The following is a 57,671-nucleotide window of genomic DNA, read 5'->3' as shown; positions in this document are numbered from 1 at the left end:
ATCATAAGAAACATCGCCATTACGGATTTTATCAAAAACATTTTCAGCACGATGACACACTTCGATCAAAGGAGTAACCCCTAAAAAACCGGCCCCGCCTTTAATCGTATGGAACCCTCTAAAAACCGCATTCAGTAAATCTGAATCCGTTGGAGAGTTTTCTAGCTCGACCAGCTGTTCATCCAGCTGTTCAACCAGCTCTGATGCTTCGACTAAAAAGTCCTGTAAAATATCTTCATCCACAATGTGAACCCTCTTAAAGCTTTATCGTGTGGTTGCAGTGTGTCAAAAATACACCACTGAAATCATCTATTTTCAATTGCCAAACATAAAGCAATGAACGTGCCACTAGACAATTTCAAAAGATGCTCAAATGCCTAAATCTCCCAGCAAATCATCCACATCATCTTGAGAATTTACCACATTCTGCTGACTCGATTTCGTGACATTTGGACCAATACCTCTCATCTCTTCGGCTTTGCGCTTTTCATCCGATTCTGCTGGATCGGGAATATCATCAATGTGAATACCTGATTTATTAATCAACTCCATCAAACTCTGTTCAAGACTTGTCACCAGCATAATGACACGATTAAGCACTTGCCCGGTAAGGTCTTGGAAAGACTGTGCCATCATAATCTCAGTCACTTCAGACTGTGCTTTGTTGATGAACTCTTTTTGAGCGTCATCTGTTGCTTGTGACTCTAATGTCTCTAGCAAGGCAATGATATTTTCTGCCGCTGAAAGCGTTTTATTACTGGCTTCTTCCGTTGTTTGGATAACATATTCCAAACGTTCTGTTGCATCAGGCAACCCATGCTTGGTTTGCTGTAATAACATAGAGTCTGAACCAAACTGCTCAAGCGTGTCGTGTAAGTTTTGAGCAATTTGTTCAACCTGCTCTAACAGGTTGCTATCTCTAGTCGCGATAATGTCATCCAATGCCTGAGATGCATTATCATAATCTTCTTTTTCCATGGCCTTTAATAAAGCTTTTATTTGTTTTATTTTTATATTTTTCACAGTTCCCCCTCACTCAAAAAAAAAGCCCTATGCACTCGAGAGTACATAAGGCTTTTTAACTTTTCTTTAGATCACAACTTGCAAATCAAGCACCCGCTGCTTTTTTACGCTCTTCAACACGCTCAAAAATCTTTTGAATTTTGACATTCAACGTCGCAGCAGTAAATGGCTTAACAATATAGCCATCAACACCGGCTTCCGCTGCTTCTAAAATCTGACTGCGCTTCGCTTCAGCCGTGATTAACAAAAAAGGCGTTTCTTTTAACTTGTCATTGGCTCTAACATGACGAAGCAAATCAATCCCCGTCATTTCCGGCATATTCCAGTCACTGACAATAAAATCATACTTTCCACTTTGAATCATCGGCCAAGCTGTAGAGCCATCATCCGCTTCATCAAATTTGCTAAACCCTAATTCTTTTAATAGGTTTTTGACAATTCGTCTCATCGTCGAAAAATCATCCACTACCAAAATATTCATATCTCTATCGATTTGCATCTTTTTTCCTCAAATCTACTTTAAATCCAATCTTTAAGTCTTGATTTCAAACGTTTTATCGCTTGACTGTGAATCTGGCTTACACGAGACTCACTGACTTCTAAAACTTCACCAATTTCTTTTAAATTCAGCTCTTCATCATAATAAAGCGCCATCACTAATTTTTCTTTCTCGGGCAATTGTTGAATATGCTCCGCTAATGCACCTTGAAAATCAGACTCCACTAACTCTGAAATCGGCGTCTTAATCATTCCGATCATTCGATCTTCTGCTAATTCATCGTGATCAGGTTCATCGATAGATAAAAGCTGTGCTGAGTTGGTATCTTGAAGAACATGATAATATTCATCCAACGACACGCCCATTACCTCAGCTATCTCTTCATCTCGGGCTTCTCGTCCCTTTTTGGATTCAACTTTTAAAATCGCTTCAGAAACTTCTCTAGATTTCCGATAAACCGATCTGGGCGTCCAATCACCTTTACGAATTTCGTCGAGCATCGCCCCACGAATTCGAATACCTGCATAGGTCTCAAAGCTCGCCCCTTGTGTCGCATCAAACTTTTGTGAAGACTCAATTAAACCAATAATGCCTGACTGAATCAGATCGTCCACCATGACACTATCAGGTAGTCGTCCTTTTAAGTGGTAGGCAATTCGTTTTACTAGAGGCAAAAACGCCTCTATATTAATTGCAGCACCGGAAGTTTGTTTATGCACATTGGCGTACGCTTGCGTGCCAGTCATAAAGAGTACATTCCTTATCTATTCAGACGCAGTCTGAAATAAGCTTTCAACAAAAAACTGTAAATATCCTGTGACATCATTCGGGATAGGCCAGTCCTCAATTTTTTGTGCAACTTCTCGAAAGGCTTTTGCCGATTCACTCATTGGTTTACCGATGGTAACAGGCGTCTGTTTTTGAATCGCATCTCTCAAGTCATGATCAAATGGAATCGTTCCTAGATAGTCTATTGTAACATCAAGGAACTGTTCACAGACTTGAGAAAATTTATCATACAACATTCTACCGTGCTTCTCTGAACGTGCCATATTCGCCAGTAACTTAAAGTTTGTTAACTTATATTCGCGACTTAAGACTTTAATCAAAGCATAGGCATCGGTCATCGACGCCGGTTCATCCGTTACCACCACAACAACTTCTTGTGATGCACGACAGAAGCTGACCACACTATCAGCTATCCCAGCAGCCGTATCGATGATTAAAACATCCAGAATTCCATCTAACTCAGAAAACGCGTTAATTATTCCAGCATTTTCCATTGGGGTCAATTGAGCCATTCTTTTTACACCCGAGGCGGCTGGAATAATTTTCAACCCGCCGGGTGCATCGACCATGACTTCTCTTAGTGTTTTTTCCCCGTCAAGAACATGTGATAAATTATACTTGGTTTGCAACCCTAGCATAATATCAACGTTCGCCAATCCCATATCAGCGTCCATCAGCAAAACACGGTTTCCCATTTTACTTAAGGAAACCCCCAGATTAACTGAGACATTAGTTTTACCAACCCCGCCTTTACCACTGGCGACCGCAATCACTCTGACAGGTTTTCTTTTTCGCTCTGGTTTCACTTTTGATTCACCATTGTTATTGGTTTGCATTGCTCTTAATCCAGCTGCTTGATCATTGAGCATCTGAAATCTCCTTCCCCATTCCCATGCGGAATGCTTCATCTTCTTTTAAATGCTGGTTTTGATGCCCAAGTACCATTGCTTTATCCAGTAAATCCCTTGCTTTCACAGGCTCTAAATCTTCCGGCACTCTTTGCCCTCCTGATAAATAAGATAACGACAAATGGTTTTCAATCAGTACCGTTAAAATATTGCCTAGTTGTAATGCCTCATCGACTTTCGTCAAAATACAGCCTTTTAAACCGACTTGGTCGAAAGATTTTACAATATCTTTCATCACACTAAGTTGTGTTGCGGCTGACATCACTAAGTAGTTGCGAATATGATTCAACCCAGGTTTTTGTTTGGTTAATTGCTGTGTCAATAAAATATCTTTTTGGCTAATGCCTGCCGTATCAATCAAAATCAATTTTTTCGTCGCCAGCGAGCTTAGTAAGCTATACATTTCACCTTCTGAATTCACAACATGAACAGGCACGCCCATCATATCGGCAAAGGTTTTCAATTGTGCCTGCGCACCAATTTTGTAACAATCCGTGGTCACCAATGCAATCTGATTTGAACTATTTCTCATCACAAAGCGACTGGCCATTTTGGCTATTGTTGTCGTTTTTCCAACTCCCGTAGGTCCTACTAAAGCAACAATCCCACCAGATTCAATAATATCTTTTTCATCAACGGGAACCATTGCTTCAATCGAACCCAGAATTTCTGACCAGGCCTGGTCATTATTTGCATTAACTTCCGAAACTAATCGCTGCGCCAGATCCCAGCCAATTCCGAGCTTCACCAGTCGTTTGATAAGATGAATTTTATTAGGGTCCTGCGTTTCCGACTGATTCCATGCCAATCCCGAAAGCTGATTCTCCAGCAATTGTTTCACCGCTTTCAACTCGTCGGACATTTTGGCAATTTCAGAATTGTTCTGCATTGAAGCCGCACTATATTGCATATCAGACTCGGGTGACTGATAACTGACCCGCCCTTGCGCAGGGACTTCTTCTTTAAACTGTTGTGCTTCAGGATCAATCGCCGCTACAACTTCAACACCATCATCCGTTTTACGTGTCGACATAATGACAGCATCATCGCCAAGTTCGTCTCGAACCAGTACCATCGCTTTTCGCATATTCGGAGCAAGGTATCTCTTCAGCTTCATCTACCCTCCTTGCCCTACATTGGCAACAACACTAATGCGACGATTTTCTGGCACTTCCGAATAGGCCAGAATATGTAGGTTCGCCAAGCTAAATCTAAACAATCGTGCCAACTGCGCTCGAATCTGAGGTGCCACCAATAAAACTGCTGATTGTCCCGTCATTTCTACTTTCTGCGCTTCTTCTTTTAATGTCGTATGTAACCTTTCCGCCAACCCGGGTTCAATGGCCAGTTGCCCTTCAGGTGCACCTTGAGATGCTTGTAGCAACAACTGTTCCAACCCTGGCTCCAAGGTAATCACTTTTAATTCATCATTCGAGCCCACAATACCCTGCACAATAGAACGGCCTAAAGCGGCACGAACATGCATCGTCAGCTCCATCGGGTCTTGAGTTGAAGAGGCTCGTTCAGTCAATGTCTCTAAAATGGTACGCAAATCTCGAATAGACACTTTTTCAATCAATAGATTTTGCAGCACTTTCACAACCACGGCTAAAGACATACGATCCGGTACTAATTCATCAACCAGTTTAGGAGAATTCTGTTTTAACTTATCAAGTAACTTCTGCGCCTCATCATACCCTAGCAATTCAGAAGCATAATCTTGAATCACCTGGCTGATATGGGTTGCAACGACGGTACTAGAATCAACAACAGTATAGCCAAGTGCTTGTGCCTGCTCTCGATCAGAAGGTGCAATCCAAACTGCATCCAGTCCAAATGTTGGGTCTTTGGTAGGCGTTCCTGCCACTTCACCAAATACCTGCCCAGGATTAATCGCCAGTTCTTTATCAGAAAAGACCTCCCCTTCTCCCGAATCAACCCCCATCAACATGATTTTATATTGATTAGGTTTTAAATCCAAATTATCGCGAATATGCACAGGGGGGACTAAAAATCCAAGCTCTTGGGATACTTTACGACGCACGCCTTTCACACGCTCAAGCAGTTGACCATTTTGTGCTTGATCTACCATTGGAATTAAACGGTAACCAACTTCCAACCCTAAGACATCAACGGACTGAACATCATCCCAGCTTAACTCTGGCGCAGTGGTTTCTTCGTCCTCAGATTCTTCTGTTGCAACAGACTCAAGTGGCGGTGCCTCCTGTTGTTTTTTATGAATAAAGTAAGCACCTGCGCCCGCTATTGCAGCAAATGATAAAAATGCCAAGTTTGGCATCCCTGGAATCACACCAAACACCGCAACGATCCCAGCAGTCATCCCCAACGCCTTTGGGTTTGCAAACATTTGCGTTTGCACCTGTTGTGTCATATCTTCTTTGTCGCCTGACACACGTGTCACAATAATGGCAGTGGCGGTTGATAGAAGTAGAGAAGGGATTTGGGCAACCAAACCATCCCCAAGTGTTAATAAGGTATACACTTCAATAGCACTGGAAAAGGTCATATCATGCTGCCCCATCCCAATTGCGAACCCACCAATCAAGTTGATAAATAAGATCACAATCCCAGCAACCGCATCCCCTCTTACAAACTTACTGGCACCGTCCATTGAGCCATAAAAATCTGCTTCTGAGGTCACTTCAATTCGTCGGATTTGGGCTTCTTCCTGGGTAATTAATCCCGCATTAAGATCGGCATCAATTGCCATTTGCTTCCCAGGCATTGAGTCCAATGTAAATCGGGCACTGACTTCGGCAACGCGCCCCGCCCCTTTAGTAATAACCACAAAGTTAATAACGACAAGAATCGCAAACACCACCAAACCGACTGCGAAGTTCCCGCCAATAACAAACTCACCAAAGGCTTCAATGACGTTCCCCGCTGCACTGGGTCCGTTATGACCTTCTAGTAAAATAACGCGAGTGGATGCGATATTCAATGCCAGCCTGAATAAGGTGGCCAATAAGATAATAGTAGGGAAAACAGCGAAATCTAACGGTCGTTTGGCATACAAAGTGACCATCAAAACAACGAGAGAGAGTGCGATATTAAAAGTAAAAAAGACATCAAGCAAAAACGGAGGTAATGGTACAACTACCATTGCCAACAACGCTAAAACAGCAATAGGAATCCCTAAACCATTTTGGAAATATATTTTTATTTGATTTAGTATCTGATTAAAATCCATTCAAACTCAGCTTTTATTCACTTTCGCTCGGTGTTGCATCTGTCTTCATCTCCTCTGGAATAGGTAGATTCTCAAAATCAACGCGTTCTGTTCTTTGACCATCTCGTAACTGATAAACATAAGCCAATATCGCAGCCACAGCTCTAAACAATTCATAGGGAATTGGACGATCAACTTCCGCATTATAGTATAAAGCACGCGCTAGAGGGGGAGCTTCTATCAACGGAATATTATGCTCTTTTGCCAGTGTTCTAATTTGAGCCGCCATAAAATCTGATCCCAAGGCTAAAACCATCGGTTCGGCCATTTCATCTGGTGCATATTTCAAAGCCACAGCAAAATGTGTCGGGTTGGTGATTACCACATCCGCTTCGGGCACTTTTTGCATCATCCGTTTTTGAGACATCTCCCTTTGAAGCTGTCGAATACGTCCTTTAACCTCAGGGCTCCCCTCTTGTTGTTTATGCTCTTCTTTAACTTCCTGTTTTGTCATCTTAAGCTGTTTAATGTGCTGATGAACCTGAAAAGGCACATCAATCGCAGCAATCACAATCAAAGACAGACTGATAAAGATAAAGGCCTCAATAATCAACTGGCCTGCATGCGCTAAACCTTGCTTAGGAGGCTCGATCCCAATACTGATAATTTCTTCATAGGAGTGCCATAAAAAAAATCCAGCCACGACAGACACCAACGTGAACTTTGCAAATGCTTTAAACAACTCCATTAGCGCATTCATAGAAAACATTTTCTTAATGCCGCTAACCGGGTTGAGTTTACTGATTTTTGGCGCCAGAGCCTGCGTACTGAAATTCCACCCGCCTAATAACATTGGCGAAACAATTGCAATCAACACCATCAGCAGCAGAAACGGCACAATCATATAAATCGATTGTACGATCAAGCCTAAAATAAGGTTGCTCGCCATCTGAAAATCAAAAGCATGAGAACGATCAAAACTTAAGCCTTTAATAAAAATAACTTCAAAATCCTGAAGCATTTGTGCGCCGAAAAAAAATAAAAAAACCGCCGCGCCCAATGTCATCAAAAGCGTTGTCAACTCTTTAGAGCGAGGCACCTGCCCTTTTTCACGAGCTTCTCGGAGCTTTTTCTCGGTGGGTTCTTCGGATTTTTCTGTACCGTCTTCGTTTTCAGCCATACTCTAGAAAACCTAATTTGAGTCTAAGTGCCTAAAAATCCATTCAGGAATTTAATTTCAGCTGCGCTAACAGCTCAAATGCTGCTCTCATTAAAATCTGTAAGTTTGGATAGAGTAAAGGCGTGATAAATATCAACATAATCAACCCAACCAGCAAAGTAACTGGGAAACCTACTGCAAAAATATTCAATGCCGGTGCCGCTCTCGCAACGATCCCGAACGCAATATTAACCAAAAGCAAGGCTGTAACCAAGGGTAAAGCAACCATCACGCCTGATTCAAACATCTGACTTCCAAATCCATAAATCAGTTTTAAACTGTCTTGCGTAAAAAAGTGCAACCCAATAGGTAACGTTTCAAAACTTTGTAATACCGCTTTAAAAACCAAAATATGACCGTTCATCAGCAAAAACAACAAGGTCGCTATAATCGCAAAATAACGCCCAATAATCGGCGTATTAACCCCTGTTGCCGGGTCAACCATACTCGCCATTGCTAACCCCATTGACATAGATGCCAGATGCCCTGCGATAACAAATGCCTGGAAAACCACTGCAAAGATCAGCCCGATCGCAACACCAATCCCTAACTGTTGAACAATCAACAAAATGCCGTGCCAAGTAAAAGGGTCAACTGGTGGTGGCAAAGCCAATGAAGGCGCAATTGCAAGCGTAATAAAAACAGCTACTAATAAACGAACATTCATCGGCACATAACTTCCCGATAAAATCGGAACCATTAATAACATGCCGCTAATACGGATAAAGGGCCAAAAATAAAGCCCCATCAATTGCAGAAACTCCGTATAACTAAAGCTCATGAACGCCGTCCGTCAATAAAGTCTTACCAATACTTAAATAGGATTTAACCAATGAAAGCTGGAATGTTTTCAATCAATTCTCGCGAAAAAGAGACCAATGTCGTGAGCATCCAAGGACCCGCTACGACTAAAACGAACCCAACAATGGCAACTTTTGGAATAAAACTCAAGGTCATTTCGTTAATTTGCGTGGCGGCCTGAAACATCCCCACCAATAACCCAACCGCTAAAGCAGGCAGGAGTAACGGTGCAGCCAACATGGCCACGACTTCTAACATCTTCTGACCAATCGTCAATACAAATTCTGGTGTCATCAGATACTTCCTCCGGCTACCACAAAACTGTTAGCGAGCGTTCCCATAATCAGGGCCCAACCATCAATCAGTACAAACAACATAATTTTAAATGGCAAAGAGATAATCATGGGTGACAACATCATCATCCCCATGGACATCAGCAAGGTTGCCACCACTAAATCAATAATCAAAAATGGAATAAAAATCATAAACCCAATCTGAAAAGCCGTTTTCAGCTCACTGGTCATATAAGCTGGAATCAAGACTTTAAAAGGAACCGATTCAGGGTCAGTTAACTGAATATCTGCCATTTCGGCAAACATCCCTAAATCATCTGATCGTGTTTGTTGAATCATAAACTGGTGAACAGGCACTTTCGCAATGTCGATGGCTTCTTTAAACTTAACCTGTTCCTCTAAATAAGGGCTGACTGCATCATCATAAATTTTATCTAACACTGGCGACATAATGAATAAAGTCAAAAATAAGGCCAAACCAACTAATATCTGATTAGAGGGCGTTTGCTGGGTTCCTAAAGCTTGGCGCAACAGGGCAAGCACCACGACAATTCGCAAAAAAGATGTCATGGCAATCAAAGCCGCTGGCAATAACGTCAACCCCGTCATCAACAGCAAAATTTGCATCGTTAATGTATAGTCTTGATTACCTGCAGCATCCGTCTCTACCGTGAAGGCAGGAATACCTGGTTCGGAGAACGCCATAATAGGGAAAAACAAAAGGGCAATTCCAAACATTGGGCGAACGTATTTTTTCATTGATTTCATGCTCTAAGAACTTTCTTTTTTATTCAGTGCTTCCTGTAGACGCTTCGCAAAAGCATTTCCGACAGGCTGTGATTCTTCAATTTCAACCGGCTCTTCTAGCTCATGTAATAATGAAACACGGCTCGCAGTGACACCAATTAAAAGTTGTTTCTTCCCAACTTCCATCAATACAACCCGCTCCCTTTGACCTAAGCTCATCACGCCCAACACTTTCATTTGAGCCCCTGCCAGACCATTAATTCTGCCAAAACGCTTTAAAAGCCATGCTGCAGCAAAAATAATCAACAGAATAAAAATAAGAGAGAGAGAAATCTGAGTAATATAATTACTCGGTTCAAGAGATGGAGAAAGGGATTGCGTTTCAGAGGTTGCTGAAAAAACAGAGAAATTCGCTCCTAAAAGAGCAAAAAACAACCAGGCCTGGGTGATTTTATGATGTAAATTTTTCATGACATCAATTGTAATGGATAACGCTTTAAAGTGTAAGAATTTTCACTAAGCATCACTTCAGGCGAAAAGCCTTTTTTGACAAGGGTTAAACACTTTTTTCTGCAATCACAAAAGCAATGGCGTAATGAACTTCATCACTGATGCTAATCGACCAATGATCAATCCCGAGTTGCTGAGCAATTTCAGCGGTTTTTCCAGTCAATTCAATGAGTGGTTGGCCATGATTTGTATGACCAATTATCATATCGGTAAAACAAACCCCTTGAGTAAACCCTGTTCCCAGCGCTTTTGAAATCGCTTCTTTTGCTGCCCAACGCTTAGCCAGAAACTTTTCAGGCTGTGCATGTTTCTCAAACCTCTTCAACTCTTGTGGCGCCAAGATACGCTTTATGAACGCTTCTTTTCTTTTAGCCATCAATGCAGAGATTCTGGCAATTTCAACGAGGTCTGTTCCGATACCGACAATCACAATATTATCCTAAATATGCCTGCTGACGGGCTTCAATCATCAAGCGTTTCATCTCTGAAACCGCTCCTGGCAAGCCTGAGAAAATAGCTTGTGCAATAATCGCGTGTCCGATATTCAATTCTTCAATTTCCTTAATCGCCGCAATCGCTTGCACATTATGGTAGTGCAATCCATGTCCTGCATTGACTGTTAACCCAAGCGAAACCGCCAAATCGGTTGCTTTTCGAATACGATCTAGTTCCTTATTTATGTCAGCAGGATCGGTTAACTCCGCATAGGTGCCGGTGTGAATTTCAATCACAGGTGCGCCCACTTCTTTAGCCGCATGGATTTGAGCATCATCGGCATCAATAAACAATGAGACACGCGTCTTATTCTCAGCTAACTGAGCACAATAACCGGTCAACCACGCCTTTTGCGAAGCGACATCCAGCCCGCCTTCTGTGGTTAATTCTTCACGTTTCTCAGGAACCAAACAAACATCTTCAGGCTGGCATTTCAAAGCAATTTCCAACATTTCCTGCGTTGCTGCCATCTCCAGATTTACTTTTGTCTGACGTGACTCTGACAAACGATAAACATCTGCATCCTGAATATGACGACGATCTTCACGCAAATGCAATGTAATACTGTCGGCACCGGCCATTTCGGCATCTAAGGCTGCTTTGATCGGATCAGGATATCGAGTCCCTCTCGCTTGACGCAATGTAGCAACATGATCAATATTTAAACCTAAAAAAATAGGATTCATAGTTTTTCCTTCGTACTGATGAATAAACACTCTGGTTTATTACGTTATGATTGAAACAATGATCGGGTCTGAATAGGCTTATGACCTAAGTATGGCATGAGAACATATCGAAATAACCGCTTCCATTCAGTCAAACATGATTCACAATACGTTTTTTGTGCGAACAGCAACAGGCATTGACCCGAAACAACAATGCCTTGATTTTGATCCAGCGAGATTTGAGAAAAAGGTTCTGGGAAAAGGCCTAATTCTATGTGAAAAAGATATTTTTTGTCGGCTTGAATCGGTTGCTGATAATAATCCACTTCCGTTTGAAAGGCATATCCCAATTCTGACAATAAAGCGAACTCGAACTTTCTTAAGACCCAAGCTTGTTGATTACGATTTTCTGCAATCGCTAAGTCATAAAGTGCTTGCTGGTATTCCGTAAACAACTGACTCACTTCCAAAGAAGGGTAAAGCAGTCGATACAGTAATTCATTCAAATATAACCCACAAATACTGCTTTCACCGCCTAAAGGAAAGCGAATATGACTGGGTTCTAACTGCCTTAAAGAAACCAAGTCCGATTGGCGATTGACATTATCGCGCCAGCTGATATTAACCCCCTGAAAAGGTTGTAACCAAGCCTGTTTTACCTGGGCTGTTTTGCTACTGGAGCGCACGCCTTTAACCACCGCATTCTGTTTACCAAAATCTGGGGTGAAAAACGTCACCAATAAACTCGTTTCGCGATAAGAACGACGATGTAATACAAACGCCTGTTGCTCGATATCTGTCGCCAACACGCTCTCCTACTCAGTACAGGACTCGATAACGTTAACGATGATCTTCGGTATACCCTAAACTTGCCAACGCTCGTTCATCATCTGACCAGTTCTCTTTAACCTTGACCCACAATTCAAGGTGCACTCGACTATCTAACAAATTCATAAGATCCTTTCTAGCTTGAATCCCCATCTGCTTGATTTGTTCACCTTTTTTCCCAATCACAATTTGTTTTTGCCCTGATCTTTCTACCAAAATCAACGCATTGATATGCCAGCGTTCCTCTTCCTTATCAAACGTAAACTGTTCGATTTCCACCGTTGCGCCATAAGGTACTTCATCCCCTAAAGTTCGCATCAACTTTTCACGCACTATTTCTGATGCGAGAAAACGGCTCGATCGGTCAGTAATATAGTCTTCAGGAAAAATCGCTGGCTGCTCAGGAATATGTTTTAGAATCTCAGTTTCAATAACATCAAACCCAGATTTAGTATAGGCCGAAATAGGAATCAAAGCTTCGAAAGGAACTTTCTCTCCAACTTTTTGTAAAAAAGGAAACAGCTCTTCTTTCTTTTTGAATTTATCAATTTTGTTAACCAGTACAATCACCGGCACATCTAAGTTTTGACACTTATCAGCCACAGCTTGATCTTCTTTTGACCAACGCCCCGCTTCGACAACAAACAAAACCACATCAACATCACCAAAAGCGCTGTTGGCAGCCCTATTCATATAACGGTTAATCGATTTCGATGCCCCTAAATGCATCCCCGGGGTATCGACAAATACTATTTGAAAATGCTCTGTAGTATGAATACCGTGAATTCTATGACGCGTGGTTTGTGGTTTGGGTGAGGTAATACTCAACTTCTGCCCCAGCAAGCCATTCATAATAGTTGATTTACCCACGTTTGGACGCCCAATGACTGCAACAAACCCAGCATGATAAGGGGGATTATTCACAGATGCTTCTTCTGGAGTTTCACTTGCTTCAGTCATTATCATTCTCCAAGATATCCAATGCTTCCTGCGCCGCTACTTGTTCCGCTTTTCGGCGATTCGTCGCGGTGGCTTCAAATTTTCTATTTAATTTTGCAACATAACAAGAAACGGTAAATTCCTGCGCATGGGCTGGGCCGTTAACCGTCATAACGCTATATTCGGGTAACTGCTCTCGATTGGATTGCAAAAACTCTTGTAGACGTGTTTTCGGGTCTTTTCCAATCTTTGATGGATCCAGCACCTTTAAGCGATCATTATAAAGCCGCATCACAAAAGCACGGCAGGCATCTAATCCACCATCTTCATAAACCGAAGCGATTATTGCTTCCACGGTATCTGCAATAATCGATTCACGGCGATAACCACCGCTTTTCAATTCGCCTGGCCCAAGCATCAGATAATCAGATAACTGATATTCTTTACCAATTTTAGCCAACGTTTCGCCTTTGACTAAAAAGGCTCGAATACGACTCAAATCGCCTTCAGAAATTTTATAAAACTGATGAAACAAAGCATCCGCAATCATAAAGTTAACAAGGCTATCACCTAAAAATTCCAGTCTTTCATTATTCTTCGCTCCCATACTACGATGAGTCAAAGCTCTTTTTAGGAATTCAATATCATTGTATTGATATCCTAAAGCTTTAGAAAGTCGATTCAGCTTCGCCTGTTTTTCAACTTCAGACATCTTATTCGATTCCCTTGCCAATGCGGTCAAACTGGACACCATCGTCCCAATTCATCCAAATACCAAAGGCTTTCCCTTTGAGATTTTTTTCAGGTACGAATCCCCAGAAACGACTGTCATTACTATGATCTCGGTTATCGCCCATCATGAAATAATGACCTTCTGGTACGACAACTGTATTCATGTCTTGGCTATTTTTCTCTCGATCAGAAAGCACTAGATGCGAGGCATCTCCTAAGTTTTCTTGCATCAGAGAAGCGCCATTCATTACCTTGCCAGAGCCTTCGCCCTCATATTCTCCCAAGAAAGTTTGTTTGGCTGGTTTGCCATTAATGAAAACCGTTCTACCAATATAAGTAATCTCATCACCAGGTAAACCAACGACTCTTTTAATGTAATCTACATCAGGATCTTTAGGGTATTTAAACACCACTACATCCCCTCGCTTTGGCTCTCCTATCGGTAAGATCTTTGTCTGTGTCACAGGCAACTTAACCCCATAAGCAAACTTATTCACGACGATGAAATCCCCAATTTCCAATGTTGGATACATGGAACCCGATGGGATTCTAAAAGGCTCAATCACAAAAGAGCGAAGTACCAGTACAACCAAGAATACCGGAAATAAAGAACGAGAATACTCGATCAAAATCGGTTCTTTCTCTGTCGTGACTGATCGCTCTCTTTTTGGGCGCCAAACAGTTCGATCTACATACACAACAACACCTGTGATGGCCGTGATAATGACTAAAATTAACTCAAAACTCATTGGGATCTTCTCTTAATCTTCTTCTGAAGTATTTAACACAGCTAAAAACGCTTCCTGTGGTAGCTCGACACTCCCAATGGATTTCATACGTTTTTTACCCTCTTTTTGCTTCTGCAATAGTTTTTTCTTACGCGAGACATCGCCCCCGTAACATTTGGCTGTTACATTCTTACGCAACGCTTTTACATTTGTTCTGCCGACAATTTTAGCACCAATCGCAGCCTGTATCGCAACATCAAACATTTGACGTGGGATAATCTTTCTAAGCTTCTCGATTAACACTTTACCTCTTTGTACCGCTGTTGTTTTATGGACAATAATCGCTAAGGCATCAACAGGCTCATTGTTTATCAAAAATTCCAACTTAACAAGATCATCTGATTGGAAACGTTTAAAGTCATATTCCATTGAAGCATAACCACGACTGGTCGACTTCAACCGATCAAAAAAGTCCAACACCACTTCATTCAAAGGTAGCTCGTAATGAATAGACACTTGATTACCGACATACTGCATATCTTTTTGAACACCACGTTTTTCTAAACATAGCTTCATGACTGCACCAACAAACTCATTTGGCACCAAAATATTAGCTTGAATAATAGGTTCACGAATTTCATCAATCAAACTCGGGTCAGGCAGACTTGAAGGGTTATCGATGTTTAATAACTCACCTTTTTTCGTCAAAACTTCATAAACAACCGTTGGCGCTGTCGTAATCAGATCCAGATTATACTCGCGTTCCAGTCGTTCCTGAATAATCTCCATGTGCAGCATTCCAAGGAAGCCACAACGAAAACCAAACCCAAGTGCATCAGAACTTTCTGGCTCAAAATGTAACGCCGCATCATTCAAGCGTAACTTACGGAGCGCTTCTCTTAAGTCTTCAAAATCTTCTGAACTGATTGGAAACAAACCGGCAAACACTCGAGGTTTAACCGGTTTAAACCCTGGTAAAGGAGCAGATTCATTACCGGAAATGGTAATCGTATCCCCGACCGGGGCCCCGTCAATATCTTTAATTCCTGCAATGACATATCCAACTTCACCTGCCGACAATGACTCTTGTGGCGTTCGCTTAGGCGTAAAAATCCCCACTTCATCAACGGCATATTCTTCTTTCGTGGACATGATTTTCATTTTGGTTTTTTTACGGATCTTGCCGTCAATGACCCGAACCAAAGAAACCACCCCTAAATAATTATCAAACCACGAATCGATAATCAGAGCCTTTAACGGCGCATCCAAGTCCCCTTCTGGCGCAGGAATTTTACGAACAATCTCTTCTAAGGTTTCTTTAATTCCAATACCTGACTTGGCACTGGCTTGCACTGCATCGTGTGCTTCAATACCAATAATCTCTTCAATTTCATCCACCACGCGTTCAGGTTCTGCAGCAGGTAAATCAATTTTATTGAGTACGGGCAATACTTCCAAGCCTTGCTCAATCGCGGTATAACAGTTTGCAACCGTTTGGGCTTCTACCCCTTGAGAAGCATCCACCACCAGCAGAGCGCCTTCACAAGCGGCCAGAGAACGAGAAACCTCATAAGAAAAATCAACATGCCCAGGTGTGTCGATAAAATTCAATTGATACGTCTTGCCATCATCCGACAAATACTTCAATGTCACACTTTGTGCCTTAATGGTAATCCCGCGCTCACGCTCCAAATCCATTGAATCTAATACCTGAGCTGCCATTTCGCGATCTGTTAAACCGCCACACAAATGGATAAACCGATCTGCGATAGTCGATTTACCATGGTCGATATGAGCAATAATTGAAAAGTTACGAATATGTTCAAGCTGGTTTGACATCTATGCCTCAATTTTTAAACAGTAGTCGATTCATTAAAATAAACTTAAAAAAACTTACAAAAAAGGGTGTCTAGTTCTTTTAAGCTAGACACCCTTCGCATCAAAAACATGAATGAATCGTTTGATAACAAATATCCGCGTATTTTACGCTAAATTGTTATAAATCTCACTTGTTTATAAGATTTAGTTGCCTCAAACCTCATCATGATTGCTTTAACACCAGAGGAAGGAACACAGATCGATTCCCTCTGACCACTCTTACAGGAAGAGAACGGCCTTTAGGTGCTGTTGCAACAATCTTATTCAATGCAGCAACCGACTTAATGGGCTTGAAGTTAATTGTCACCAAAATATCTCCCGGCAAAATACCTGCTTGATCTGCCGCGCTACCTCGCTTGACTTTAGAGATTCCAACACCAAAAGGCAAATTCAACTTATCAAGCACCTTCGGGTCAATCTCTTTCATCATCACGCCTAGGGTTGTATTTTCCGCGTCAGCTCCTGAAGCCGCCACATTCATATCACCCAACGATTTCAATTTAACCGTCAGCGTTTTGTAGTCACCATTTCTTAAAATTTTAACTTCAATAGGTTCTCCGACAGAAGAGTTCCCAACAATCGGCGGTAAGTCCGCTGATTTCTGAATCGTCCGGCCAGCAAATTCGATAATAATATCACCAGGCTGAATACCGGCCTCGCTGGCGGCTGAATTTTTCTCTGTTGAAGTGACTAACGCCCCCATAGGTCTTTTCATATCAAATGATTTTGCCAAGTCGCCGGACACTTCCTGTACCCCGACCCCTAAATAGCCGCGTTCGACATGCCCGTTAGCTTTAAGCTGTTGCGCCACATCCATCGCAATATCAATCGGAATCGAAAAAGAAAGTCCCATTGAGCCACCACTGTTACTATAAATCTGTGCGTTAACACCAACCACTTCCCCGCTGGTATTCAACAAGGGACCGCCCGAGTTTCCAGGGTTAATAGCGACATCGGTCTGAATGAAAGGCACATAAGTATCATCAGGTAAAGAGCGTCCCAAAGCACTGATAATGCCATGAGTAACCGTGTAATCCAACCCGAAAGGTTCCCCAATCGCCATAACCCATTGCCCAACTTTCAAATCTTTAGACGTGCCAATCTTAGCAACCGGAAGATTTTTAGCATCCACCTTAATCAAAGCAATATCAGAGCGCTCATCCGACCCAATGATTTTTGCCTTAAGCTCTCTTCGGTTACTTAACTTCACCACAATATCATCCGCATCAGCAACAACATGATGGTTGGTAATGATATATCCGTCTGCTGAAATAATGAATCCTGACCCCAGAGAACTCACTTGCTCTTGATGTCCACCTCTTGGATTTTGCCCTTCAGGAATTCCAAAAAAGTAACGTAACATCTCATCAGGCACCCCTTTCAGTTGAGGGTGTTCAGGTCTCTCAATTTTTTTCGTCGTGCTGATATTAACAACCATAGGACTATTTTCAGACGCCAGTTGCGAAAAGTCCGGTAATGAAATTGTCGGTCCGGCAGCTTGTGCAGACGAAAAACTCACTGCCAACACCAGAGCCATCAAAGCACCATACAGGGATTTTAATTGTATTTTCATTTTGTCTCCTTTACGAAGATTGCATTATTTTTTTTAAAACAGGTAACTGAGGTCGATAATATTTTTTTGTCACTCTCCAACCCAGAAACAATCCGATCAAGCCACCAAGCAAAGCCCCCCCATCTTTCGAAGGCATTTGAAAGAGAGACGTCAAAGCGACCTGAAACAAGATTGCACCTATAAACAGTCCTAATAATGGTACGCCATACCCCATTAAGGAATGTTTAATTAAATGTGACTCATCCATTGAGAGAATGACCTCATCCCCCTCTTTCGCGCCAAGGTCGTTAACCACTTGAATAGGCGTTGTTGATTTAGGCGAGAACAATTGCGCCAATACCGAGGTGCCGCACCCTTTTTGGGTTTGACAACCGCTACACCCTGTTTCACGTTTAGTTGAAACATAGGCCATGCCTTTTTCTACCTTTTCCACTCGCCCTTGAGCAAGCAGTTCTCCCTCATCGGAAACCGATTCGGTTTTTAACAAGTCGTGACCTTCCATCTTTCAGCAACCCCGTCCCTTTTAGTATTAAGATTATGGTAACATTATTTGGTTTTTCAAGACGGATCAGGTAGGTATTTCATTGAACGCGACCAACGCACAAGAAGCAGATGTACTCGTTATCGGAAGCGGCATTGCAGGACTCTCTATTGCACTTAAATTAGCCCGACATTACTCGGTCACCTTAATTGCAAAAGCATCCTTGCAAGAAGGCAGCTCCGCTTATGCCCAAGGGGGCATTGCTGCGGTACTGGATCCTTTTGATTCTGTTGAGTCTCATATTAAAGACACCATGAATGCCGGCGCGGGATTATGTGATAAAAAAACCGTCCGTATGGTCGCCGAAAAAGGCGTTCAATCTATCTATGAATTAATTGAGATGGGCGTCCCTTTCAGCAAACAGGCGCAATCAGACAGTTACCACCTGACAAAAGAAGGGGGTCACAGCCATCGTCGCGTTATTCATGCTGCCGACCATACCGGAAAAACAGTCACAGAAACATTAGTCGACCTGGTCAAAAACACACCCAACATTACCATGATGCCAAACCATATGACGGTCGATTTAATTTTAAATCGAGACCGCACGCGCTGTATTGGCTGTTATGTATTGAACCAATCCAACAATCATGTCAAAACCCTTTTGGCACAATACACCGTTTTAGCCACGGGCGGAGCAAGTAAAACCTATCTGTACACCAGTAACCCTGACACTTCAACCGGGGATGGCATTGCGATGGCTTGGCGAGCGGGCTGTTCGGTGACGAATATGGAATTCAATCAGTTTCATCCTACTTGTTTGTTTCATCCAAAAGATCGTTCTTTCTTAATTTCTGAAGCCGTTCGAGGGGAAGGCGGTATCTTGAAATTACCGTCAGGTGAAGCATTCATGTCAAAGTATGATAAGCGTGCAGACTTAGCGCCAAGAGACATTGTCGCCCGAGCCATCGACCAAGAAATGAAAAAGCACGGGATTGATTGCGTCTATTTAGACATTTCTCATAAAGATGCTGAGTTTATCATTCATCATTTTCCGACCATTTATGCCCGTTGCTTAAAAGTCGGCATCGACATCACAAAAGAAGCCATTCCTGTTGTGCCTGCCGCGCATTATACCTGTGGCGGCATTTCAACCGATCTTAATGGACAAACAGACCTGAGCAACCTATTTGCCATCGGGGAAACTGCTTACACGGGGTTACATGGTGCGAACCGATTAGCCAGTAACTCTTTAGTTGAAGGATTGGTGTTTGCGGAAACCGCTTATCAAGCCATTCATAAAGCCTTTGATATCCAACACCCTATTCAAAAAGAAACCATTAAAGATTGGGATGATCGTTACGTCACCGCTCCGAAAGAAAAGATCCTGATCAGTCATGACTGGGACGAGGTTCGACGCCTGATGTGGGATTATGTCGGAATCGTAAGAACTGATAAACGTCTCAGGCGTGCGTTGAAACGTATTAAGGTTTTGAAAGAAGAAATCAACGAATACTATCGAGCACACACACTAAACTCAGATTTGCTTGAGCTTAGAAACCTCGCCCAAGTGGCTGAGTTAATGGTTAAAAGCGCATTGAGGCGTAAAGAGAGTCGCGGACTTAATTACAATCTAGATTACCCAGAAATGAAAAAGCGCAGTCGCCCAACAATTCTAAGACCTAAAAAAACAAAACCCACTTAAAAGTGGGTTTTTATCAACACGTTCGATGTATTATCGACTAGCCATTTCGTAACGGCACCGACTCATCCGAATTCGCAACCTGTTCAATCAAACCTTCCGAAGCCAATTTATCAATATCAATCACGATAACCATTCGCCCTTTTGAGCTTTTAGACATTCCGATTTCTTTCGGGTCTTCTTTATGGTCATCCGCAGCTTCAGGGTCTTTAATCGTAGTTAACCCTTGAATGTACTGACTATCAATAGAATTTGAAATATCAGGTGGCGATTGCAACGCATTCATATCAAATTGATGCACATCAGACACTGCATCCACCACCAGCCCAACAATTCTTTCTCCTTGGCTCGTGGCAATATTCACCACAATCACCACCGTAGTTGCACTAAACTCGGCCGCCATTTTAAAACGCTCTCGCAAATCTAAAATCGGCACAATCGTTCCACGGATATCAATCACCCCTTTCACAAAGCTCGGCACATTCGGAAGAGGGTTAGGCTCTTGCCACCCACGAATTTCTTGCACACGATCAATCGCAATCGCAAATTCTTCTTTTCTCAGTTTAAAGGTTAAAAACTCTTTATTTTGTTCCGACACTTCGTTTCTCCAAAATCCTACTTTATATAAAAGATATTACCGACTCCGCTATAGATTATCAATCACTAAATTTCTTACTTCATTTTAAATGCATACCAAAGTCAGCGCACGGTTCAACAACCACCCCTTATCAATGTATAATACGCGTAACACTCAATCCAAGGAATAACTATGAACGCAGATTGGAAAGCCTTTTTAACCGACAAAGGAGCGGTTTTTAAAGACAACGACGAAATCACCACCTTTGGTCAACCTGATATCGAACGCTTTATGGTCAAAAACGGCCCGGTTATCGCCAACTTGGCGCATCAAGCTTTAATTAAAGTGACCGGAGAAGAAGCGTTTGACTTTCTTCAAGGGCAGCTAACCAATGATTTAAAAGAAGTTTCTGATCAACAAGCACAACTGACTGCTTACTGCGAACCGCAAGGTAAAGTGCTTGCGATTATGACGATTTTCAAACAGCAAGATGCTTTTTATCTGAGCTTTGATGGATCATTAAAACAAGCCATTCTACAACGTTTAACCATGTTTAAAATGCGTTCAAAAGTTGAGTTGGAAGAGGTTTCTAAGCAAATGATCCAAGTGGGGTATGCCGGTGAATTCGCTGATCTTGATGTACAACGCCTGCTTTCAACCAAAATCAAAAACCTTTATGAAGCAGAACATATTCAAGAAGACGATTTATCAGACATTATCGCCATCAAATTGCCTGGACCTTACCACTGTTACAGTTTCTTTGGGCCTGTTGAGCAAACCAAAGTCTTAGTGGATATCTTAAAAAACAATGGCGAGTTCACCAACACACAAGACTGGAACTTACTGCACATTGTCAGTGGACAACCTCAAGTCAACGAAACCACTTCGAATGAATTTATCGCCCAGTTTTTGAACTTGGATAAACTCAATTCCATCAACTTTAAAAAAGGGTGTTTTCCAGGGCAAGAAGTTATCGCGCGCATGTTCTATCGTGGAAAAGCCACCAAACGTATGATGCGCCTTCATATGGAAGAGGTTCTTTCGTTGCAGCCAGGTGAAACCTTCAAACTCACTGATGAAGCGGATAAAAATTATAAATTTACAACGGTGTCGTCTGCGCCGGATATCTATGAAGGCACAGTTTGTTTAGCCGTCACCACAATAAAACCGCTTGAAAGCGTTCAAGGACAATTAAAAACCGAAAATGGCGCCATCGCTACGATCGAGCCACTGCCTTACGATTTAACGGACGACTAACCCCCCCCATGAAAAACAGCCAGGCCTGGCTGTTTTTTTCAGTCTTGTTCACACACATCTAAAAACAAAAAAGCCGCATTTCTGCGGCTTTTTTATTGCGTTCAAACTGACTTTTAGTCGGCTTGTCTCATATGCGGGAACAACAAGACATCACGAATGGTTGGTTTGTCGGTAAACAACATGACCAAACGATCAATCCCGATGCCTTCCCCTGCGGTTGGCGGCATACCGTGCTCAAGCGCTACAATATAATCTTCATCATAGTGCATCGCTTCATCATCACCGGCATCTTTTGCTTCAACCTGCGCTTTAAAACGCTCTGCCTGGTCTTCTGCATCATTCAACTCGTTAAAGCCGTTCGCCAGCTCACGTCCGCCAATGAATAATTCAAAACGATCGGTGATAAACGGATTCTCATCATTACGACGCGCCAACGGAGATACTTCCGCCGGATACTCTGTAATGAACGTTGGGTCCATCAGTTTTTCTTCTGCCGTTTCTTCAAAGATTTCCGTCCAGATTTTACCTAGCCCGTAACTGTCTTCAACATGAACATTCAACGATTTTGCTAACGCACGTGCTGACTCTAAATCGTCCAGATTTGCTGCCGAGGTACTTGGATTGTATTTCAAAATTGCATCTTTCATCGTTAAACGCGCAAACGGCTTACCGAAGTCAAATACTTGACCTTGATAAGGTACTTGCGATGAACCCACTGTCATTTCTGCCAGTTCTTTCAACAACTCTTCGGTGTAATCCATCAACTGGTTGTAATCCGTATAGGCCGAATAAAACTCAACCATGGTGAATTCTGGGTTATGGCGTGTTGACAGCCCTTCATTACGGAAGCTTCGGTTAATTTCAAAGACTTTTTCAAAGCCACCTACAACCAAGCGCTTTAGATAAAGCTCAGGGGCAATGCGTAAATAAAGCGGCATATCCAACGCGTTATGATGCGTATGGAACGGTTTTGCCGTTGCACCACCAGGAATCACATGCATCATAGGCGTTTCAACTTCCATAAACCCTTTTTGAATCAAGAAGTGACGCACATGCTGCACAATTTTTGAACGAATCATAAAGGTATCGCGACTTTCTTCGTTCACAATCAAATCCACATAACGCTGGCGGTATTTAATTTCCTGATCTTGCAAGCCGTGGAACTTATCCGGTAAAGGACGCAATGACTTGGTAATCAATTCAATATGTTCAACATGAACCGACAATTCACCCGTATTGGTTTTGAATAAATACCCTTCAGCCCCAACGATGTCACCCAAATCCCATTTTTTGAACTGTGTATTGTAGAACCCTTCTGGCAACTCATCACGCGTCACGTAAATCTGGATGCGACCATGTGTATCCTGCAAAGTCGCAAAACTGGCTTTCCCCATGATACGGCGCAACAACATACGACCCGCAACCTTGACACGAACCGGCTCCATTTCAGCCAGTTCTTCTTTACTGAATGCATTGTATTGTTCATGCAAGTCACTAGACACGTCGTTACGTCTAAACGTATTCGGATAAGAATGACCGGATTCACGTAAAGCGGCTAACTTTGCACGTCTTTCCGCAATGATTTTGTTTTCATCGACTTCTGGAGTTGGGTTTTCAGGGTTTGCCATGTTGCTTCCTATTCAATACTTAGTAGTTAGTTAGGGGGTGAATTCTATTTTTATCATTCTCCCAGGCCTGGGAGATTTTTCATTATGTGTCTATGTTATACGCCGGCTTTTAGATTTGGAATAATAAACTGATCCAAATCTCCATCCAACACTGCGTTGGTGTTACCCGTTTCAACATTTGTTCTTAAATCTTTAATACGCCCGGAATCCAATACATAAGAGCGGATCTGACTTCCCCAGCCAATGTCCGATTTATTTTCTTCCATTTCTTGCTTCTCAGCATTTCGGCTCAACATTTCAAGCTCATATAACTTAGCGCGCAGCTGTTTCATAGCTTCCGCTTTGTTTTGATGCTGCGAACGCCCATTTTGACATTGTGTCACGGTATTGGTGGGTAAATGTGTAATTCGAACAGCTGATTCGGTTTTGTTTACGTGCTGACCACCGGCACCACTGGCACGGTATACATCGATACGTAAATCGGCCGGGTTGATTTCAACCTCAAAACTGTCATCAATTTCAGGCGAGATAAACACCGAGGCAAACGAGGTATGGCGTCGGTTACCCGAATCAAAAGGTGATTTACGAACCAGACGATGTACCCCGGTTTCCGTTCTTAGCCATCCGAAAGCATAATCGCCTTGTACATGAATGGTGGCGCCTTTGATACCAGCCACATCACCCGCCGATATTTCTAAAATCTCAGCTTTAAAGCCGTGGCTTTCCGCCCAGCGCAAATACATCCGTAAGATAATATTCGCCCAATCTTGCGCTTCGGTTCCACCTGAGCCTGATTGAATTTCTAAATAACAGTTATTAGCATCCAATTCACCGGAGAACATACGCTGGAATTCAAGTTGACCCAGTTTTTCTTCCAGGCGCGCTAATTCAGAGACAACTTCATCGACCATTTCTTGGTCGGCATCCATTTCTGCCATCTCTAAAATTTCATGCGCCGATTCTAAGCTGCTTTCCAAGTCTTGAATCGTTTCCACAACATTATCAAGTTGTGACTTTTCTTTTCCTAACGCTTGCGCACGCTCAGGTTCATTCCAAACCGTCGGGTCTTCTAATTCGCGCTCAACTTCAACCAATCTTTCTTGCTTGGTATCATAGTCAAAGATACCCCCTAAGCACTTCGGTGCGCTCAGTAAAATCTTTGATCTGGGTGTAAATTGGATTTAATTCCATAACTTTTTATAGGCTTTCATCGTAAAAGCGGAATAATACCATTTTTCACCTTTATTATCAGCAGTGTAACGCGACATTTTTCGCTTTTACCTAAACCCTTGCTTTTGTTTGGCATCCGACTTCTTTTACTTAAGTTTTTAGAAAAATGGCCGTTAACATTACCAGAGAAAATACTTTCTTAATCGTTCATTTATCGATAAGATAAGTATTAAACACAATAAATACAAAACCTTATAAGATTTCTCTACTTTAAACGGAACTTTAAAAACAAGAAAATATGCCTTCCGTTTGATTTTTAATATTGCCAGAAAAGGAAATCGCTATGCCTATCTCAAACATCCCTCCCGGGTTAATGGCTTACCAAAAGCTTGCGGGACATGACAACCGAAACGAACAAGCTCAGTCGGCTAATAAATCAGAGCAACACCCTGGACAAGGTCAAATTAAAGCCGATCAAATGACGATTCGAAATGAACGACAAGCCAGTTTAGTGGCACACTTGTTTGGCGATTCAAGCAAAGCGATTGAAAACTCGCTTAAAATGACTTTTCAAGCGGCCATTGAAAAACTCAATGAAACACTGACACCCGAGCTTGGCGAAAACTCTATCAGCCAAGAAGCTTTGAAAAAGCAAGGCGGCATGGAATATTGGACGCCAGAAAACACTGCCGGCAGAATCGTCAGTGGCGCCTCTGCTTTCTTGCCCGCTTTTCAAAAAGCTCACCCTGAATTGGAAGGCGAAGCTTTAATGCAGGAATTCATGAGTGTGGTTGGCGGTGGCCTGCAGCAAGGGTTTGATGAAGCCAAAGGCATTCTAGGTGATCTAAATGTGTTTGAAGGTAAGGTGAAAGATACCTTTTCTGCGACAACGGATTTGGTCTCAAAAGGCATGGAAAACTTCAGACGAGAGTTTTTAGGCTTACCGCCTTTAGAGGATGAAGCAGAAATGACCGATTCAGCGAAAGAAGAGCAGGCCTCTTCAGAGTATAACGCTTAACAAATAATTCAACGTCACCAAAAAACCCCCTACTAAAGGAGCTTTTTTATATAACACGCTTTTATTCTAAAACAGCCAGGCCTGGCTGTTTTTTTAACCACGCTGTTTAAACCTTTTAGGCTTTAACACCATAAGCTGCTTGCAAAGTATTCTGCAACAACGTCGCAATGGTCATTGGACCAACTCCACCCGGAACCGGCGTAATCCAGCTGGCCTTTTCTTTGGCTTTGTCATACTCCACGTCACCACATAAGGAACCATCGTCAAGACGATTTATTCCCACATCAATCACAATTGCGCCGTCTTTAATCCAATCGCCTTTTACCATGTTCGGTATCCCAACACCGACCACGACTAAATCAGCTTCCGCAACCTTTTGCGGTAAATCTTTTGTCGCACTGTGACAAACCGTGACCGTTGCGCGCTCATTCAACAGTTCCAATGCCATCGGTACCCCCACGATATTTGAAGCGCCAACCACAACCGCATTCAAACCGCGTAATGGAATCCCTGTTTTCGCCAACATCGTCATCACCCCATGTGGCGTACAAGGTGCCAGTTCAGGCAAGCGCGTCGCTAAACGCCCCATGTTATATGGGTGAAACCCATCCACATCTTTTTTCGGATCAATACGCTCAATAATTTCTTCCGGATCAATATGGTCTGGTACAGGCAGTTGCACAATAATGCCATGTACATCTTCACGCGCATTCAGCTCATCAATCTTAGCCAACAACTCGGCTTGAGACGTTTCAGCAGGTAATACCATCGACACATCATTAAACCCAGCTTTGTCACAAGCAATCTTTTTATTTTTAACATACACTTGTGATGCAGGGTCTTCTCCAACCAGAATAACCGCAAGTCCAGGAGGCACTTTTCCTTTTGCAACCTGCGCTTCAACTTCTTGCTGAATCGACTCTCTTAACTCCAATGCGATGGCTTTTCCATCCAAAATCTGTGCTGACATATTGATATCCTTATAAAACGTCACGGAATGCCGATATGATAACTGATTTCGATTTCCGTGTAACAAAACTCAATGCAAAAAATTTTTAATAAAAGCCAACTTTAGTTATTGACAGCTTCACGTTCGCTCTATACAATACGCCGCATCTTTCGGAGTATAGCGCAGTTTGGTAGCGCACCTGTTTTGGGTACAGGTGGTCGGGGGTTCAAATCCCTCTACTCCGACCAATTTTCTGATATTTGTGAAGCATTTAAGCCTAACAAATTTCAAAAAAACTGCGACTTAGCTCGCAACCCCCCAGCATGACTGAGCGCCCATAGCTCAACTGGATAGAGCATCGCCCTTCTAAGGCGAGGGTTTCAGGTTCGAGTCCTGATGGGCGTACCATTAAATTTAGTTTTATACCATGGCGGATGTAGCTCAGTTGGTAGAGCCCAGGATTGTGATTCCTGTTGTCGCGGGTTCAATCCCCGTCATTCGCCCCATTTTTCTTCCTCTTTCCTTTTTAGATAAACCACCACTAAACGGTTTAGTTTCTAAACTTTATTATTTTTGTTGTCTTCAAAACATAAAATCTTTTAAATCGCTTGTGTATAGCTCTAAGCGTGTCGATCACTGGCCAATAGAGAGTACAACTCATTTTCTTGAGCAAAATGCAATTTTAAAATAGCACTCAGACTATAAAGTACACCAATCATAGCATTGCGTTGCTGCTCATCATGCGGTTGATTCACCAGCGACAAATATTGATTACAAAGCTGAAGAATTTCGCCATGTGTTCGACTTAACATTGCCATGGGATCATTGCCCACCATTTTATGGGCTAATTCAGGGTGCAACTGTCGCTCATCTATTTGCTCATGCGGTATTAGCTTTTGTTCAATCATTCGTGCCAGCTCTGTCATTTCTTCAGTAGCGACGCTTTGTTGACTGGCTAAACGATCTGCCAGTTGACGAATTTGGTCTAGCGTAGACTGTAAATCAGCATGCTCTTTTTGCAGCTTTTCTTCCTGTTCAACATTAAGTATATTGTAATGCCCCGCGGGAAGACGCAACGCTCGAAGCGCATTAATAATGACTAATACATCAATCCCTTCCTGCAACAGTGCCCCAACCAACGGGGTAAGATACCCAAATGCGGCAAACAACATAGCAATAATAGATAATGCCATCCCCACCACCACACTTTGTTTAGCAATCATTTGGCTCCGCCGCGCAATCCGCAATCCATCGGCTAAAACATCAATCCGCTCTACCATTAGCACGGCATCAGCAGCCTCCGAACTTGCGCCAGACCCACCAGCCCCCATTGCAACCCCAATATCAGCAATGGCCAACGCAGGCGCATCATTAACGCCATCCCCGACCATCATTGTGACCCCTTGCTGCCTTTCCTGACGAACAATCTTTACTTTATCGTCCGGATGAAGCCCTGCATAAACGTGATCCATGCCGAGTGCATGTCCGATACTTTTTGCAATCTCAACTTGATCACCGCTGGCCATCGAAAGACTCTGAATACCAGAGGCACGTAGACTTCTTAAAGCTCGCGGGGTATCTGAGCGGATTTCATCTTGCAAAATCAGAGCGCCTCGAACCTGATGGTCTACAGATACAAGCAGTAACATTTGACCATTATGACTGGAACGTTTAAGCAATGAAGCAATCCAATCTGGTGCAGGTGTCTGGTTTGAGTCTAAAACCCATGAAGATTGACCAATCATAACCTGCTGGTCATTGATCATCCCCTGCACCCCGTTTCCAGCGACATCCTCAACGTGTTTTGGAATGATGAGAGGCAGACTTCGTTGTTTAGCGGACTCGACAATCGCGTTTGAAACCACGTGAAAAGATGCTTGTTCGAGAGAAGCCGCCAGTTGGAGTATTTCTTCATGGCTAAAGGTGTCATCCGTCTCAATATCAACCAGCCTTGGGTTACCCGTCGTCAAGGTTCCGGTTTTATCTAAAATGATACGTTCACTGTTAGCCAGAGCCTCCAGTGCTGCGCCATTCTTGATCAACAAACCTTGTCGAGCAGCAGTGGATATCCCTGCGACCATCGCAATTGGAGCTGCAAGAATCAGCGGACAAGGTGTCGCCACCACCAAAACGGCGAGCGCTCTTACTGGGTCTCCTGAAAACAGCCAAGCCCCACCTGCCACCATTAATGTTAGCGGGATAAACCATAAAGCATAGCGATCAGCCATGCGGGTAAAAGGGGCTTTGCCCTTTTGTGCTTCTTGTACAAGGCGAACAATACCTGCATAGGCACTGTTAGCGGCATCATGAACCGTTATTAAATCAAAAGGCTGCCCTATATTCAGCGTCCCACTACTGGCCGCTTGCCCTTCAGTATGCGTCACTGGGAGTGATTCCCCTGTCAGAGAGGATTCATCCAATGTTGCAGTACTGCCAGAAACATAACCATCAACAGGTAGAACGGCACCTGTTTTAATGACCAGTCGATCTCCCGGCTGAAGCTGGGAAACCGGCACACTTTCAAGAGTTCCGTTCACATAACGATCTGCCATCGTCGGCACTCGACTGAGTAATGCAGTCAATTCCCGTTTGGCACGGTTGGCAGCATATTGCTCAAGAGACTGCCCACTGGCATACATAAGTGTAATAACGGCTGCTGCAAGGTATTCAGCCAACAGAAGCGCACCGCCGATTGCAAGCGCCGCTATAAAATCCACACCAAGATTTTTATGACGCAGACTTTTAATGATATCCCAGACCACCCAAATTAGTACCGGGGTAACCCCTATAATCCAAGCTTTATCGGCCAAGCTCGCTTCATCAAAAACATAACGTGCTATCACACCGAACAGAGTCGCGAAAAATATCCAAAGTAAAATCGCATGTTTTAATCGGTGCATTTAAAGACTCCTAATCAAATGCGAATGGAAGAAGCCATAAAGAAGAAGCATGATTTGCATAACCGCTTACACCTTGTTACTCATAACGTTGGCGACGTTGAATTTACATGTTCTGATTATGACACTTATTAACGATACAGTCTTTGATATGTGCCACCGGACACAACCAAATCTTCATGGCTGCCGGACTCGATAATATGGCCGTCTTCAAACACCAAAATGCGATCGGCCTGTTTAATGGAACTTAAACGATGAGCAACAATCAGTGTCGTACGTCCTTTTAGAAAAGGCGCTAAATCAACATATAACTTACGTTCGGTTTCCATATCCAGAGCTGAAGTCGCTTCATCCATAATCACGACTTTCGGGTCTTGTAAGATCATCCGCGCAATGGCCAGTCTTTGTCGTTGCCCCCCTGATAGTTTGATGCCATTTCGCCCTACCATCGTTTCAAGTTGGAACTCTAATGCTTCAATCACCTCTTTTAACTGCGCCATTTCTAACGCTTGCCACAATTTCTCATCCGGTAAATCCTGGCCTAGAGACAAATTAAAGCGAACACTCTGTTGAAATAACACAGGTTGCTGCAACACGGTTGCGACATTTTCGCGCACCCGTTGCTGACCAATTTCTTTAATGGAAATTCTGTTATAGCAAATATCACCAGATTCCTGCTCATAAAAACCAAGTAACAATTGCACTAAAGTGGTTTTTCCTCCGCCACTTGCGCCGACAAATGCTAACTTTTCACCCGGTTCAATCGTAAAGTTCAGGTTATGCAATACAGCTTCTTCTTTGCCTGGATAACGGAAAAAAACATTTCTGACTTCAACGGAGACGTCCTCGGCATCAAAAGGATTCTTTAACGCCGGGTAACGCGGTTCTTGCTTTAAATCCAGTACTTGATTGATGCGTTGTAAAGCGCCACTACCGGCACTGTAAGAATATTGAATCGCCAAGATTTCCTGGACGGGTCCCATCATAAACCAGAGATACCCGAAAACCGCCATCATTTCCCCGATAGAGAGATTGGAAAAGACGACCATCAGAAAACTGACGCCTCGGAAGATATCAAATCCAATCAGGAAAATAAGAAAAGAAAGACGACTGGCCGCTTCCGACTTCCAAGTGAAAGCTTCTGAGTGACGTTTAATCTCATAAGCGCTGCCGCGAATACGCTGAAAAAAAGGATTATCTTGATTGGCAGCTCTCACTTGTTGTAATGCATCAAGTGTTTCTGACAGGGATTGCTGAAAGGCATCTATTGCAGTGTTTTCATCTTTTTTCAGTGTTTTCACCTTACGCCCCATCCGCATCGTAAAATACACCACTACCGGGTTCATAAATAAAATAAACAGTGCCAATTCCCAATGTAGCCACAACAAGACGGCCGTCACCCCGACTAAAGAAAATACCGCTAAAATGAGTTTTCCTACCGTGGTACCGAGAAAAGTATCGAGCGTATTAACATCATTCACCATGGTTGCGGTCACACTGCCACTTCCCATGGTTTCATATTGCGACATGGCAACGCCTTGAATACGAGCTAATAAGTCGGTTCGGATTCGATAGGTGACTTCTTTGGAGATTAAGGTAAATTGCTGGACCTGCAAGACCCCGAATGCGACACCCAAAATGCGCAAGAAGATTGTGACGAGCGTCACGATTAAAATATACCCTAAGGCTGTTTGCCAGTTGTCTGGAATGAAGTTATTGAGTGTGTGAATAATCCAACCAGGTTGATTCAGCAAAACTTCATCAACCAAAAGCGGTAACAATAGAGGTAATGGTACAGTCGCCATCATCGCAAAAAGCGCAATAATGTGTGCTTTGATCAAGCGGGGTTTATGTTGTACCACCAAATCAAAAATACGCTGCCAGCTATAGGCCGATTGGGTTGATTGAGTGTCTTTTAAAGAACCTTCACTTTCTTCCACAACATTTCGATCTTGAGAAAAGTCATCAGGTGAAATGTTACTGGATGATCGACTCATAACTTAAAGAGCTTTTTGAAGTTTTCAGTCGTTGCGTTTGCCACGTCTTCTACGGATAAACCTCTTAGCTGAGCAATTTCTTCAACCACATAACGCGTATACGCCGGTTGATTAGTTTTACCACGATAAGGCGTGGGGGCTAAATAAGGCGAGTCAGTTTCCACTAAGATTCGATCCAATGGCACGGCTTTCGCCACTTCCTTAAGCTCTTTAGCATTTTTAAAGGTCACAATCCCCGAAAATGAAATATAAAAGCCTAATGCCATAGCAGCTTCAGCAGTTTCAATATCTTCTACAAAGCAGTGCATAATGCCGCCCACTTGATCGGCACCTTCTTCTTTTAAGATTTTTAAACAATCGGGTGTGGAGTATCGGGTATGAATAATCAAAGGTTTGTCGAGCTGAATCGCCAACCGAATCATTTGGCGGAAACGGTCAGCTTGCCAAGTCATATCTTCTTTTTCGGCATCGAAATGATAGTAATCCAACCCCACTTCACCAATCGCTAATACTTTTGGGTGCTTTGCAGCTTTAAGCACAGCGTCATCCGTCACTACTACATCTTGAGTTTCACATGGATGAACACCAATTGCAGCATAGACTTCTTCATGCGTTTCAGCCAAGGCTAAGACTTCATGCCATTGCTCAGGACCAATCGCAATACACATCATTTTATCAACACCCAGCTCATGAGCCTGCTGAATCAATTCTTCCGTTGTACCAATTTCTTCTGGCAAAATATTTAAATGACAGTGGGAATCAATAATCATAAAACGTTTCGTCTTTCCTTAAATTGTTTATTAAACTTGGGCACCACGAATCCAACGCTGCTGAAAAACGTCGCTCGGTTCATAGTTTTCTTGCTGATGTTGCAGCCACTCCAGGCAAACCCCTTCCAGCAATAAATCCTTATTCACATTCTGGTGCCAGAATTGCCGGGCTTGTAATACCGATTTTTGAAACATCAACCAATTCGGATTATAAGGAATCTTGTTGAGATACAAAGCCGCCCGAATCACATTCACCGACCAGGCATAAAAATAATCCAACGTCACCTCAGGTTGCGGATATTTCTTCCATTTCTCAACCACCTGCGACACGGTAAAACGACCTTGTTGAAGGCCTTTAATATCTTCTTGCCAAGCCGCTTCCAATTCAAAAGATTTCTCTTCAATCCAGGTCTTGGCTTTTAAAGGGCCACCCCAATTAATTTTTAGAGCTTTTTTCAGCAAAGGCATATCCGCTTGAGGCAATGCCTGCTGCAACCAAGCCAAAGCCTCTTCTCGTGGTGGAGAAGCAAACGCTATTTTACGACAACGACTGATAATGGTCGCTGGCAGTAAGCTGGTTTGATAAGAGGTTAAAATCAAGACTGTATTGGCAGGTGGTTCTTCCAATGTTTTTAAAAGCGCATTGAATGCTGAAACCGTCAGCAACTCAACCTGCTCAATCAACGCGACTTTATACCCTCCTTGGTGCGACGTGGTATAAATTTTTTCGGTCAATGCTCGCACTTGATCAATTGAAATCTCTTTTTTATCTTCCAAAACCTGTAATTGAAAGAAATCGGGATGTGTTGCTTGAGCAAACTGATGACAATGCACACAATTTTGACAGCCTTGTAACGACGCTGTTTGACACAGCAACCCTTCTGCCATCGACATCGCAAATTCTGATAAGCCAATACCTTCTGCGCCTGAGAGCAAATACCCCTGCCCTAAGTGTCCGGTTTGCTGAGTCCATTGCTGCCACTGTTGTGTTTGCCAAGGCAAAATCATAGGGTGTCCTTATAAAATGTCTTAGAGCATTGTATCGTGCTTAGTGACTTCACGTAAATCATAGCAAAGCGTTTAACTGACTCGCTAACTTTTCTTGTACTTCATTTAACGGGCGAGCAGCATCCAAAACACAATAACGCTGTGGCGCCTGTTCAGCACGATATAAATAAGCCGCTCGAACTTTTTCAAAGAAGTCGGTTTTCTCTTGTTCAAAGCGGTCAATCGCTTGACCCGATAACTGTGAGCGCGCCGCGACTCGCTTCATACCTTCTTCAATCGGTAAATCAAATACAAAGGTCATGTCAGGATAACAGCCTTGCTGCACCCAGTTTTCAATCTCAGCAATCCGTTCATAAGCAATCCCTCTCGCTCCGCCTTGATAAGCATAAGAAGCATCAGTGAAACGATCAGACACCACCCATTTTCCAGCCGCCAACGCTGGCAAAATCTTTTCCTGCAAATGCTGATTACGCGCGGCAAACATCAGCAACAGTTCGGTTTCAGGGGTCATTTCACCATATTGCTTATCCAACAAAATCTCACGAACTGCTTCACTAATCGCGGTGCCGCCAGGTTCACGAGTGACCACCACCTCAATATTGTGACTGACAAGCCATTCTTGAATAAAGACAAGGTTGGTTGACTTCCCCCCCCCTTCGGTCCCTTCTAATGTTAAAAACTTACCGGAATAAGACGAGTTTGATTGAGTATTTGACATGCATGAGCCCGATTAATAAGTAGTCATTATTGATTTAGAATATAGTGGCGAACCGCTTTATTGTGTTCTTTCAACGTATTGGAAAAAATATGCTGTCCATTGCCTTTCGACACAAAATATAAGGCGTTGGTTTTTGCCGGATTTAGCACCGCCTGAATAGCATCCGCACTGGCAAGCGCAATCGGTGTCGGTGGCAAACCATTAATACGATACGTGTTATAGGCTGTTTTGGTCAAAAGGTCTTTTTTACGAATATTACCATCGTAACTGTCGCCAATACCATAAATCACGGTGGGATCCGACTGAAGTCGCATCCCTTTTCTCAAACGATTCACAAAAACGCCGGCGATCATCGGTCGCTCTGGCGCATAACCGGTTTCCTTTTCTACTATGGAGGCTAAAATCAGTGCTTCATAAGGGGTTTTAATCGGCAAGTTGTCTGCTCGATTCTCCCAGGCCTGGGTCAATACCGATTTTAAGGCATTATGAGAACGCTTTAAAATAGATAAGTCGGTTTCATTAGCGGCATAGAAATAAGTCTCAGGCAAAAACTGTCCTTCCAAAGGTTGTTTTAACCCTAATTTAGCTTGGACGCTTGATAGATCAAAAGGTGAGAGAACGAAGTTCATTTTCGGCGATGCTGACAGAGATATCAGGTTTTGCTTGATGGTCTCACCTGCAATAAAGGTCACCGGATACGTCACCACTTTTCCTTGAATCAGCGCATCAATCAGCTCCTCTAACGTCCACTGTGGTTGAATCTCAATTTCACCTGCTTTGACTTGCTCAGCTTTGCCTTCCCACTTCAGCACCCAAACCAACCATTCTGGATGACGAATCAATTGGTTTTGATACAAAAGGTAAGCCACTTTTTTAGCCGATGTGCCTTTCGGAATCGACACCACTTTCGATTCTTGCAAGGATGAGATCGGCTGTGTGAGAAATTGCTTAAACGCCCATGCTTCAACGGACAGCCAAATCACAAACAAACTGATAAAAAGGGTTAATAAAAAAGTTTTGGTCTTCTGAATCATGGTTTTAGTTCTTTTACATCCGTTAAGTGTGCCGCTTGCCATTTTAACCAGGCCTGGGCAATTTTCGTTCCTTTTTCAGTTTCAAAGTCTTTATGCTGAAATTGTTTAACCGGCATGACACCGCGAACCGAATTACAGCAAAAGATTTCTTCTGCTGTTGCCAAATCAGCTAAGGATAAATGGCGGGATTCAATCGTCCAACCCTCTTCGGCTAAAGCCTGTGGCAAGGAAGATAAACAGGTTCCTTGCACCCCGCTTTGATCCAATAAAGGCGAGATCAACTGATTTCCTTCAATCAACACCAAGTTCGACTGGGTGGCAGAAATAATCTCCCCATTTTGAGTGAGCATGACAGCTTCGTCAAACCCGGTATTCATAAGCGCCTGACGTGCCAATACATTTTCCAGACGATTCAAATGTTTTAGGCCTGCTAATTGTGGTTGCTGACTGCAAACCGTCTCTGATAACGTCATTTTCAATTCAAAAAATGGCCAGGCCTGGTCAATTTTAAGGGACTTCCTAGACGCATCTTGCGGAAAAGGTAAGCGTTGAATATAAATGCTCGGCACACTTTTTTCTGCCGGCTGATAGCCTATTCCACCTTTACCACGGGTAATCAAAATCTTTAATATTTCAAAAGGTTCTGCTGGGCGCGATTTGATGATACTGATTAAATCATTCATCAGATTGGCTTGATTTAAAGCTGGAAACTTTAAACGCTCAGCACTGTCCTTCAGACGTGCCCAATGTTGATTCCAGTTTGCCAGCTGTCCGTCCACCAGCAAGATGGTGGTAAAAAACCCGTCGCCATAAAGTAAGCCTCGGTCCAACTTATCCGTTGACAGAGGATCACCATCTAACCAGGTATGTACGATATCACTCATCATCACTCTCCTTTTTGGAACGTGTTAAGGCATTTAACATTCCTTTGGCTTTATGACGAGATTCTTCTAATTCTCGCTCAGGAATGGAGTCCGCGACAATGCCTGCTCCCGCTCTGAAAGAAACTTGGTTATGTTCCTTCAAAATAGTTCGAATCAGAATATTAAAATCTAAAGAACCATCTCGATTAATATAACCGAGTGAACCAGTATACGCCTGACGAGGCATCTTCTCTAGTTCTGCAATTATTTCCATGCACCGAATTTTAGGACACCCAGTAATGGTGCCGCCAGGAAAGGTCGCATGAATGATTTCAAGCGGCGACATCTTATCTTTTAAATGGCCCCTGACATTCGACACAATATGATGTACGTGCTCATAGGTTTCCACGACCATTAACTCATTGACTTCAACCGATCCTGGTTGGCAAATTCGCCCCAGGTCATTTCTTTCTAAATCAATCAGCATGATGTGCTCGGCAATTTCTTTGGGATGAGAAATCAATTCTTCAATCAACGCTTTATCAGCTGCATCGTCTTTGCTTCGTTTACGTGTTCCAGCAATTGGCCGTGTTTCCACCCAAGGGGCTTGGTAACGCACCAATCGCTCAGGAGAGGAACTTAAAATCTGCCAATCTCCCCAATTCACACAAGCCGCAAAGGGTGCTGGGTTATTTTCTCTTAGCGACTGATATAACGATACATAATCATCGTTTTCTAATTGTAGCTGCCATTCTCGCGATAAATTCACCTGAAAAATATCTCCTGCAAGAATATACTCTTTAATCGCTTTTATGCCGTCTAGATATTTTTTTTCAGGTTCTTCTGAATGCTGCTGAATGCTGATTTTCTGATGCTGAACAGGGGTGTCTTTCGCCCGTTGGAAATCATGCTGCATGTCATCTAACAAATGTGAATAATCCATTTCTGTAATAAAATGGATCTGCTCTGTTTGATGATCATAAATAATGGCTGCTGGCACACGTACCAGTATGGCTAAAGGAAGCTGGGAAACGGGAAGCGATAAAGAAGGCTCCACCACTTGAGCATAATCATAGCTAAAATAACCAAACCATCCACCGGTAAAAGGTAAGTCGCTATCCAACTGTTCGCATTTTAAGGACTCGAAAGAATGGTTAAAGTTGGCCAAAAATTCGGCTGCAGCCTGCGCAGAAGAGAGAACTTTTTTGTCTTGCGGAAAGGCGAACAAAATATCATAACGCCCTAAGGCACCATGAGCGACACTTTCAAGTAAAAAAGGATAACGTTCAGGAAGCAGCTGATGAAGCTGTAGGAAATCAACAGTTGAACAAGTCTCTGATCGGACTTGAAACAACTGTGATGAGGTATTGGCCATATTAATGATTCTCTGACCCTAGCATAGGCTCAATCATGAACACTCAGCAAGCATCAAACTTTTCCAAAGACCAGCGATGCGTTCGTTCCACCAAAGCCCAGTGAGTTTGACACTGCGAATTCAACTTTGGACTGACGTGCTTCGCCAGGAACAAAGTCAAGATCGCACCCCTCAGCGGGGGTTTCTAAGTTAATCGTTGGTGGCAGCACCTGCTCTTTGATGGCTAACGCAGTAAAAACCGCTTCCATAGCACCAGCAGCGCCTAAAGAATGCCCTGTCATCGATTTAGTGGAACTGACGGCTAAACGGTGAGCATGGTCACCAAAAACCGACTTAATTGCACTGGCTTCACAAACATCTCCAGCTGGGGTTGAGGTGCCATGCGCATTAATATAATCAACCTGCTCGGGGTTAATGCCGGCATTATTCAGCGCATTGGTCACACAACGTGCCCCCCCTTCTCCACCTTCTGCAGGTTTCGTCATATGGTATGCATCCCCACTCATTCCAAAACCAATGATTTCGCAATAGATGTTTGCACCACGGGCTTTGGCGTGCTCATACTCTTCCAGCACAACCGCGCCAGCACCATCACTTAAGACAAACCCATCACGGTCTTTATCCCAAGGGCGGCTGGCCGCTTTTGGGTCATCATTTCGAGTCGACAAGGCTTTCGCGGCCGCAAAGCCAGCAACCCCAAGCGGCGTCGTGGCATGCTCAGACCCTCCGGCAATCATCACATCGGCATCGCCGAACTGAATCATACGGTACGCATCACCAATACTGTGTGTTCCCGTTGCGCAAGCTGTTCCAATGGCCATATTAGGCCCTTTCAAACCATGCATAATCGACAGATTACCAGAGACCATGTTGATAATTGAACTTGGAACGAAAAAAGGAGAAACACGGCGAGGACCGGATTTTTCCATAATCCCATGCTGCTTCTCAATTGAGCCAATACCACCAATACCAGACCCCATTGAAACACCGATTTGGCAAGCGTTTTCATCAGTCACTTCGAGACCCGAGTCTTTCAATGCTTGTGTTCCTGCCGCCAATCCATAATGAATAAATGGATCCATTTTCTTAGCTTCTTTAGCGGTGATATATTCGGTAATATCAAACCCTTTAATTTCGCCACCAAACTTAACCGCAAAGTTTTCAGTATCAAAAGCCGTTAAGAAATCGATTCCGCTTTGTCCTTTTAACAATCCAGACCAGGTTTCTTGTACAGTATTTCCCAAAGGCGTCACACACCCGACACCCGTCATGACAACACGACGCATTTTCATATTCATTCCTTCTTAAACATTACTCTAAAGTCACTGGAGGACACCGCTATTGGTATTATTCCTTCAGTTACCCCTTGTTGCGTCTGCAACATGATTCTTTACCCCAACCAGGATAAAAGGTGCCGAGCATTAATAGTTGATTGCACCAAGCTCTTCATGATATTTTGACACATCAGAAACAAAAAAAGCCGTAAAAACGGCTTTTTTTCAATTGCGCAAAGAAATTAATCTAAGTTCGCTTCTACATAAGAAGTTGCTTGCGCTAAAGTAGAAATCTTTTCTGCTTCTTCATCAGGAATTTCGCAATCAAATTCTTCTTCTAGTGCCATTACCAATTCAACTGTGTCTAGTGAATCCGCACCTAAATCATCGATGAAAGATGCATCTGCTGTTACTTGATCTTCTTCTACACCTAGTTGTTCAACAACAATTTTTTTGACGCGTTCTTCAATACTACTCATGGAATATTCTCCGGTTTATTTATTAAGTAAAAATTTATCTTTAAAAAATTTTGCTCATTTTCGCCGCATCTCTATTTTTTTTCAAGCTATTTTGAAAACTAATTTGACGTCAGTCACGAATTCAAGCTAACCCCCTTAACCCTTTCTTTTAAAGAAAGCGTTAAAAGACTTTTAAATCATGTACATACCACCATTAACATTTAATGTCTGACCTGTAATATAGCTTCCGCCATCTGATGCTAAAAAAGTGACCGTCTTAGCAATATCTTCTGGCTCACCCAAACGCTTTAATGGAATTTGTTGTGTCAGTGCTTCACGCTGTTCTTCAGGCAATGCGCGTGTCATATCCGTATCGATAAATCCAGGCGCAACTGTGTTCACTGTGACATTTTTCGCACCGATTTCTCGCGCTAGAGACTTGGTGAACCCCATAATGCCCGCTTTAGCTGCTGCATAGTTGGTTTGACCTGCATTCCCCATCACACCAACAACAGATGCGATATTAATAATGGCACCTTGTTTTGCTTTCATCATTCCGCGCAAACAAGCTTTTGACATACGATAAACCGAGCTAAGATTGGTATCGATAATATCATCCCACTCATCATCTTTCATTCGCATCAATAAGTTATCGCGAGTAATCCCGGCATTATTCACTAGAATAGTCGGCGTTCCGTATTCTTTAGTAATCTCTGACATGACAGATACAATCATCTCTGCATCCGTTACATTTAAACATTTCCCTGTACCTTGTGCACCTGCAGCACCCAGATAATCTGAAATCGCTTGTGCACCTTTTTCAGAGGTTGCTGTCCCGATAACCGTCGCGCCATTCGCTGCTAGGTCTAAAGCAATCGCTTTCCCAATACCGCGGCTTGCGCCAGTTACAAATGCAATTTTTCCAGATAACATAACCTTTCCTTAAAGTGTTTCAAGAGATGACGTAAGTGTAGCCGAATCATAAACAGCTTGCATCCCCATTTTACGATCGATACGACGGTTCAATCCCATTAAAACTTTGCCTGGCCCTAGCTCATACAGCGAGTCCACGCCATTGTCTTTCATTTTTTCAATGGTTTTAACCCACTGTACTGGACGATAAAGCTGCTCGACCAAAGCCTGCTTAATGGAAGCCTCATCTTGATAACTCTCAACACTCGCATTATGCAAAACCGGGGTTGTTGGTGCACTCAAGCTTAAGCTTTCTAATTTTTTCGCTAGAGCTTCCGCTGCAGGCTTCATTAAAGAACAATGCGAAGGCACACTGACTGCCAATGGCACGACTCGCTTAGCCCCCGCAGCTTCAAACGCCGGCAAAGCCGCATCAACGGCTTTTTTCTCTCCGGCAATCACAACTTGCCCAGGAGAGTTAAAGTTAACCGCTTCCACCACACCACTTTGTGCTGCACAGATATCAACAATTTGCTGATCTTCTAGACCAAGAACCGCTGCCATCGCCCCTTCTCCGGCTGGCACAGCCGACTGCATAAGACGACCTCTTTCTGCCACCAATTCGACACCTTGCGCTAACGTCATAACGCCTGCGGCAACTAAGGCAGAATATTCACCTAAAGAATGACCTGCTAAAAAAGCAGGCGAAAGTTGTTTTTGTTCCGCTAAAGCTCGCCACGTTGCAATACCAGAAGTCAGCATGGCTGGCTGAGTGATGTCAGTTTGATTTAATTTTTCTTCAGGGCCATTTTGAACAATATCCCATAAGTCATAACCTAATGCAGCAGATGCTTCATCAAAAGTGGTTTTAACAACAGGATGATTGGCAGCCATATCCGCCATCATACCAAGTGATTGAGATCCTTGACCAGGAAATACAAAAGCGTATGACATAAAATTGAGTCCTTCCGAATGAGTTACTTTAATCGATAAATGAGCGACTGCTGTTGAGCACTTAGTGTTCTACTAGAGAGCATCTGGTTAGAATTTAACCAATGCTGATCCCCATGTAAAACCACCACCAAAGGCTTCCAACAATAATGTCTGGCCTTTCTGTATACGACCGTCTCTAACCGCTTCATTTAACGCAAGCGGTATAGAAGCACTTGACGTATTGGCGTGCTTATTAACCGTTATAACGGTTTGATCATCACCTAACTTTAACTTCTTAGCAGTAGCTTTAATAATTCTTAAATTTGCTTGATGTGGCACTAACCAGTCTAAATCTTCTTTTTGCATCTGGTTTTCAGCAAGGGTTTCCATTGCAATCTTACTTAACGTATTCACAGCCACTTTAAAGACTTCATTCCCTTTCATTGACATCGTTTTCTCAGCGACATCATCTGTTTTTGGAAGCTTCGAAGGACCAGATGGAACGTGTAACAATTCTTCATATTGTCCGTCCGCATGGATATGCGTGGATAAAATTCCCGCTTCAGCCGATGCTTCTAGGACAACTGCACCGGCACCATCACCGAATAACACGCAAGTATTTCGATCATTCCAGTTCGTGATACGAGACAAGGTTTCTGCGCCGACAACCAAAACTCTTTTATACATACCATTTTTAATATACTGGTCAGCAACGCTTAAAGCATAAACAAACCCGGTACAGACTGCTTGTAAATCAAATGCCGGCGCGCCTCGATTACCTAAACGGTGCTGTAACAACGTAGCCGTACTAGGAAAGATCTTATCAGGCGTCGTGGTCGCGACAAGAATTAAGTCCATATCCTTACCTTCTAACCCCGCCATTTCTAATGCCTGCAAGGAAGCTTTTTCCGCTAGATCACACGTTGTTTCTTGTTCTGCTGCAATTCGACGTTCTTCAATCCCTGTTCTATCTCGAATCCACTCGTCACTGGTATCGACTATTTTTTCCAAATCAATATTTGTCATTACCTTCTCTGGAAGATAACCACCGGTTCCAATAATTCGACTGTAAATTCTTTGATTCATGAGACCTGCTTTAGCTGCGCCTTGTTATTTTTAACTGTCTTTTTTTACTTATTCACTAGGGTGCGTGTCATCAGATCGCTGGGTATCCAGAATAGACTTCACTTGTGTCGCAATCAACTCTGGAACATTCTTATTAACTTCCAAACGTGCTTCTGCAATCGCATGGTAAAAAGAAAATGCGTCTGCGCCACCGTGGCTCTTAATGACAATTTTACGTAGCCCTAGAAACGAGGCACCATTATAACGCCTTGGATCAACTTTTTCTTTAAAAGCTTTCAACACTGGATAAACCACCAGGCCTGCCAATTTGGTCAAAAGGTTCTTTTTAAAGGCTTCACGAAGGTAAAAAGCAATCATTTTAGCCACACCTTCGCTCGATTTTAAGGCGATATTGCCATCAAAACCATCGCAAGAAACAATATCCACATCTCCCTTGTAGATTTCATCTCCTTCGACATAACCGATATAATTAATAGCATCAGAAGATTTAAGAATTTCATTCGCATCTTTAATGCGTTGATGACCTTTAATCTCCTCTTCACCGATATTAAGCAAACCAACTCTTGGACGTGCGTTATTGTCGACTGCTTGTGCCAGAGCGGATCCCATTACAGCGAATTGAGCCAAACTTTTCCCGTCCGCTCCAACATTTGCCCCCAAATCTAGGACATGCACATGTCCTTTCATGGTCGGCATTTGAGTACAGATCGCTGGGCGATCAATACCAGGCAGCGTCTTCAGAACAAACTTAGATACGGCCATTAAGGCCCCTGTATTACCCGCACTGACACACGCTTGTGCAACATCTTCTTTCACAAGATTCAACGCGATTCTCATAGAAGACTTACGTTTGTTGCGAAGTGCTTTCGACGGCAAATCATCCATTTCTACGACTTGATCAGCATGTTCAACTGATAAACGGCTTTGGTCATACTTATGATTTGCGAGCTCAGCTTCAATCAGGGATTGGTTCCCCACTAGCACAATAGAAATATCAGAAAATTTGGACAGCGCTTCCAATGAAGCAGGTACTGTTACCTTAATACCATGGTCGCCACCCATCGCATCGATAGCAATTTTAATACTCAAGGTCAGATCCTAAAAAGTAAATAATAGACGTGAAGAAACACAAAAGAAATGAAGGGCTTAGCCAGCGTAACCAACTAAACCCTCATAAAAAGATTATTTGTCTTGAATGACTTTTTTACCTTTATAGTAACCATCAGCAGTTACATGGTGACGACGGTGAAGCTCACCTGTTGTCTCATCAACAGTAATTGCTGTTTCAGACAATGCATCATGAGAACGACGCATTCCACGTCTTGAAGGGGTTTTTCGACTTTTTTGAACAGCCATTTTATACTCTCCTGAATTTAATTCGGGTTATTTTTTTAATCCCTGCAACACTGCAAAAGGATTTTCTTTCTTTTCTAATTCATCGACTTCCAGAGAAATCTCTTCATCTTCCAGTTGATTGTCATACGCCATCTCAGACTGGTCGTTAATGGCGGCTAAAGGAATATTCAGAAGCAATTCATCTTCAATCAATTCAATCAACGAAATCTTTTCTTCTGAAATCTCATAAACTTCAATTTCAGAAGGCAATTCTTCTGCCAAAGCTGCTGACTCAACAAACACCCCGGTTACAGATGAGGTGATCGGATAATCAAAAGGCTGTAATGAACGCTGGCACTCTAATTCAAAAACCGTTTCCAACTGCATATCAAAAGCATGCATTCTAAACTGTTTGTGATAATAAAATTGTACCGTTACTTCCACATCATTTTCGGCAGAAAACAACTGTTCTTTTAGACGCGGAAATCGCGCCTGATTGACTCTAGCAACAAATTGTTTATTATGTTGCGCAGAGTAAACAGGATCAATCAAATCTGGAAGCTTATCAAACATGGCGCGCATAATACTCTTATTACAGTTTAAAGTCAAAAATAAATGATATTATTATCTAGCTTCTTTTCCCATCAAACTTTAAAAAAAACAAAGGCCTAGCATGAACTCAACGGCAAAATTGCCAAAAATCATTTTGGCATCCACTTCTCCTTTCAGAAAAGCGCTTTTAAAAAAGCTCAGACTCCCTTTTACAACGGAAAGTCCGGAAATAGACGAGACTCCTTTGCCGAATGAATCTGTCATCGACATGGTTAACCGCTTGTCTCATGCTAAAGCACAAGCCATCGCAGAAAAGCACCCTAACGCGATCATTATTGCATCCGATCAAAGCGCAACTTACCAAGGGAAAGCCGTTGGCAAACCTCACAACTACCAAAACGCAACGCAACAATTAAAGCAGTTTAGCGGGGAAACAATTCACTTTAACACAGGCCTGGTCGTTTTTGATGGTAGAACCCAGAAAACCTACCAAACGCTCGACATCACCCAAGTTTCTTTTAGATCGCTCACGGCGACAGACATCCACAATTATTTAACGCTTGAAGAACCTTATCAGTGTGCCGGAAGCTTTAAGTCGGAAGGACTCGGCATCACACTCTTTAGCCAAATCGAAGGCAAAGATCCTAATGCACTTATCGGGTTACCGTTAATTGACCTCACCAGTTTTTTAAAGCAGTGTGACATTCAACTACCTTTTTTGTAAAAGAAAAGTGCCTCTTCAAAGGTTTATTTTCTAACTTACTTTAGCACTTTGATGCGGCACGACATTATTCGCCAACCACACATGCATCGCGTGTAAATCATCAAAACAAGCTACCGGATCAAAAGTCTGTAAACGTTCCAATTCATGTACACCATGGCTTAACGCCACCCGATCCATCTGAATCGACGCTGCCATCTGCATATCAAACTCGGTGTCGCCAATCATAACCGCTTGTTCGGGCTTCAATGAAAACGCCTCTAAAATTTGTTGCAACATCAAAGGACTGGGTTTCGATTCCGATTCTACCGGTGTACGAGTAAGGTCAAAATACTCGACAAACCCGACCTCATCTAGCACCTGATCCAATCCTCGGCGACTCTTTCCTGTTGCAATCGCCAGCTTGGTGCCTTGTGACCTTAATGACTTCAACATTCGCTCAGCGCCCTCAAAGGGCAACATTGGAACCTTAGACTCTTCCAGAAAGCACTGGGTATACCCTTCTGAAATCGCCTTTACTCCCGCATCATCCGCTTCTGGATAGAGTGTCAAAATGGCTTTTTCCAAGCTTAACCCAATAATCTGTTTTGAAACATCATACGGCAGCACAGGATAGCTCGCTCTTTTTGCCGCAATTTGTATCGAAGACACGATACGAGCTTCTGAATCCATAAGTGTGCCATCCCAATCGAAAATAACACACTGATATTGCTTACTCATTTTTTTCTCTCTTTAGATTCGCTATTGTCTGTTCAAAGTCATTATGCAAAGGCGCTTCAATCTTTAACCACTCTGCCTTGACTGGGTGCTCAAACCCCAAATATTGCGCATGAAGCGCCAATCGCTTCATTCCTTTTGCCCGAAAAGTCTTATTGGTTTCTTTCTCGCCATACTTATCATCTCCAACCAACGGACACCCTTGAGACAAAGCGTGCACACGAATCTGATGGGTACGACCTGTTTTCAAACGCACCGCCACCAAATCGCAATCCTGATAACGGTCGAGCACTCGAAAATAACTGACGGATTCTTTTCCATCGCTGGAAACCTTCACAACCCTCTCACCGGATTTCAATGTATTTTTTAACAAAGGTAAATCGATTTTTTCCAATCCTTTCGGCCAATGATGCGCAACCAAGGCTAAATATTCTTTGGTCATTTTGTTTTCACGAATCTGTTCATGCAACGCTTTTAATACTGATGCTTTCTTCGCCAGCAAAATACACCCTGACGTATCACGGTCAATTCGATGAACCAGCTCAAGACGCTTTGCCAAAGGCCGAAGCGCTCGAACAATCTCAATCAAGCCCCATTGAATGCCACTTCCACCATGAACTGCGATACCAGAAGGTTTATTAATGACTAACAAATCATTATCTTCATATAAGATACTGTCTTCGATTCGTTGCATTTGATTCGTCGGCACTGTCACTTCGGCTTTTTCAGGGACTCGAATGGGCGGAACTCTAACCGTATCGCCATCATTCAAACGGGCATTCTGTTTAACACGTCCTTTATTAACGCGAACTTCCCCTTTTCGAATAATTCGATAAATTAAAGTCTTAGGCACATTACGGTAGTGACGCATCAAAAAATTATCGACTCTTTGACCTGCATCTTCAGAAGTTACCTCTATAAACCTAACACCCATATAACTTTTCACACCTTTATATTGGCACCCATCACTTCTACGAGGGTGTCCGACAAATTTTAAAATAGCTGCCTATTGTATCCGATTCTAATCTAAATTTGATTCAGCGATCATCACTAAAGATCGATTAACTGATAATTAAATTGCATGGTGTATAAAGGAATGATATATTTACAGCGGAATGACAAAAAAGAATATGATAAATAGCTGTTTTTCATTTAAATCAAAAGGCTACTCGCCTTAAAAACAGGTATTTAATACAGATTTTAACCCTGAAGTCACGCTGTTAGCAGAAGACAGAAGAGAATAGAAGTTAGCGATCGCAACCGCCAAAAAGCGATGTTCATAAGACGATTGCCTAACCATACGAGATACCCAATAAACAAACACGAGTGAATAATCAAAATTAATTAGAACTGCAAGTATGCCCTTCTAATTGGCTAAGAGCTTTTATAGCACTAAAATAAAAGCTCGAAAAAAATGACGGTTTCAAAAACAACGCAAATTTCAAATAACAACGCTGACTACTTAAATAGCGTTTACATCTTGCGCAACAATAATAAATCAACCGTATAAAGATGCCTTAATCACTCAACATCTCGTCTTATCCCCTCCTTTCACTGCATAGCGAACTTCCTTATATACTAAATAAAGAGAATCGCATGAAAAGAATGCTGATTAATGCTACGCAATCCGAAGAGGTGCGTATTGCCTTAGTTGACGGTCAAAAACTTTATGACCTAGATGTAGAAACCCCACACCACCAAAAGAAAAAAGCCAATATATACAAAGGAACCATTACTCGTATTGAACCGAGTTTAGAAGCGGCATTTGTCGACTATGGTGCGGAACGACACGGCTTTTTGCCTTTCAAAGAAATTGCTGAAGAATACTATCCTGACAACAAAAACAGCGGCAGACTTTCTATTAAAGATATTTTAAAAGAAGGTCAAGAAGTGATTGTCCAGGTTCAAAAAGAAGAACGTGGAAACAAAGGCGCGGCCTTAACCACTCAAATCACTTTGGCCGGCCCTTACGTTGTCATGATGCCAAACAATCCTAAAGCGGGTGGTATCTCTCGCCGTATTGAAGGTGAAGATCGTTCTGAAACCAGAGATGCCCTACAAGACTTAAACATGCCAGAAGGCATGGGGCTGATTATCCGTACCGCGGGTGTTGGAAAGTCTACAGAAGAATTACAATGGGGCGTTAACTACCTAGTTCAACTTTGGGAAGCCATCCAGAAAGCCTCAAAAGAAAAATCAGCGCCTTTCTTGATTCACCAAGAATCCGATATTGTAATTTTAGCGATTCGTGACTACCTACGCCAAGACATTGGTGAAATCATCATTGATGATATGGAAACTTTCCATAAAGCACGTGATTTTGTTCAGCATGTCATGCCGCATCAAGTTTACAAAGTCAAACCGTACCAAGATACGATACCTTTGTTTACACGCTTTCAGGTAGAGTCTCAAATTGAAACGGCTTATACCCGTGAAGTAACACTCCCATCAGGTGGCGCAATCGTTATTGACATCACCGAAGCATTAACGTCTATCGACATCAACTCAAGTCGCTCAACCAAAGGTGGCGATATTGAAGAGACGGCTTATCATACTAACTTAGAAGCAGCGTGCGAAATTGCCCGCCAACTTCGTTTAAGAGACATTGGTGGCCTGGTCGTTATCGACTTTATCGATATGCACTCAAACCGCCATCAGCGTGATGTGGAAAACAAAATGCGTGAGGCAGTCAAATCTGATCGTGCACGCGTTCAAATTGGCAAAATCTCACGTTTTGGTCTACTAGAAATGTCTCGTCAACGTTTACGCCCTTCCATTGAGGAATCAACGCAGATGGTATGCCCTCGCTGTAATGGTGTTGGCGTCATCCGAGGCGTACAATCACTTGCGCTTTCTATCCTTCGTTTACTTGAAGAAGAAGCGATGAAAGAAAATACACGTCGTGTCACCGTCCAGTTACCAGTTGATGTCGCAACCTTCTTATTAAATGAAAAGCGTCACCAAATCATTAATATCGAAGACCGTCATAACCTGCATGTCTTGATCGTTCCAAACGAACATCTCGATACGCCAGACTACTTGATGGAAAGAACACGAAGTGGCGATGAAATCTCAACAGATTCAAGTTATAAAATCAAAGAGTTCATTGATAAAGAAACGCAACAGAAACAAGAACTACCGACCATTGTGAAGGAAGAGCCTGCTATTAAAAACATGCAGCAGAGCTCCCCTCCACCGCCAACACCAAAAACGGAAGAAAAGCCTGGTTTATTTGTTCGTTTATGGAAGACTTTATTTGCTGCTGAAGAACCTGAAAAGGAAGAAGAACCACAAAAGAGTGGTAGCAAAGGTCGCAATAACCGCAACAATAACAACCGTAATCGCAACAACCGTAATCGCAATAATCGTCGTCGCTCTTCATCAGATAACGACGACAATACAGATAAGAGTACGGATAAAAACGAGCCTCGGAAAGAGAATAAACGCAACGACAACAAGCCAAGCGACAAACCTGCTGAACCACGTGAAAATCCACGTCGTCGCCGTCCTCGTAACACGCAGAATGAAAAACCTTCAGATGCGAAAGAGAACAAAACCGCCAAAACCACTGCTAATAAAAATGAAGAGGCACCTTCAAAAGCGGCAACAGCGGACGACTCGGCTAACACAGACAGCGGCAAGCCGGCTAAAAAAGAGCAAGGCAGCGATCGTCCAAGACGACGTAGCCGTTATAACACTCGAAGCTACAACAGTCGTCGTCGTAAACCAGAAGGCGCAGAGAATATGTCAATCCACACTTTGCCTGAACAGCCAAAAACACCGGCTAAAGAAAGCAAGGAAGACAATACTTCTGGCAACAACAACCCAACCGACTCTACGGAAAATAAAGCTTAACTCCGAAACGTCGAACCCATAAAAAAGCCCCTAAAATGACCAGGCCTGGTTGTTTTAGGGGCTTTTTTTATGCTTAAAAATCACATAATTAAGGGTTATAAATGTCTTTGCCTAATATCTTCCAATAACCCGTTTGATGCTGCCGTCACAAGGTTGAATACATGATCAAAGCCTTGTGGCCCACCATAATAAGGATCAGGCACTTCTTTTTCTGGATATTCCGGCGCAAACTCTAAAAACATTTTAATCTTGTCATGATGCTCCGGCAACGCCATCTCCATTAAGTCTGAATAATTTGCTTCATCCATTGCTAAAATGTAATCAAACTCAATCAAATCCCCCATATCAACTGGACGAGATCTTAAATCTATCATTTCAATGCCTCTGTTTTGAGCCACTTGAATTGATCGGCTATCAGCCGGCTTACCTTTATGCCAGCTCGCTGTGCCAGCTGAATCAATTAAAATCTCCTCCGACAACCCTTTGTTTTTGACCATGTCGCGAAACACTGCATGAGCCGTTGGAGAACGGCAAATATTGCCTAGGCACACAAAAAGAACGCTTACTTTTTCTTTATTTTTCATACACTTACTCTAAATTTAAACTTTATTTAATGCGAAAAAATCGCATTTTTTTATTAAATAATATCAATAACTTAAAAATTGTTTTGGGGAAGATTTTACAGGTTAAAACATGATTGAAAATTATTTATTTGTTTGTGTTGACAATCAAGTAATTTTAATCCATAATAAACCCAAGTCGAGACAATATTGACTTCCGACCAAGCGGAACTTGGAACTCAAATGAGGATAAATAAAATGAAAATTCAAAACGCAATCAAAAAACTTGAAAAATCTGGTGCTGTAAACGAAACACATGATGACTACCGCTTTCGTTTTATTCTAAATGGCGAAGCAATTACATTTAGCCGAAATGGACGTGGCAGTGAAGAAGTTACATGCATTGCCACGTGCCCTCTATCAATGGAAAGTGAACGCGACTCAATGACTGATTATTTCCCAGAAACTTTCCATGACAATATCACCCAAGCAATCAAGTTCGTTCAACGTTGATAAAATTGCCCCGAAAGGGGCTTTATTTATAATAGGAGCAAGTATGGCAGTTGATAAACTTAAAAACAATAAAAATGCAGTCAAAGGCGATGAACCGGCGACTAGCCATATAAATATTCGAGTAACACCAACAGAGAAAGCCAAATGGGTCAAAGCCTCTGCTGGTGGTAAACTATCAGATTGGATCAGAAAATCTCTAAATGATGCGGCTAGCGATTCCTAGTTCCAAATTGGAGTACCTACATGAAAAATTTGATTGCAGCACTATTACTGACTATAGCAACTGGATCTATAGCCTGTGGACATTCTCAATCGATTGATACCGATCAATACGGCAATAATATCTGCCGTGATATGAATGGCAATATGATTGCGATTGAAGGTACTATCCAGAATTGTCCTGCGTTTTATCAGAATGGCTCGGACAAGTATGGGAATGAGTTTTGTGGACTTGGGAAAATACATGCCTATGACCTATCGAAAGGATGCTTGTCATTCATGAGCGATGACTTTGACAAGCATGGAAACAAGATTTGCACTCTGAACGGCAAACCGGTCATGTCACTAATAAAGAATATAAAACGCTAATCACCCGTAGAAAGAACAGCATTGGTGGTGTAGCCATTACGCTGCCAGGTATGAGTAGTGTTTTTCACCTCGACTACACGCCCATCAAAGGTATCTCCAAACTCTGAAAGTTTGAACCCAAGACCACTCACAATGGTCGGATCTCCTTTCATCATCATGGACCCACTCAATTTCATCTTTTCAAGTTTATGCCAAAATGCTTTGGCATTCTTTCTTGCCTCATACTGACTTTGTGATATCTCTTGTACTCTGGCCACACTTCCTGAATATTCCAGCGAAAATCCTTCTCCATCGTAAATTTCTTCATTCGATGTGCTTGAATTAATGTCCTGCCAGGTCGCAACTACATAGTCATATTTTGGTTTGTCTATCCACTGCAGGTGATAATTGATCAAGCCAAGCTTTGATCTATTGACCGTTTTATAAAAACCATTCCCTTTCTTAAAATAGATATGACCAGCTTTAATCGTGCCGTTGGCAGCATATTCAGTCGCCAGGCGTGCGACAAAGTTCATATCGCTTTCTTGCTTCTGCACCATGTACTTGATTTGAATAGCGGCAAGTTCATCATCTATCACCAATTCTAATCCATTCGATGCAGCCACTATGCGCAAAATACCGCCCAGTGTCTTGTCATCCCAATGGCGAGATTTCTGAGATTTATACGCTGCATTGAAGTCACTGGCACCACAAATCACCGTGATGATTTCAGGAGGACCGCTTACCGACTTAGTATCGACCTTATACACGCCAAAATTAATTAATCCAGTTTCCTTATAACCAAGATGGCATTCGATTTTCGTTCCAGATAGCGGAAAAATATCAATTCCTGCAGCGTCGATACTGATGCTCAAGGTATCATTCGCACTGGCACTGCTTTCTTTGATGGTAATTTTTACGATAAATTCACGAAGCTTTGCCGTGATATCAGCTCCGGAATCTTTATTGATGATTTTATAGTCAGGCGTGTATTCAGAAACCATCTCAACCCCAAACACTGGTTATGCTATTACTGGTTTTCTTTTCTGGTGCTGCAGGCAACTTTATAGATATTCCATAAGGTAAAATCAAAGGCTGATCAACAAGACCTGGATTAGCATCCAAGATCGCCGTTACCATCGATTCATCACCATAAACCCGAAAGGCGATATCATCCAGCATATCGCCATCAACCGTAATGTAAATAGGCTCACTCATGCGCGTTCACCATAGTATTCAAGGCTTATGTTATAAACCTGCTTCATCGGCGTTGCACCAACCAGGTACTGATGTGCGTCACGAATAGTTTTTGGAATCCAAAACCCAAGATTTTCACCAGTTCCAAGCACAACGCGAAGTGGCTTTCCAATCAAAGCTTCTTTTCGCATCTGCGCCACCTGGTCAATACCAGTCTGATTTATTGGCGAATTCGATGCGCTCACATTCTGCTTATAGTTGAACACTGCTCCGCTAATCATCAACGTTTCAGATTGAATACCACCATATTGATAGTTCGGGCGGCCGCCGAGTGATGCCACCCGGTTCCAAACCATACTTAAACTTCTTTCCAACGACTCAAAATCAGATGTATTCAAGGTGAATCGATAGTCACCCAATGCTAAAAAATGCTGGTTATCTGACATCGTATTCTGACCTCAAGTGTTCATCACGGTGAATCTGAGCAACCCGGTGTGCAAATGCTTCCGCATCTTCACCAGGTTGCTGGTGAACAGTGAAATGATATTGACGTTGATCAACTGCTGGCGCACCAGTACTATTGGTTTGTTGTTTTGTCGCAAGCTGCGCTTGTGCTTTCTGCTCGATTGGCGAATCACCAAATGCCTTGGCAACATACTTTCCAAGTGTATCTCCAAGGCCATTACCAGCCCATCCTCCAGCCATGCCGCCAAGCAAACCACCGATTGCCGTTCCGATACCAGGTAATATAGCCGTTCCCAGTATTGCACCAGCTTGTGCCCCGGCAAGGGCACCACCCATGCCACCGGCAATCGCCGTTACATCATGCGCTTTCTGAGAGCTGGAAAGACGACTGTTAGACAAAGTATCATAAGCCATTAGCCCTCCAGCCCCTACCATTGCAATACCTGTTCCAACCTTACCCATACCGCCAAACTTTCCAATCATGCCTCGTCCACGCTTACCACCACCTATGCCAAGCGATGAAATACGGTTTTCCAATGCTTGTTTTTTCAACATTAATGATGCGCGGCCGATGGTTGCCGTCCACATTGCAGTAGCAATCATTGCTGACCCCATTGCCGCTGCTAGACCACCAATGACCGTAACACCGGTTACTGCAACAGAAGTTAGGTCAGGATATTTATCGACAAACTCTGAACCTCTGTCTAATAACCAGCCAAGCCCCTTACTTAGTCGGTCAATAACCGGAACAAGGGCATAACCTATTTTGGCTTTCAGGTTTTCAAATTTTCCGGAAAGTATCGCTAAGCGAGAATCCCAGTTGTTATCAATAAGGTTCGCCATGGATTTGGTGAACTTCATTCCCTGTTGTCCAGCTTCCTGCAATGCCTTAGTATTAGCTCTGAAAGCATCCTGTTGACCCCATAAAGCCTTGAAAAACTTCACGGCTTCATCAGAACCAAAGGCCTTCAACAACTTCGCACCGGTTTCCGTTGTATAATTTTTTCCAAATATCTTCTGCATTGATTCCAGTAGATCCGGAAGGCTTTTCATATTGCCATTGGCATCCAACGTATTCACGTTGTACCCCATCTTCTGCAATTTATCCTGAGCCGTACCAGCACTTCTTTCAAGTGCCTTTAATGTTGTACCTGATTCACCTGCAGTCATTTTCTGCTGCAGCATGCCTAAACCAGTCAACTGCTGAGACATGCTGATACCAGATGCCGCCAAACCAGAACCCATAGCCTCGATGCTTTGTTGCATTTTGCCACCATCAGTCTTGAACGACTGAACGGACTTAGCCAACTGAGCCGAAAATATATCCCCAAACCGACTATCCGTCTCACCACGGAATAATGTTTTTTTGAACGAACCGTATGCTGTCGCAAACAAGCTTGTCATCTGCGAAACATCCGATTTGGTCGCCTTGGCAGTCAAAGCCGCTGATGACGTCATATTAGCCACACCACGGTCGGTCAAGTTACTGATACCAGACTTTATGTCATACGCAGCCCGCACAAAATCCGCTGCAGTAATACTGGCGTACTTGCTGGAAATATCAAATCCTTTCTGAGCTACAACACCCGTGTTCTTGACTCCAACAGATGAAAGCTCACCACGAGCCTTCTCGATATTTCTCATTTCCTGAACCGGTGACGTGAATATATTCCTAACAGCACCACCAACCCGCATTGCGCCATAGCCGACAATCGTCATATTAGCACTGCGTTGCATTGCCTTATCATACTTACTTTGCGCGTGTTTAAGTTCAGATGAATACTTCGCCATCTTTTTCATACGATCATTGGTTTCAGCAAGCTTTCGCTGTATCAGGTCCTGGCTGCGAGCAAAGTTTCTCCCCTCATATCCAGCATCACGTAGCGACTGCCGAACTTCAGTCAAACGCTGCTTTTGATCACGATGCTTATCATTCAAGCGTGCAAGCTTTTTTTCCTGTGCTTCATATTCTTTCAAAAGCTTTTTATTAGGCTTTTCTTGAGCCTTAATCTCACGTCCAAGATTAATCAAGCCCTTGCGGGTGACATCAACCTCACTTGCCGTCTTGCCAAGCTGTTTTTCCAGCTTCTGAAAATTGGAAATGTTTTTTGAGGACTTTTTAAGGCGATCCATCTCTGTAATACCACGAGACAGTGCTTTGGTAAGACGGTCGGATTGCTTAACTATCTTCTCTGCCGGGCCTGAGTATTCATCAATCCCGCGAATCGGTATACTGATATTTTGATTCTGCATTGTTAAATCTCAAACCTTAAATCACCCCTGCTGACTGCAAGAGTGAGAATTGTAAAATCAAATGAGAGCGTGAAAACTCAACAAATCGTCTATCGACATTTGACGCATCTCACTTGGCTGCCAGTGATAAGCTTTCGCCAGGTCAGCCATGATGCGGTGAATGGTTTCCACTTTTACGCCAAAAAACCTTGAAGAATCTCTCCAAAATCCAAGAAATCCTTACCATCCATTGAGCCAATCACATCAGGTGGCAAATCTGTTAGCTGACAGATCATCACCTTTGTTCTATTCATGTGACCTTCATGTTCATCCATCGCAATCAAGTCATTAGCCAATGGTCGACGATACTTGAGTTCTTTCAACTCGGTAGCACCATCCATAATCGGGTGTGATAGTTTGAATGTTTCGCTCACTTGTCACCTCCATCAGTTTTTGCAGCTGGTTTTTTATCCGCTGCTTTTTTAATGAAACCGCCAGCAACCGGATTAGCTGCTTGGCGACTGTTCAATTCGATGATGTCGCCTTTCTTACCAAGCCAACATCCTTTCAAAACTTCATACTGATTCATGACGACTCCTTACAATCCAAGCTGTGCTTTAACTTCGGCTAAAATATCAGTCGTGCCGAACTTCAATTCACCGATAGAAATATCGAATGCTGCAGCTGGAACGCCATCAATCGACTTCACAAACTTCTCAACCGTAACATAGTATTTTTTGTTCACGACATCGCCAGCCTTGATGGTTTGAGCGTCTTCGCTGTTGATACTGCCATACATGGCCCACTCAACAGCAATCTTCTTGCCGCGCTCATCAACGGATGCGCGAGCCGTCATCACCACATCACGGCCGATAATCGCACGTGCCGCTTCGATATTCACATCATTACGGCTCAAGGTAAAATCAGACGTCACTTTTTCATAACCAGTCGTCATTTCAGTTGGAGCAATACGACCACCACGGTAATCATCGGTTGTCGCCTTAATGACCGGTTCAGTAAACTCAATCAGTGAACCGACATACCCAAAGCCATTCACCGTCAGACTTAATCCAACGTAGGCCTGTTCTCTATCTGTACTCATTTCAAATCTCCTTCAAGCCTGAGTATTAAGCCGCTTTCGGCAAAATTGCATCGTAGTAGTCACTTACCTGGACAGAAGTGATGCCAATCTGTTCAGCTGGTGCCGGTGCCGTGTAGTCATATTTGAATGCTACCTTTCCAAGTGTAAGCTGGTCTGCCGTGCTCAACTCGGTATCAACCCAGCATTCACCACCAATCAACGCACCTTCTTTTACCAGGTGGCGAATATAGTTATTGACGCTTTTGACAACATCATCCAAGAAAGTGGCATTGATAGGTCTATCAACAGCCCACTTCATACCTTCCTGAATAGAGTCAGCAATCAAGTCACCCACTCGTACAACCGGCTCAAATAGATTTTTGGTGTCCGTTGTATCAGTCGTACGAGAACCCCACATACGCCAGCCACCATCACGAATAATGGTTGTTACACTGTTCTGGTTCAAAAGGTTGGCGCGAGATGTCGGGTCACCCATCTTGAAATCAACCGGGCGAGTCGTACCGATAATGCCATTGACAGTCTGGTTTGACAGCGACCACCAGAATCCTTTTTCATAATCAAGTTTCGCACGTAAACCAGCTGCAACTGCAGAGCCTGGTCGAGTCACATTTGATGCAGAAATCGTATCGAAAGCAGTTACCCAAGGGTCAATTACCATGGCACGTTTCGCACCGAAGTTCTGCACGTATGCCTGTGCATCTGCATCATTGGTATTCGGTCCATCAAGGTAAGCGAATGCTCGCATACGGTCTGCGATAGAAATCATCTCCGTCGCCACGGCCTGCACGTTTGAGAAACCTGGGGCAATCAAAATACGCGGCTCAAACCCAACAACAGACTGAGCACCAAGCCAAGCTTGCATTCCGGTATAAGCACCAGTTGTTGCATCTACGCTACCGATGATATTTGCCTGAGTAGCTGCAGGGTCAATACCCTCCTCAATACGAATGACAACCACAACAGCACCGCCCTGGTCCAAAATGGCATCCAATGCTTGTGGCAAGGTTCCGGTGGCGCCAAGTAAGGCGGCTTTAACACGTGATCCGGCAATAATTGTCGGTGTATTTAATGGAAAATCAGTATCAAGCGCATCTGGCGCTGTACCGACAATACCGATGACAGCGGATGCCACCGTCTGAATTGGTCGTGTGCCATCGCTTGATTCGACGACTCGCACACCATGCACATAAGTTTCGGCCATGGCTATATCCTTTAGGTTTACAGCAAAAAAATATTTTCAGACTGTAGTTTAAAAAGGCTAGACTAGCGTTACCTGTGGAAGATTGACCTATACAACTCAATAAAGGAAAAAACATGCCTAATAAACTGAATATAGAGATGGAACTAGAGTGTGGAGAACCAGAAGATCTAGAAGAGCGCGTCAGAAATTCAATTAAAAATGGTCTTAATAAATTTCAACCCTATTGTGATAATCATGTCGATATGGGCGATGCACGCATGACTGCTGATTTAGATAATGCTGAAATTGATGATCTAGAATTTGATGAAGATACCAACACTGGCTATATGTCATTTATTTATAACGCTGATTTCTATGCCGGCTGCAAAGATCAAAATAGCTCTGATGATGTACCTGTTGAAGAACCTTTTCATTTTACGGTCGATCTAAATTCAGCCAAAATTATTTTTGATGAAATTGAAATTCCACCAGCATGGAAGCCGGATGATAGAATGGATGACTATTAAACTGCTTTAAAACCGACTTTAATAATCCCATAAAATCTCACCGTATAAAACATGGCATTTACGCGCCATTTACTTATTCCCAATGAAATCAGACATTCCTTGAAATACTTGTCTGCTTTTTTTCTGCCAATACCTTGTTGCAGATAATAGTCGTGAACCAGAGTGGCTTTTAGGTAGCGTCCGATTGGAGGGAAGATAGGCCAGAAGATGCGCGGAACGGTCGC

At 42.9% G+C, this 57,671-nt stretch carries 63 protein-coding genes and 3 tRNA genes (1 of these 66 running past the window's edge); 12 read left to right on the top strand and 54 right to left on the bottom strand.

Going from position 1 to position 57,671, the window contains the following annotated elements; genetic code table 11:
• From P8629_RS08805 to P8629_RS08705, 21 genes are all read right to left on the bottom strand, one after another.
• Positions 1-243 carry the 5' portion of a chemotaxis protein CheA gene (locus P8629_RS08805; protein ID WP_278165759.1) on the bottom strand. It extends 1,704 nt beyond the left edge of the window, so only the first 243 of its 1,947 coding nucleotides appear in the window; its start codon is at positions 241-243; its stop codon lies beyond the left edge, outside the window.
• A 126-nt stretch (positions 244-369) separates the two neighbouring features.
• Positions 370-978, bottom strand: a complete 609-nt coding sequence (locus P8629_RS08800; protein WP_278165758.1) for a protein phosphatase CheZ — start codon at positions 976-978, stop codon at positions 370-372.
• 130 nt (positions 979-1,108) lie between these two features.
• A complete protein-coding gene (locus P8629_RS08795) occupies positions 1,109-1,522 on the bottom strand; it encodes a chemotaxis response regulator CheY (protein WP_442908696.1) in 414 nt (137 codons plus the stop codon).
• A gap of 20 nt (positions 1,523-1,542) precedes the next feature.
• Positions 1,543-2,268, bottom strand: coding sequence for an RNA polymerase sigma factor FliA (locus tag P8629_RS08790; RefSeq protein ID WP_278165757.1), 726 nt, complete (start codon positions 2,266-2,268; stop codon positions 1,543-1,545).
• Positions 2,269-2,286: 18 nt separating this feature from the next.
• Positions 2,287-3,180 (bottom strand): MinD/ParA family protein, encoded by an 894-nt coding sequence (locus tag P8629_RS08785; RefSeq protein ID WP_278165756.1) that lies wholly within the window; start codon positions 3,178-3,180, stop codon positions 2,287-2,289.
• The gene (gene flhF / locus P8629_RS08780; RefSeq protein ID WP_278165755.1) at positions 3,170-4,336 is read right to left on the bottom strand and encodes a flagellar biosynthesis protein FlhF; all 1,167 of its coding nucleotides are present in this window, start codon (positions 4,334-4,336) and stop codon (positions 3,170-3,172) included. The genes P8629_RS08785 and flhF overlap by 11 nt, the downstream gene beginning before the upstream one ends.
• A complete protein-coding gene (gene flhA / locus P8629_RS08775; RefSeq protein ID WP_278165754.1) occupies positions 4,337-6,430 on the bottom strand; it encodes a flagellar biosynthesis protein FlhA in 2,094 nt (697 codons plus the stop codon).
• 13 nt (positions 6,431-6,443) lie between these two features.
• Positions 6,444-7,589, bottom strand: coding sequence for a flagellar biosynthesis protein FlhB (flhB, locus tag P8629_RS08770; protein ID WP_278165753.1), 1,146 nt, complete (start codon positions 7,587-7,589; stop codon positions 6,444-6,446).
• A gap of 43 nt (positions 7,590-7,632) precedes the next feature.
• Positions 7,633-8,409 carry a flagellar biosynthetic protein FliR gene (gene fliR, locus P8629_RS08765; protein ID WP_278165752.1) on the bottom strand — a complete coding sequence of 259 codons (777 nt, stop codon included), beginning with the start codon at positions 8,407-8,409 and terminating at the stop codon, positions 7,633-7,635.
• Between the two features lie 44 nt (positions 8,410-8,453).
• Complete coding sequence (gene fliQ / locus P8629_RS08760) at positions 8,454-8,723, bottom strand: flagellar biosynthesis protein FliQ (protein WP_278165751.1); 270 nt, start codon at positions 8,721-8,723, stop codon at positions 8,454-8,456.
• On the bottom strand, positions 8,723-9,481 hold the full coding sequence (fliP, locus tag P8629_RS08755) for a flagellar type III secretion system pore protein FliP (protein ID WP_278165845.1): 759 nt from the start codon (positions 9,479-9,481) through the stop codon (positions 8,723-8,725). The genes fliQ and fliP overlap by 1 nt, the downstream gene beginning before the upstream one ends.
• A gap of 12 nt (positions 9,482-9,493) precedes the next feature.
• A complete protein-coding gene (gene fliO / locus P8629_RS08750; RefSeq protein WP_278165750.1) occupies positions 9,494-9,940 on the bottom strand; it encodes a flagellar biosynthetic protein FliO in 447 nt (148 codons plus the stop codon).
• Between the two features lie 85 nt (positions 9,941-10,025).
• A complete protein-coding gene (gene acpS, locus P8629_RS08745; RefSeq protein ID WP_278165749.1) occupies positions 10,026-10,409 on the bottom strand; it encodes a holo-ACP synthase in 384 nt (127 codons plus the stop codon).
• Positions 10,410-10,413: 4 nt separating this feature from the next.
• Entirely contained in the window at positions 10,414-11,160 is a 747-nt protein-coding gene (gene pdxJ / locus P8629_RS08740; protein ID WP_278165748.1) for a pyridoxine 5'-phosphate synthase, read from the bottom strand.
• A gap of 44 nt (positions 11,161-11,204) precedes the next feature.
• Complete coding sequence (gene recO, locus P8629_RS08735; protein WP_278165747.1) at positions 11,205-11,948, bottom strand: DNA repair protein RecO; 744 nt, start codon at positions 11,946-11,948, stop codon at positions 11,205-11,207.
• Positions 11,949-11,979: 31 nt separating this feature from the next.
• Entirely contained in the window at positions 11,980-12,927 is a 948-nt protein-coding gene (era, locus tag P8629_RS08730) for a GTPase Era (RefSeq protein ID WP_278165746.1), read from the bottom strand.
• Positions 12,920-13,618 carry a ribonuclease III gene (rnc, locus tag P8629_RS08725; protein ID WP_278165745.1) on the bottom strand — a complete coding sequence of 233 codons (699 nt, stop codon included), beginning with the start codon at positions 13,616-13,618 and terminating at the stop codon, positions 12,920-12,922. The genes era and rnc overlap by 8 nt, the downstream gene beginning before the upstream one ends.
• Position 13,619: 1 nt before the next feature.
• Positions 13,620-14,387, bottom strand: a complete 768-nt coding sequence (gene lepB / locus P8629_RS08720; RefSeq protein WP_278165744.1) for a signal peptidase I — start codon at positions 14,385-14,387, stop codon at positions 13,620-13,622.
• A gap of 12 nt (positions 14,388-14,399) precedes the next feature.
• A complete protein-coding gene (gene lepA / locus P8629_RS08715) occupies positions 14,400-16,205 on the bottom strand; it encodes a translation elongation factor 4 (RefSeq protein WP_278165743.1) in 1,806 nt (601 codons plus the stop codon).
• Positions 16,206-16,407: 202 nt separating this feature from the next.
• A complete protein-coding gene (locus P8629_RS08710; protein ID WP_278165742.1) occupies positions 16,408-17,817 on the bottom strand; it encodes a DegQ family serine endoprotease in 1,410 nt (469 codons plus the stop codon).
• 10 nt (positions 17,818-17,827) lie between these two features.
• Positions 17,828-18,319, bottom strand: coding sequence for a SoxR reducing system RseC family protein (locus P8629_RS08705; RefSeq protein WP_278165741.1), 492 nt, complete (start codon positions 18,317-18,319; stop codon positions 17,828-17,830).
• Between the two features lie 82 nt (positions 18,320-18,401).
• Between P8629_RS08705 and nadB the strand changes: the two genes are divergently transcribed.
• Positions 18,402-20,003, top strand: coding sequence for an L-aspartate oxidase (nadB, locus tag P8629_RS08700; protein WP_278165740.1), 1,602 nt, complete (start codon positions 18,402-18,404; stop codon positions 20,001-20,003).
• A gap of 37 nt (positions 20,004-20,040) precedes the next feature.
• Here nadB and P8629_RS08695 read toward each other — a convergent pair whose 3' ends face one another.
• Entirely contained in the window at positions 20,041-20,598 is a 558-nt protein-coding gene (locus P8629_RS08695; protein ID WP_278165739.1) for a chemotaxis protein CheW, read from the bottom strand.
• 171 nt (positions 20,599-20,769) lie between these two features.
• On the opposite strand from P8629_RS08695, the gene ygfZ reads away from it, so the two are divergent.
• A complete protein-coding gene (gene ygfZ, locus P8629_RS08690) occupies positions 20,770-21,834 on the top strand; it encodes a CAF17-like 4Fe-4S cluster assembly/insertion protein YgfZ (RefSeq protein ID WP_278165738.1) in 1,065 nt (354 codons plus the stop codon).
• A gap of 113 nt (positions 21,835-21,947) precedes the next feature.
• Here ygfZ and lysS read toward each other — a convergent pair whose 3' ends face one another.
• Together lysS and prfB are read right to left on the bottom strand one after the other, a co-directional pair.
• On the bottom strand, positions 21,948-23,462 hold the full coding sequence (gene lysS / locus P8629_RS08685; RefSeq protein ID WP_278165737.1) for a lysine--tRNA ligase: 1,515 nt from the start codon (positions 23,460-23,462) through the stop codon (positions 21,948-21,950).
• Between the two features lie 95 nt (positions 23,463-23,557).
• Positions 23,558-24,653, bottom strand: a protein-coding gene (prfB, locus tag P8629_RS08680) for a peptide chain release factor 2 (RefSeq protein ID WP_278165736.1) whose coding sequence is annotated in 2 segments (ribosomal slippage) — positions 23,558-24,580 and positions 24,582-24,653 — 1,095 coding nt in all. Because the reading frame shifts where the segments join, the coding sequence is not laid out codon by codon here.
• A 322-nt stretch (positions 24,654-24,975) separates the two neighbouring features.
• Between prfB and P8629_RS08675 the strand changes: the two genes are divergently transcribed.
• The gene (locus P8629_RS08675; RefSeq protein ID WP_278165735.1) at positions 24,976-25,650 is read left to right on the top strand and encodes a DUF5610 domain-containing protein; all 675 of its coding nucleotides are present in this window, start codon (positions 24,976-24,978) and stop codon (positions 25,648-25,650) included.
• Between the two features lie 115 nt (positions 25,651-25,765).
• Here P8629_RS08675 and folD read toward each other — a convergent pair whose 3' ends face one another.
• Entirely contained in the window at positions 25,766-26,620 is an 855-nt protein-coding gene (gene folD / locus P8629_RS08670) for a bifunctional methylenetetrahydrofolate dehydrogenase/methenyltetrahydrofolate cyclohydrolase FolD (protein WP_278165734.1), read from the bottom strand.
• A 150-nt stretch (positions 26,621-26,770) separates the two neighbouring features.
• Here folD and P8629_RS08665 point away from each other — a divergent pair.
• The 3 genes from P8629_RS08665 (at position 26,771) to P8629_RS08655 (ending at position 27,105) form a co-directional block, all read left to right on the top strand.
• Positions 26,771-26,847, top strand: a tRNA-Pro gene (locus P8629_RS08665).
• An 83-nt stretch (positions 26,848-26,930) separates the two neighbouring features.
• Positions 26,931-27,007 (top strand) — tRNA-Arg (locus P8629_RS08660).
• Between the two features lie 22 nt (positions 27,008-27,029).
• Positions 27,030-27,105: transfer RNA gene (locus tag P8629_RS08655), tRNA-His, on the top strand.
• Between the two features lie 114 nt (positions 27,106-27,219).
• Here the strand turns inward: P8629_RS08655 and P8629_RS08650 are convergent.
• The 16 genes from P8629_RS08650 to P8629_RS08575 all read right to left on the bottom strand — a co-directional run bounded on the left by P8629_RS08650 (position 27,220) and on the right by P8629_RS08575 (position 43,841).
• Positions 27,220-29,499 carry a heavy metal translocating P-type ATPase gene (locus P8629_RS08650; RefSeq protein WP_278165733.1) on the bottom strand — a complete coding sequence of 760 codons (2,280 nt, stop codon included), beginning with the start codon at positions 29,497-29,499 and terminating at the stop codon, positions 27,220-27,222.
• 128 nt (positions 29,500-29,627) lie between these two features.
• The gene (locus tag P8629_RS08645) at positions 29,628-31,493 is read right to left on the bottom strand and encodes an ABC transporter ATP-binding protein (RefSeq protein ID WP_278165732.1); all 1,866 of its coding nucleotides are present in this window, start codon (positions 31,491-31,493) and stop codon (positions 29,628-29,630) included.
• Positions 31,490-32,263, bottom strand: a complete 774-nt coding sequence (locus P8629_RS08640) for a TatD family hydrolase (protein WP_278165731.1) — start codon at positions 32,261-32,263, stop codon at positions 31,490-31,492. The genes P8629_RS08645 and P8629_RS08640 overlap by 4 nt, the downstream gene beginning before the upstream one ends.
• Before the next feature lie 30 nt (positions 32,264-32,293).
• Positions 32,294-33,271, bottom strand: coding sequence for a DNA-directed DNA polymerase (locus tag P8629_RS08635; protein ID WP_278165730.1), 978 nt, complete (start codon positions 33,269-33,271; stop codon positions 32,294-32,296).
• Positions 33,272-33,329: 58 nt separating this feature from the next.
• Positions 33,330-33,989, bottom strand: a complete 660-nt coding sequence (tmk, locus tag P8629_RS08630; RefSeq protein WP_278165729.1) for a dTMP kinase — start codon at positions 33,987-33,989, stop codon at positions 33,330-33,332.
• A 26-nt stretch (positions 33,990-34,015) separates the two neighbouring features.
• On the bottom strand, positions 34,016-35,023 hold the full coding sequence (gene mltG, locus P8629_RS08625) for an endolytic transglycosylase MltG (RefSeq protein ID WP_278165728.1): 1,008 nt from the start codon (positions 35,021-35,023) through the stop codon (positions 34,016-34,018).
• Positions 35,020-35,907, bottom strand: coding sequence for an aminodeoxychorismate lyase (gene pabC, locus P8629_RS08620; protein WP_278165727.1), 888 nt, complete (start codon positions 35,905-35,907; stop codon positions 35,020-35,022). Before pabC ends, mltG begins: the two co-directional genes overlap by 4 nt.
• Entirely contained in the window at positions 35,900-37,261 is a 1,362-nt protein-coding gene (locus P8629_RS08615; protein WP_278165726.1) for an aminodeoxychorismate synthase component I, read from the bottom strand. The genes pabC and P8629_RS08615 overlap by 8 nt, the downstream gene beginning before the upstream one ends.
• A 53-nt stretch (positions 37,262-37,314) precedes the next feature.
• Entirely contained in the window at positions 37,315-38,553 is a 1,239-nt protein-coding gene (gene fabF, locus P8629_RS08610) for a beta-ketoacyl-ACP synthase II (RefSeq protein ID WP_278165725.1), read from the bottom strand.
• A gap of 224 nt (positions 38,554-38,777) precedes the next feature.
• Entirely contained in the window at positions 38,778-39,014 is a 237-nt protein-coding gene (gene acpP, locus P8629_RS08605) for an acyl carrier protein (RefSeq protein WP_011370136.1), read from the bottom strand.
• A gap of 171 nt (positions 39,015-39,185) precedes the next feature.
• The gene (fabG, locus tag P8629_RS08600) at positions 39,186-39,926 is read right to left on the bottom strand and encodes a 3-oxoacyl-ACP reductase FabG (protein ID WP_278165724.1); all 741 of its coding nucleotides are present in this window, start codon (positions 39,924-39,926) and stop codon (positions 39,186-39,188) included.
• 9 nt (positions 39,927-39,935) lie between these two features.
• Complete coding sequence (fabD, locus tag P8629_RS08595; protein WP_278165723.1) at positions 39,936-40,859, bottom strand: ACP S-malonyltransferase; 924 nt, start codon at positions 40,857-40,859, stop codon at positions 39,936-39,938.
• A gap of 87 nt (positions 40,860-40,946) precedes the next feature.
• Positions 40,947-41,924 (bottom strand): beta-ketoacyl-ACP synthase III, encoded by a 978-nt coding sequence (locus tag P8629_RS08590; RefSeq protein ID WP_278165722.1) that lies wholly within the window; start codon positions 41,922-41,924, stop codon positions 40,947-40,949.
• Positions 41,925-41,972: 48 nt separating this feature from the next.
• Positions 41,973-43,013 carry a phosphate acyltransferase PlsX gene (plsX, locus tag P8629_RS08585; protein ID WP_278165721.1) on the bottom strand — a complete coding sequence of 347 codons (1,041 nt, stop codon included), beginning with the start codon at positions 43,011-43,013 and terminating at the stop codon, positions 41,973-41,975.
• Positions 43,014-43,106: 93 nt separating this feature from the next.
• Positions 43,107-43,280 carry a 50S ribosomal protein L32 gene (gene rpmF, locus P8629_RS08580; RefSeq protein ID WP_278165720.1) on the bottom strand — a complete coding sequence of 58 codons (174 nt, stop codon included), beginning with the start codon at positions 43,278-43,280 and terminating at the stop codon, positions 43,107-43,109.
• Positions 43,281-43,307: 27 nt separating this feature from the next.
• Entirely contained in the window at positions 43,308-43,841 is a 534-nt protein-coding gene (locus P8629_RS08575; RefSeq protein ID WP_278165719.1) for a YceD family protein, read from the bottom strand.
• 91 nt (positions 43,842-43,932) lie between these two features.
• On the opposite strand from P8629_RS08575, the gene P8629_RS08570 reads away from it, so the two are divergent.
• Entirely contained in the window at positions 43,933-44,535 is a 603-nt protein-coding gene (locus P8629_RS08570; RefSeq protein ID WP_278165718.1) for a Maf family protein, read from the top strand.
• 30 nt (positions 44,536-44,565) lie between these two features.
• Here the strand turns inward: P8629_RS08570 and P8629_RS08565 are convergent, their stop codons facing one another.
• Both P8629_RS08565 and rluC read right to left on the bottom strand, forming a co-directional pair.
• Positions 44,566-45,252, bottom strand: a complete 687-nt coding sequence (locus P8629_RS08565) for an HAD family hydrolase (RefSeq protein WP_278165717.1) — start codon at positions 45,250-45,252, stop codon at positions 44,566-44,568.
• On the bottom strand, positions 45,245-46,183 hold the full coding sequence (gene rluC / locus P8629_RS08560) for a 23S rRNA pseudouridine(955/2504/2580) synthase RluC (protein ID WP_278165716.1): 939 nt from the start codon (positions 46,181-46,183) through the stop codon (positions 45,245-45,247). The genes P8629_RS08565 and rluC overlap by 8 nt, the downstream gene beginning before the upstream one ends.
• Positions 46,184-46,845: 662 nt before the next feature.
• Between rluC and P8629_RS08555 the strand changes: the two genes are divergently transcribed.
• Entirely contained in the window at positions 46,846-49,104 is a 2,259-nt protein-coding gene (locus tag P8629_RS08555) for an Rne/Rng family ribonuclease (RefSeq protein WP_278165715.1), read from the top strand.
• A 95-nt stretch (positions 49,105-49,199) separates the two neighbouring features.
• Here P8629_RS08555 and P8629_RS08550 read toward each other — a convergent pair whose 3' ends face one another.
• Entirely contained in the window at positions 49,200-49,688 is a 489-nt protein-coding gene (locus P8629_RS08550) for a low molecular weight protein-tyrosine-phosphatase (RefSeq protein WP_278165714.1), read from the bottom strand.
• A 234-nt stretch (positions 49,689-49,922) separates the two neighbouring features.
• Between P8629_RS08550 and P8629_RS08545 the strand changes: the two genes are divergently transcribed.
• From P8629_RS08545 to P8629_RS08535, 3 genes are read left to right on the top strand one after another with little or no spacing between them, the layout of a single operon-like run.
• The gene (locus P8629_RS08545; RefSeq protein ID WP_278165713.1) at positions 49,923-50,177 is read left to right on the top strand and encodes a hypothetical protein; all 255 of its coding nucleotides are present in this window, start codon (positions 49,923-49,925) and stop codon (positions 50,175-50,177) included.
• 43 nt (positions 50,178-50,220) lie between these two features.
• Positions 50,221-50,400, top strand: a complete 180-nt coding sequence (locus P8629_RS08540) for a hypothetical protein (protein ID WP_278165712.1) — start codon at positions 50,221-50,223, stop codon at positions 50,398-50,400.
• A 20-nt stretch (positions 50,401-50,420) separates the two neighbouring features.
• Positions 50,421-50,765, top strand: a complete 345-nt coding sequence (locus tag P8629_RS08535) for a hypothetical protein (RefSeq protein ID WP_278165711.1) — start codon at positions 50,421-50,423, stop codon at positions 50,763-50,765.
• Here the strand turns inward: P8629_RS08535 and P8629_RS08530 are convergent.
• The 9 genes from P8629_RS08530 to P8629_RS08495 are packed head-to-tail and all read right to left on the bottom strand — an operon-like array spanning position 50,762 to position 56,941.
• The gene (locus tag P8629_RS08530) at positions 50,762-51,763 is read right to left on the bottom strand and encodes a phage late control D family protein (RefSeq protein ID WP_278165710.1); all 1,002 of its coding nucleotides are present in this window, start codon (positions 51,761-51,763) and stop codon (positions 50,762-50,764) included. The two genes, P8629_RS08535 and P8629_RS08530, sit on opposite strands and share 4 nt — an antisense overlap.
• The gene (locus P8629_RS08525) at positions 51,750-51,962 is read right to left on the bottom strand and encodes a tail protein X (RefSeq protein ID WP_278165709.1); all 213 of its coding nucleotides are present in this window, start codon (positions 51,960-51,962) and stop codon (positions 51,750-51,752) included. The genes P8629_RS08530 and P8629_RS08525 overlap by 14 nt, the downstream gene beginning before the upstream one ends.
• Positions 51,959-52,387 carry a phage tail protein gene (locus tag P8629_RS08520; RefSeq protein ID WP_011370121.1) on the bottom strand — a complete coding sequence of 143 codons (429 nt, stop codon included), beginning with the start codon at positions 52,385-52,387 and terminating at the stop codon, positions 51,959-51,961. The genes P8629_RS08525 and P8629_RS08520 overlap by 4 nt, the downstream gene beginning before the upstream one ends.
• The gene (locus P8629_RS08515) at positions 52,377-54,659 is read right to left on the bottom strand and encodes a phage tail tape measure protein (RefSeq protein WP_278165708.1); all 2,283 of its coding nucleotides are present in this window, start codon (positions 54,657-54,659) and stop codon (positions 52,377-52,379) included. The genes P8629_RS08520 and P8629_RS08515 overlap by 11 nt, the downstream gene beginning before the upstream one ends.
• A 57-nt stretch (positions 54,660-54,716) precedes the next feature.
• Entirely contained in the window at positions 54,717-54,809 is a 93-nt protein-coding gene (locus P8629_RS12875; RefSeq protein ID WP_157858845.1) for a GpE family phage tail protein, read from the bottom strand.
• A 23-nt stretch (positions 54,810-54,832) separates the two neighbouring features.
• Positions 54,833-55,072, bottom strand: coding sequence for a phage tail assembly protein (locus tag P8629_RS08510; RefSeq protein ID WP_278165707.1), 240 nt, complete (start codon positions 55,070-55,072; stop codon positions 54,833-54,835).
• Positions 55,069-55,227, bottom strand: a complete 159-nt coding sequence (locus P8629_RS08505; RefSeq protein WP_278165706.1) for a hypothetical protein — start codon at positions 55,225-55,227, stop codon at positions 55,069-55,071. The genes P8629_RS08510 and P8629_RS08505 overlap by 4 nt, the downstream gene beginning before the upstream one ends.
• A 9-nt stretch (positions 55,228-55,236) precedes the next feature.
• Entirely contained in the window at positions 55,237-55,740 is a 504-nt protein-coding gene (locus tag P8629_RS08500; RefSeq protein ID WP_278165705.1) for a phage major tail tube protein, read from the bottom strand.
• 25 nt (positions 55,741-55,765) lie between these two features.
• Positions 55,766-56,941 (bottom strand): phage tail sheath subtilisin-like domain-containing protein, encoded by a 1,176-nt coding sequence (locus P8629_RS08495; RefSeq protein WP_278165704.1) that lies wholly within the window; start codon positions 56,939-56,941, stop codon positions 55,766-55,768.
• Positions 56,942-57,054: 113 nt separating this feature from the next.
• On the opposite strand from P8629_RS08495, the gene P8629_RS08490 reads away from it, so the two are divergent.
• Entirely contained in the window at positions 57,055-57,447 is a 393-nt protein-coding gene (locus P8629_RS08490; RefSeq protein ID WP_278165703.1) for a hypothetical protein, read from the top strand.
• On the opposite strand, the gene P8629_RS08485 is transcribed toward P8629_RS08490, so the two are convergent.
• Positions 57,444-57,671 (bottom strand): DUF1353 domain-containing protein (locus P8629_RS08485; RefSeq protein ID WP_278165702.1); only part of this gene is annotated, 228 nt, incomplete at its 5' end. The two genes, P8629_RS08490 and P8629_RS08485, sit on opposite strands and share 4 nt — an antisense overlap.

It is taken from the genome of Hydrogenovibrio sp. 3SP14C1 (assembly GCF_029625905.1).
GTDB lineage: Bacteria > Pseudomonadota > Gammaproteobacteria > Thiomicrospirales > Thiomicrospiraceae > Hydrogenovibrio.
Note: the sequence above shows the minus strand (reverse complement) of the source record. Positions and strands in the feature narration are given on the sequence as shown.

Excerpts from the sequence above, each read along its gene's own strand:
- rluC (WP_278165716.1), bottom strand. The coding sequence starts at position 46,183 with ATGGGTGTTAGGTTTATAGAGGTAACTTCTGAAGATGCAGGTCAAAGA.
- ygfZ (WP_278165738.1), top strand. The coding sequence starts at position 20,770 with ATGAACGCAGATTGGAAAGCCTTTTTAACCGACAAAGGAGCGGTTTTT.
- fliP (WP_278165845.1), bottom strand. The coding sequence starts at position 9,481 with ATGAAAAAATACGTTCGCCCAATGTTTGGAATTGCCCTTTTGTTTTTC.
- P8629_RS08785 (WP_278165756.1), bottom strand. The coding sequence starts at position 3,180 with ATGCTCAATGATCAAGCAGCTGGATTAAGAGCAATGCAAACCAATAAC.
- P8629_RS08635 (WP_278165730.1), bottom strand. The coding sequence starts at position 33,271 with ATGATTTTGCCTTGGCAAACACAACAGTGGCAGCAATGGACTCAGCAA.
- fliR (WP_278165752.1), bottom strand. The coding sequence starts at position 8,409 with ATGAGCTTTAGTTATACGGAGTTTCTGCAATTGATGGGGCTTTATTTT.
- P8629_RS08615 (WP_278165726.1), bottom strand. The coding sequence starts at position 37,261 with ATGGCCAATACCTCATCACAGTTGTTTCAAGTCCGATCAGAGACTTGT.
- fabF (WP_278165725.1), bottom strand. The coding sequence starts at position 38,553 with ATGAAAATGCGTCGTGTTGTCATGACGGGTGTCGGGTGTGTGACGCCT.
- P8629_RS08535 (WP_278165711.1), top strand. The coding sequence starts at position 50,421 with ATGAAAAATTTGATTGCAGCACTATTACTGACTATAGCAACTGGATCT.
- acpP (WP_011370136.1), bottom strand. The coding sequence starts at position 39,014 with ATGAGTAGTATTGAAGAACGCGTCAAAAAAATTGTTGTTGAACAACTA.
- fabD (WP_278165723.1), bottom strand. The coding sequence starts at position 40,859 with ATGTCATACGCTTTTGTATTTCCTGGTCAAGGATCTCAATCACTTGGT.
- era (WP_278165746.1), bottom strand. The coding sequence starts at position 12,927 with ATGACTGAAGCAAGTGAAACTCCAGAAGAAGCATCTGTGAATAATCCC.
- P8629_RS08710 (WP_278165742.1), bottom strand. The coding sequence starts at position 17,817 with ATGAAAATACAATTAAAATCCCTGTATGGTGCTTTGATGGCTCTGGTG.
- tmk (WP_278165729.1), bottom strand. The coding sequence starts at position 33,989 with ATGTCAAATACTCAATCAAACTCGTCTTATTCCGGTAAGTTTTTAACA.
- P8629_RS08525 (WP_278165709.1), bottom strand. The coding sequence starts at position 51,962 with ATGAGTGAGCCTATTTACATTACGGTTGATGGCGATATGCTGGATGAT.
- pdxJ (WP_278165748.1), bottom strand. The coding sequence starts at position 11,160 with ATGAATCCTATTTTTTTAGGTTTAAATATTGATCATGTTGCTACATTG.
- P8629_RS08490 (WP_278165703.1), top strand. The coding sequence starts at position 57,055 with ATGCCTAATAAACTGAATATAGAGATGGAACTAGAGTGTGGAGAACCA.
- P8629_RS08790 (WP_278165757.1), bottom strand. The coding sequence starts at position 2,268 with ATGACTGGCACGCAAGCGTACGCCAATGTGCATAAACAAACTTCCGGT.
- P8629_RS08565 (WP_278165717.1), bottom strand. The coding sequence starts at position 45,252 with ATGAGTAAGCAATATCAGTGTGTTATTTTCGATTGGGATGGCACACTT.
- fliO (WP_278165750.1), bottom strand. The coding sequence starts at position 9,940 with ATGAAAAATTTACATCATAAAATCACCCAGGCCTGGTTGTTTTTTGCT.
- P8629_RS08570 (WP_278165718.1), top strand. The coding sequence starts at position 43,933 with ATGAACTCAACGGCAAAATTGCCAAAAATCATTTTGGCATCCACTTCT.
- P8629_RS08495 (WP_278165704.1), bottom strand. The coding sequence starts at position 56,941 with ATGGCCGAAACTTATGTGCATGGTGTGCGAGTCGTCGAATCAAGCGAT.
- P8629_RS08550 (WP_278165714.1), bottom strand. The coding sequence starts at position 49,688 with ATGAAAAATAAAGAAAAAGTAAGCGTTCTTTTTGTGTGCCTAGGCAAT.
- P8629_RS08520 (WP_011370121.1), bottom strand. The coding sequence starts at position 52,387 with ATGTCAGATAACCAGCATTTTTTAGCATTGGGTGACTATCGATTCACC.
- fliQ (WP_278165751.1), bottom strand. The coding sequence starts at position 8,723 with ATGACACCAGAATTTGTATTGACGATTGGTCAGAAGATGTTAGAAGTC.
- P8629_RS08650 (WP_278165733.1), bottom strand. The coding sequence starts at position 29,499 with ATGCACCGATTAAAACATGCGATTTTACTTTGGATATTTTTCGCGACT.
- lepB (WP_278165744.1), bottom strand. The coding sequence starts at position 14,387 with ATGAGTTTTGAGTTAATTTTAGTCATTATCACGGCCATCACAGGTGTT.
- P8629_RS08575 (WP_278165719.1), bottom strand. The coding sequence starts at position 43,841 with ATGCGCGCCATGTTTGATAAGCTTCCAGATTTGATTGATCCTGTTTAC.
- P8629_RS08500 (WP_278165705.1), bottom strand. The coding sequence starts at position 55,740 with ATGAGTACAGATAGAGAACAGGCCTACGTTGGATTAAGTCTGACGGTG.
- rnc (WP_278165745.1), bottom strand. The coding sequence starts at position 13,618 with ATGTCTGAAGTTGAAAAACAGGCGAAGCTGAATCGACTTTCTAAAGCT.
- fabG (WP_278165724.1), bottom strand. The coding sequence starts at position 39,926 with ATGTTATCTGGAAAAATTGCATTTGTAACTGGCGCAAGCCGCGGTATT.
- flhB (WP_278165753.1), bottom strand. The coding sequence starts at position 7,589 with ATGGCTGAAAACGAAGACGGTACAGAAAAATCCGAAGAACCCACCGAG.
- P8629_RS08795 (WP_442908696.1), bottom strand. The coding sequence starts at position 1,522 with ATGCAAATCGATAGAGATATGAATATTTTGGTAGTGGATGATTTTTCG.
- rpmF (WP_278165720.1), bottom strand. The coding sequence starts at position 43,280 with ATGGCTGTTCAAAAAAGTCGAAAAACCCCTTCAAGACGTGGAATGCGT.
- mltG (WP_278165728.1), bottom strand. The coding sequence starts at position 35,023 with ATGATTCAGAAGACCAAAACTTTTTTATTAACCCTTTTTATCAGTTTG.
- P8629_RS08545 (WP_278165713.1), top strand. The coding sequence starts at position 49,923 with ATGAAAATTCAAAACGCAATCAAAAAACTTGAAAAATCTGGTGCTGTA.
- flhF (WP_278165755.1), bottom strand. The coding sequence starts at position 4,336 with ATGAAGCTGAAGAGATACCTTGCTCCGAATATGCGAAAAGCGATGGTA.
- P8629_RS08515 (WP_278165708.1), bottom strand. The coding sequence starts at position 54,659 with ATGCAGAATCAAAATATCAGTATACCGATTCGCGGGATTGATGAATAC.
- P8629_RS08645 (WP_278165732.1), bottom strand. The coding sequence starts at position 31,493 with ATGAGTCGATCATCCAGTAACATTTCACCTGATGACTTTTCTCAAGAT.
- pabC (WP_278165727.1), bottom strand. The coding sequence starts at position 35,907 with ATGAGTGATATCGTACATACCTGGTTAGATGGTGATCCTCTGTCAACG.
- P8629_RS08555 (WP_278165715.1), top strand. The coding sequence starts at position 46,846 with ATGAAAAGAATGCTGATTAATGCTACGCAATCCGAAGAGGTGCGTATT.
- flhA (WP_278165754.1), bottom strand. The coding sequence starts at position 6,430 with ATGGATTTTAATCAGATACTAAATCAAATAAAAATATATTTCCAAAAT.
- P8629_RS08540 (WP_278165712.1), top strand. The coding sequence starts at position 50,221 with ATGGCAGTTGATAAACTTAAAAACAATAAAAATGCAGTCAAAGGCGAT.
- P8629_RS08590 (WP_278165722.1), bottom strand. The coding sequence starts at position 41,924 with ATGAATCAAAGAATTTACAGTCGAATTATTGGAACCGGTGGTTATCTT.
- folD (WP_278165734.1), bottom strand. The coding sequence starts at position 26,620 with ATGTCAGCACAGATTTTGGATGGAAAAGCCATCGCATTGGAGTTAAGA.
- P8629_RS08800 (WP_278165758.1), bottom strand. The coding sequence starts at position 978 with ATGGAAAAAGAAGATTATGATAATGCATCTCAGGCATTGGATGACATT.
- P8629_RS08505 (WP_278165706.1), bottom strand. The coding sequence starts at position 55,227 with ATGAATCAGTATGAAGTTTTGAAAGGATGTTGGCTTGGTAAGAAAGGC.
- P8629_RS08640 (WP_278165731.1), bottom strand. The coding sequence starts at position 32,263 with ATGATTATTGATTCCCACTGTCATTTAAATATTTTGCCAGAAGAAATT.
- P8629_RS12875 (WP_157858845.1), bottom strand. The coding sequence starts at position 54,809 with ATGGCTGACCTGGCGAAAGCTTATCACTGGCAGCCAAGTGAGATGCGT.
- lysS (WP_278165737.1), bottom strand. The coding sequence starts at position 23,462 with ATGGCAAACCCTGAAAACCCAACTCCAGAAGTCGATGAAAACAAAATC.
- P8629_RS08705 (WP_278165741.1), bottom strand. The coding sequence starts at position 18,319 with ATGGAAGGTCACGACTTGTTAAAAACCGAATCGGTTTCCGATGAGGGA.
- P8629_RS08675 (WP_278165735.1), top strand. The coding sequence starts at position 24,976 with ATGCCTATCTCAAACATCCCTCCCGGGTTAATGGCTTACCAAAAGCTT.
- lepA (WP_278165743.1), bottom strand. The coding sequence starts at position 16,205 with ATGTCAAACCAGCTTGAACATATTCGTAACTTTTCAATTATTGCTCAT.